This is a genomic window from Bacillus sp. H1a, from assembly GCF_000633475.1.
Lineage (GTDB): Bacteria > Bacillota > Bacilli > Bacillales > Bacillaceae_G > Bacillus_A > Bacillus_A paramycoides.
In genome coordinates, this window is sequence record NZ_AYMH01000027.1 from 57672 (window position 1) to 114674 (window position 57003).

Annotated in this window: 63 protein-coding genes, 4 pseudogenes and 2 riboswitches (1 of these 69 cut by a window edge); of the genes and pseudogenes, 40 read left to right on the forward strand and 27 right to left on the reverse strand. The window is 35.5% G+C overall.

Features of this window, described 5'->3' with window-relative positions; all coding sequences use genetic code 11:
* Window positions 1–1821, forward strand: partial view of a HAMP domain-containing sensor histidine kinase gene (locus U860_RS0113035; protein WP_025148863.1) — the 3' portion only. It extends 33 nt beyond the left edge of the window; the window shows 1821 of its 1854 coding nt (coding positions 34–1854); the start codon falls outside the window, past its left edge; the stop codon is at window positions 1819–1821.
* 219 nt (window positions 1822–2040) lie between these two features.
* Here U860_RS0113035 and thiT read toward each other — a convergent pair whose 3' ends face one another.
* The gene (thiT, locus tag U860_RS0113040; protein ID WP_115610315.1) at window positions 2041–2664 is read right to left on the reverse strand and encodes an energy-coupled thiamine transporter ThiT; all 624 of its coding nucleotides are present in this window, start codon (window positions 2662–2664) and stop codon (window positions 2041–2043) included.
* Between the two features lie 64 nt (window positions 2665–2728).
* A riboswitch (TPP riboswitch) is annotated at window positions 2729–2830 on the reverse strand.
* A 194-nt stretch (window positions 2831–3024) separates the two neighbouring features.
* Here thiT and U860_RS0113045 point away from each other — a divergent pair.
* The 3 genes from U860_RS0113045 to U860_RS0113055 are packed head-to-tail and all read left to right on the forward strand — an operon-like array spanning window position 3025 to window position 5421.
* Window positions 3025–3252: a FeoA family protein gene (locus U860_RS0113045; RefSeq protein WP_025148865.1), complete on the forward strand. Its 228-nt coding sequence runs from the start codon at window positions 3025–3027 to the stop codon at window positions 3250–3252.
* Window positions 3249–5237: a ferrous iron transport protein B gene (gene feoB, locus U860_RS0113050; RefSeq protein WP_025148866.1), complete on the forward strand. Its 1989-nt coding sequence runs from the start codon at window positions 3249–3251 to the stop codon at window positions 5235–5237. The genes U860_RS0113045 and feoB overlap by 4 nt, the downstream gene beginning before the upstream one ends.
* 16 nt (window positions 5238–5253) lie before the next feature.
* On the forward strand, window positions 5254–5421 hold the full coding sequence (locus U860_RS0113055) for a FeoB-associated Cys-rich membrane protein (protein WP_000989587.1): 168 nt from the start codon (window positions 5254–5256) through the stop codon (window positions 5419–5421).
* A 34-nt stretch (window positions 5422–5455) separates the two neighbouring features.
* On the opposite strand, the gene U860_RS0113060 is transcribed toward U860_RS0113055, so the two are convergent.
* Window positions 5456–6034, reverse strand: coding sequence for a lipoprotein BA_5634 family protein (locus U860_RS0113060; protein WP_025148867.1), 579 nt, complete (start codon window positions 6032–6034; stop codon window positions 5456–5458).
* A 412-nt stretch (window positions 6035–6446) separates the two neighbouring features.
* Here U860_RS0113060 and U860_RS0113065 point away from each other — a divergent pair, with 412 nt between their 5' ends.
* The 5 genes and pseudogenes from U860_RS0113065 to U860_RS0113085 all read left to right on the forward strand — a co-directional run.
* Window positions 6447–7112 (forward strand): PspA/IM30 family protein, encoded by a 666-nt coding sequence (locus U860_RS0113065; protein WP_002173920.1) that lies wholly within the window; start codon window positions 6447–6449, stop codon window positions 7110–7112.
* 80 nt (window positions 7113–7192) lie between these two features.
* On the forward strand, window positions 7193–7597 hold the full coding sequence (locus U860_RS0113070) for a DUF350 domain-containing protein (protein WP_025148868.1): 405 nt from the start codon (window positions 7193–7195) through the stop codon (window positions 7595–7597).
* Between the two features lie 21 nt (window positions 7598–7618).
* Window positions 7619–8125: a DUF4178 domain-containing protein gene (locus U860_RS0113075; RefSeq protein ID WP_025148869.1), complete on the forward strand. Its 507-nt coding sequence runs from the start codon at window positions 7619–7621 to the stop codon at window positions 8123–8125.
* A 13-nt stretch (window positions 8126–8138) separates the two neighbouring features.
* Window positions 8139–8954 carry a DUF4247 domain-containing protein gene (locus U860_RS0113080; protein WP_025148870.1) on the forward strand — a complete coding sequence of 272 codons (816 nt, stop codon included), beginning with the start codon at window positions 8139–8141 and terminating at the stop codon, window positions 8952–8954.
* A gap of 96 nt (window positions 8955–9050) precedes the next feature.
* Window positions 9051–9245: pseudogene (locus U860_RS0113085) on the forward strand (hypothetical protein); the annotation flags it as partial.
* A gap of 146 nt (window positions 9246–9391) precedes the next feature.
* Here the strand turns inward: U860_RS0113085 and U860_RS0113090 are convergent.
* On the reverse strand, window positions 9392–10264 hold the full coding sequence (locus tag U860_RS0113090) for a YitT family protein (protein WP_025148872.1): 873 nt from the start codon (window positions 10262–10264) through the stop codon (window positions 9392–9394).
* Window positions 10265–10460: 196 nt separating this feature from the next.
* Window positions 10461–11495, reverse strand: coding sequence for a YdcF family protein (locus U860_RS0113095; protein ID WP_025148873.1), 1035 nt, complete (start codon window positions 11493–11495; stop codon window positions 10461–10463).
* A gap of 713 nt (window positions 11496–12208) precedes the next feature.
* On the opposite strand from U860_RS0113095, the gene U860_RS0113100 reads away from it, so the two are divergent.
* Window positions 12209–12442: a spore germination protein gene (locus U860_RS0113100; RefSeq protein WP_025148874.1), complete on the forward strand. Its 234-nt coding sequence runs from the start codon at window positions 12209–12211 to the stop codon at window positions 12440–12442.
* A gap of 170 nt (window positions 12443–12612) precedes the next feature.
* Here U860_RS0113100 and cydB read toward each other — a convergent pair whose 3' ends face one another.
* Together cydB and cydA are read right to left on the reverse strand one after the other, a co-directional pair.
* Window positions 12613–13641, reverse strand: coding sequence for a cytochrome d ubiquinol oxidase subunit II (gene cydB / locus U860_RS0113105; RefSeq protein WP_025148875.1), 1029 nt, complete (start codon window positions 13639–13641; stop codon window positions 12613–12615).
* Window positions 13631–14980: a cytochrome ubiquinol oxidase subunit I gene (gene cydA, locus U860_RS0113110; RefSeq protein WP_025148876.1), complete on the reverse strand. Its 1350-nt coding sequence runs from the start codon at window positions 14978–14980 to the stop codon at window positions 13631–13633. Before cydA ends, cydB begins: the two co-directional genes overlap by 11 nt.
* 223 nt (window positions 14981–15203) lie before the next feature.
* Here cydA and U860_RS0113115 point away from each other — a divergent pair, with 223 nt between their 5' ends.
* Window positions 15204–15767: a carbonic anhydrase gene (locus U860_RS0113115; RefSeq protein WP_025148877.1), complete on the forward strand. Its 564-nt coding sequence runs from the start codon at window positions 15204–15206 to the stop codon at window positions 15765–15767.
* Here the strand turns inward: U860_RS0113115 and yidD are convergent.
* Entirely contained in the window at window positions 15764–16000 is a 237-nt protein-coding gene (gene yidD / locus U860_RS0113120; protein WP_000809328.1) for a membrane protein insertion efficiency factor YidD, read from the reverse strand. The two genes, U860_RS0113115 and yidD, sit on opposite strands and share 4 nt — an antisense overlap.
* A gap of 128 nt (window positions 16001–16128) precedes the next feature.
* Here yidD and luxS point away from each other — a divergent pair, with 128 nt between their 5' ends.
* Entirely contained in the window at window positions 16129–16602 is a 474-nt protein-coding gene (gene luxS / locus U860_RS0113125) for an S-ribosylhomocysteine lyase LuxS (RefSeq protein WP_025148878.1), read from the forward strand.
* A 232-nt stretch (window positions 16603–16834) separates the two neighbouring features.
* Window positions 16835–17071 (forward strand): hypothetical protein, encoded by a 237-nt coding sequence (locus tag U860_RS0113130; protein WP_025148879.1) that lies wholly within the window; start codon window positions 16835–16837, stop codon window positions 17069–17071.
* A gap of 338 nt (window positions 17072–17409) precedes the next feature.
* On the opposite strand, the gene U860_RS0113140 is transcribed toward U860_RS0113130, so the two are convergent.
* Both U860_RS0113140 and ytzI read right to left on the reverse strand, forming a co-directional pair.
* On the reverse strand, window positions 17410–17643 hold the full coding sequence (locus U860_RS0113140) for a YczI family protein (RefSeq protein WP_025148880.1): 234 nt from the start codon (window positions 17641–17643) through the stop codon (window positions 17410–17412).
* Between the two features lies 1 nt (window position 17644).
* On the reverse strand, window positions 17645–17794 hold the full coding sequence (ytzI, locus tag U860_RS0113145; RefSeq protein ID WP_025148881.1) for a YtzI protein: 150 nt from the start codon (window positions 17792–17794) through the stop codon (window positions 17645–17647).
* Between the two features lie 83 nt (window positions 17795–17877).
* Between ytzI and U860_RS0113150 the strand changes: the two genes are divergently transcribed.
* Together U860_RS0113150 and mutTA are read left to right on the forward strand one after the other, a co-directional pair.
* On the forward strand, window positions 17878–18195 hold the full coding sequence (locus U860_RS0113150) for a hypothetical protein (protein WP_025148882.1): 318 nt from the start codon (window positions 17878–17880) through the stop codon (window positions 18193–18195).
* An 84-nt stretch (window positions 18196–18279) separates the two neighbouring features.
* Window positions 18280–18759 carry an antimutator 8-oxo-(dGTP/GTP)ase gene (gene mutTA / locus U860_RS0113155; RefSeq protein WP_002015736.1) on the forward strand — a complete coding sequence of 160 codons (480 nt, stop codon included), beginning with the start codon at window positions 18280–18282 and terminating at the stop codon, window positions 18757–18759.
* 200 nt (window positions 18760–18959) lie between these two features.
* Here mutTA and U860_RS0113160 read toward each other — a convergent pair whose 3' ends face one another.
* A complete protein-coding gene (locus U860_RS0113160; RefSeq protein ID WP_025148883.1) occupies window positions 18960–19625 on the reverse strand; it encodes an HAD family hydrolase in 666 nt (221 codons plus the stop codon).
* Between the two features lie 103 nt (window positions 19626–19728).
* On the opposite strand from U860_RS0113160, the gene U860_RS0113165 reads away from it, so the two are divergent.
* Both U860_RS0113165 and U860_RS0113170 read left to right on the forward strand, forming a co-directional pair.
* The gene (locus U860_RS0113165) at window positions 19729–20838 is read left to right on the forward strand and encodes a hypothetical protein (RefSeq protein WP_025148884.1); all 1110 of its coding nucleotides are present in this window, start codon (window positions 19729–19731) and stop codon (window positions 20836–20838) included.
* A gap of 263 nt (window positions 20839–21101) precedes the next feature.
* A complete protein-coding gene (locus U860_RS0113170) occupies window positions 21102–21329 on the forward strand; it encodes a hypothetical protein (protein WP_002173899.1) in 228 nt (75 codons plus the stop codon).
* 34 nt (window positions 21330–21363) lie between these two features.
* Here the strand turns inward: U860_RS0113170 and U860_RS0113175 are convergent, their stop codons facing one another.
* Genes U860_RS0113175 through U860_RS0113185 form a run of 3 tightly spaced genes read right to left on the reverse strand, consistent with a single transcriptional unit; the run spans window position 21364 to window position 23946 of the window.
* The gene (locus U860_RS0113175) at window positions 21364–22170 is read right to left on the reverse strand and encodes an ABC transporter permease (protein WP_025148885.1); all 807 of its coding nucleotides are present in this window, start codon (window positions 22168–22170) and stop codon (window positions 21364–21366) included.
* Entirely contained in the window at window positions 22163–22927 is a 765-nt protein-coding gene (locus U860_RS0113180; protein ID WP_025148886.1) for an ABC transporter ATP-binding protein, read from the reverse strand. Before U860_RS0113180 ends, U860_RS0113175 begins: the two co-directional genes overlap by 8 nt.
* 11 nt (window positions 22928–22938) lie before the next feature.
* A complete protein-coding gene (locus U860_RS0113185; protein ID WP_025148887.1) occupies window positions 22939–23946 on the reverse strand; it encodes an ABC transporter substrate-binding protein in 1008 nt (335 codons plus the stop codon).
* Between the two features lie 118 nt (window positions 23947–24064).
* On the opposite strand from U860_RS0113185, the gene U860_RS0113190 reads away from it, so the two are divergent.
* The 3 genes and pseudogenes from U860_RS0113190 to U860_RS0113200 form a co-directional block, all read left to right on the forward strand.
* Window positions 24065–24361 (forward strand): DUF3986 family protein, encoded by a 297-nt coding sequence (locus U860_RS0113190; protein ID WP_025148888.1) that lies wholly within the window; start codon window positions 24065–24067, stop codon window positions 24359–24361.
* Between the two features lie 10 nt (window positions 24362–24371).
* Window positions 24372–24602 carry a hypothetical protein gene (locus tag U860_RS0113195; RefSeq protein WP_025148889.1) on the forward strand — a complete coding sequence of 77 codons (231 nt, stop codon included), beginning with the start codon at window positions 24372–24374 and terminating at the stop codon, window positions 24600–24602.
* A 104-nt stretch (window positions 24603–24706) separates the two neighbouring features.
* Window positions 24707–24883: pseudogene (locus U860_RS0113200) on the forward strand (YwbE family protein); the annotation flags it as partial.
* Between the two features lie 40 nt (window positions 24884–24923).
* Here U860_RS0113200 and U860_RS0113205 read toward each other — a convergent pair.
* Window positions 24924–26177, reverse strand: a complete 1254-nt coding sequence (locus tag U860_RS0113205) for a glycosyltransferase family 39 protein (RefSeq protein ID WP_025148891.1) — start codon at window positions 26175–26177, stop codon at window positions 24924–24926.
* A gap of 291 nt (window positions 26178–26468) precedes the next feature.
* Between U860_RS0113205 and U860_RS0113210 the strand changes: the two genes are divergently transcribed.
* Window positions 26469–28538 (forward strand): alkaline phosphatase family protein, encoded by a 2070-nt coding sequence (locus U860_RS0113210; protein ID WP_025148892.1) that lies wholly within the window; start codon window positions 26469–26471, stop codon window positions 28536–28538.
* A 285-nt stretch (window positions 28539–28823) separates the two neighbouring features.
* On the opposite strand, the pseudogene U860_RS35085 reads toward U860_RS0113210, so the two are convergent.
* Window positions 28824–28913, reverse strand: a pseudogene (locus tag U860_RS35085) (alpha/beta hydrolase); the annotation flags it as partial.
* Window positions 28914–29156: 243 nt separating this feature from the next.
* Here U860_RS35085 and U860_RS0113215 point away from each other — a divergent pair.
* The 3 genes and pseudogenes from U860_RS0113215 to U860_RS37000 form a co-directional block, all read left to right on the forward strand.
* Window positions 29157–30386 carry an ATP-binding protein gene (locus U860_RS0113215; protein ID WP_025148893.1) on the forward strand — a complete coding sequence of 410 codons (1230 nt, stop codon included), beginning with the start codon at window positions 29157–29159 and terminating at the stop codon, window positions 30384–30386.
* Window positions 30387–30411: 25 nt separating this feature from the next.
* Window positions 30412–31629, forward strand: a complete 1218-nt coding sequence (locus tag U860_RS0113220) for an ATP-binding protein (RefSeq protein ID WP_025148894.1) — start codon at window positions 30412–30414, stop codon at window positions 31627–31629.
* Between the two features lie 120 nt (window positions 31630–31749).
* A pseudogene (locus tag U860_RS37000) lies at window positions 31750–31919 on the forward strand (HAD family hydrolase); the annotation flags it as partial.
* Window positions 31920–31940: 21 nt separating this feature from the next.
* Here U860_RS37000 and U860_RS0113225 read toward each other — a convergent pair.
* Window positions 31941–32861, reverse strand: coding sequence for a Nif3-like dinuclear metal center hexameric protein (locus U860_RS0113225; RefSeq protein ID WP_025148895.1), 921 nt, complete (start codon window positions 32859–32861; stop codon window positions 31941–31943).
* 125 nt (window positions 32862–32986) lie between these two features.
* On the opposite strand from U860_RS0113225, the gene U860_RS0113230 reads away from it, so the two are divergent.
* Complete coding sequence (locus U860_RS0113230) at window positions 32987–33310, forward strand: iron-sulfur cluster biosynthesis family protein (RefSeq protein ID WP_025148896.1); 324 nt, start codon at window positions 32987–32989, stop codon at window positions 33308–33310.
* Between the two features lie 112 nt (window positions 33311–33422).
* On the forward strand, window positions 33423–34328 hold the full coding sequence (locus U860_RS0113235) for a DMT family transporter (RefSeq protein WP_025148897.1): 906 nt from the start codon (window positions 33423–33425) through the stop codon (window positions 34326–34328).
* Window positions 34329–34356: 28 nt separating this feature from the next.
* Here U860_RS0113235 and U860_RS0113240 read toward each other — a convergent pair whose 3' ends face one another.
* Complete coding sequence (locus U860_RS0113240; RefSeq protein ID WP_000639048.1) at window positions 34357–34578, reverse strand: hypothetical protein; 222 nt, start codon at window positions 34576–34578, stop codon at window positions 34357–34359.
* A 303-nt stretch (window positions 34579–34881) separates the two neighbouring features.
* Between U860_RS0113240 and U860_RS0113245 the strand changes: the two genes are divergently transcribed.
* Complete coding sequence (locus U860_RS0113245; RefSeq protein ID WP_002173884.1) at window positions 34882–35262, forward strand: ATP synthase subunit I; 381 nt, start codon at window positions 34882–34884, stop codon at window positions 35260–35262.
* Window positions 35263–35776: 514 nt separating this feature from the next.
* On the opposite strand, the gene pckA is transcribed toward U860_RS0113245, so the two are convergent.
* Window positions 35777–37363, reverse strand: coding sequence for a phosphoenolpyruvate carboxykinase (ATP) (gene pckA, locus U860_RS0113250; protein WP_025148898.1), 1587 nt, complete (start codon window positions 37361–37363; stop codon window positions 35777–35779).
* A gap of 229 nt (window positions 37364–37592) precedes the next feature.
* Window positions 37593–37715, forward strand: a riboswitch (SAM riboswitch).
* A 169-nt stretch (window positions 37716–37884) separates the two neighbouring features.
* Between pckA and metK the strand changes: the two genes are divergently transcribed.
* On the forward strand, window positions 37885–39084 hold the full coding sequence (metK, locus tag U860_RS0113255; protein WP_025148899.1) for a methionine adenosyltransferase: 1200 nt from the start codon (window positions 37885–37887) through the stop codon (window positions 39082–39084).
* Between the two features lie 43 nt (window positions 39085–39127).
* Here the strand turns inward: metK and U860_RS0113260 are convergent, their stop codons facing one another.
* Entirely contained in the window at window positions 39128–39307 is a 180-nt protein-coding gene (locus U860_RS0113260) for a hypothetical protein (protein ID WP_025148900.1), read from the reverse strand.
* Between the two features lie 6 nt (window positions 39308–39313).
* Window positions 39314–39493, reverse strand: coding sequence for a hypothetical protein (locus U860_RS0113265; protein WP_025148901.1), 180 nt, complete (start codon window positions 39491–39493; stop codon window positions 39314–39316).
* A 263-nt stretch (window positions 39494–39756) separates the two neighbouring features.
* Here U860_RS0113265 and U860_RS0113270 point away from each other — a divergent pair, with 263 nt between their 5' ends.
* A complete protein-coding gene (locus U860_RS0113270; protein WP_025148902.1) occupies window positions 39757–40266 on the forward strand; it encodes a MogA/MoaB family molybdenum cofactor biosynthesis protein in 510 nt (169 codons plus the stop codon).
* Window positions 40263–40865, forward strand: a complete 603-nt coding sequence (locus tag U860_RS0113275) for a molybdenum cofactor guanylyltransferase (RefSeq protein ID WP_025148903.1) — start codon at window positions 40263–40265, stop codon at window positions 40863–40865. The genes U860_RS0113270 and U860_RS0113275 overlap by 4 nt, the downstream gene beginning before the upstream one ends.
* Before the next feature lie 285 nt (window positions 40866–41150).
* Here U860_RS0113275 and U860_RS0113280 read toward each other — a convergent pair whose 3' ends face one another.
* From U860_RS0113280 to U860_RS0113290, 3 genes are all read right to left on the reverse strand, one after another.
* Window positions 41151–42293, reverse strand: a complete 1143-nt coding sequence (locus U860_RS0113280) for a glycosyltransferase family 1 protein (protein ID WP_025148904.1) — start codon at window positions 42291–42293, stop codon at window positions 41151–41153.
* A gap of 12 nt (window positions 42294–42305) precedes the next feature.
* A complete protein-coding gene (locus tag U860_RS0113285; RefSeq protein WP_002173876.1) occupies window positions 42306–42839 on the reverse strand; it encodes a phosphatase PAP2 family protein in 534 nt (177 codons plus the stop codon).
* 145 nt (window positions 42840–42984) lie between these two features.
* Window positions 42985–43497: a gamma carbonic anhydrase family protein gene (locus U860_RS0113290; protein WP_002173875.1), complete on the reverse strand. Its 513-nt coding sequence runs from the start codon at window positions 43495–43497 to the stop codon at window positions 42985–42987.
* 74 nt (window positions 43498–43571) lie between these two features.
* Between U860_RS0113290 and U860_RS0113295 the strand changes: the two genes are divergently transcribed.
* Both U860_RS0113295 and U860_RS0113300 read left to right on the forward strand, forming a co-directional pair.
* Entirely contained in the window at window positions 43572–44375 is an 804-nt protein-coding gene (locus tag U860_RS0113295) for an alpha/beta hydrolase (RefSeq protein ID WP_025148905.1), read from the forward strand.
* A gap of 40 nt (window positions 44376–44415) precedes the next feature.
* A complete protein-coding gene (locus tag U860_RS0113300; protein WP_025148906.1) occupies window positions 44416–45480 on the forward strand; it encodes a tetraprenyl-beta-curcumene synthase family protein in 1065 nt (354 codons plus the stop codon).
* A 34-nt stretch (window positions 45481–45514) separates the two neighbouring features.
* Here U860_RS0113300 and U860_RS0113305 read toward each other — a convergent pair whose 3' ends face one another.
* From U860_RS0113305 to U860_RS0113320, 4 genes are all read right to left on the reverse strand, one after another.
* Window positions 45515–46816: a PepSY domain-containing protein gene (locus U860_RS0113305; RefSeq protein WP_025148907.1), complete on the reverse strand. Its 1302-nt coding sequence runs from the start codon at window positions 46814–46816 to the stop codon at window positions 45515–45517.
* Window positions 46817–46989: 173 nt separating this feature from the next.
* Entirely contained in the window at window positions 46990–47676 is a 687-nt protein-coding gene (locus tag U860_RS0113310) for an amino acid racemase (RefSeq protein ID WP_025148908.1), read from the reverse strand.
* A gap of 129 nt (window positions 47677–47805) precedes the next feature.
* Entirely contained in the window at window positions 47806–48378 is a 573-nt protein-coding gene (locus U860_RS0113315; protein WP_025148909.1) for a class I SAM-dependent methyltransferase, read from the reverse strand.
* Window positions 48375–49334, reverse strand: a complete 960-nt coding sequence (locus U860_RS0113320; RefSeq protein ID WP_025148910.1) for a TIGR01212 family radical SAM protein — start codon at window positions 49332–49334, stop codon at window positions 48375–48377. Before U860_RS0113320 ends, U860_RS0113315 begins: the two co-directional genes overlap by 4 nt.
* 111 nt (window positions 49335–49445) lie before the next feature.
* Between U860_RS0113320 and U860_RS0113325 the strand changes: the two genes are divergently transcribed.
* From U860_RS0113325 to U860_RS0113360, 8 genes are all read left to right on the forward strand, one after another.
* Entirely contained in the window at window positions 49446–49709 is a 264-nt protein-coding gene (locus U860_RS0113325) for a YtzC family protein (RefSeq protein WP_000840865.1), read from the forward strand.
* Between the two features lie 15 nt (window positions 49710–49724).
* Window positions 49725–49874, forward strand: a complete 150-nt coding sequence (locus U860_RS0113330; RefSeq protein ID WP_001129340.1) for a hypothetical protein — start codon at window positions 49725–49727, stop codon at window positions 49872–49874.
* Between the two features lie 391 nt (window positions 49875–50265).
* The gene (locus U860_RS0113335; RefSeq protein ID WP_002173867.1) at window positions 50266–51027 is read left to right on the forward strand and encodes an ABC transporter ATP-binding protein; all 762 of its coding nucleotides are present in this window, start codon (window positions 50266–50268) and stop codon (window positions 51025–51027) included.
* 16 nt (window positions 51028–51043) lie between these two features.
* Entirely contained in the window at window positions 51044–52903 is a 1860-nt protein-coding gene (locus U860_RS0113340) for an ABC transporter permease (protein WP_025148911.1), read from the forward strand.
* Between the two features lie 348 nt (window positions 52904–53251).
* Window positions 53252–53818 (forward strand): tyrosine-type recombinase/integrase, encoded by a 567-nt coding sequence (locus tag U860_RS0113345; RefSeq protein WP_025148912.1) that lies wholly within the window; start codon window positions 53252–53254, stop codon window positions 53816–53818.
* Window positions 53819–53859: 41 nt separating this feature from the next.
* On the forward strand, window positions 53860–54357 hold the full coding sequence (locus tag U860_RS0113350) for a cation:proton antiporter regulatory subunit (protein ID WP_001026047.1): 498 nt from the start codon (window positions 53860–53862) through the stop codon (window positions 54355–54357).
* A 3-nt stretch (window positions 54358–54360) separates the two neighbouring features.
* Window positions 54361–55584: a cation:proton antiporter gene (locus tag U860_RS0113355; protein ID WP_025148913.1), complete on the forward strand. Its 1224-nt coding sequence runs from the start codon at window positions 54361–54363 to the stop codon at window positions 55582–55584.
* 188 nt (window positions 55585–55772) lie between these two features.
* Entirely contained in the window at window positions 55773–56966 is a 1194-nt protein-coding gene (locus U860_RS0113360) for an MFS transporter (RefSeq protein ID WP_025148914.1), read from the forward strand.
* The last annotated feature ends 37 nt before the right edge of the window (window positions 56967–57003 follow it).

The following is a 57003-nucleotide window of genomic DNA, read 5'->3' on the forward strand; positions in this document are numbered from 1 at the left end:
CTTACAACAGCGTTATGTATGTTAATTTTAGCGACGATTTTTATTGGGCAAACGATATTTTTTAAACAATATTATGCGAATCGAAAAGTGGAAAATATTAAAGTGAACTTAGATTCCTTTAAAAATAACTATTTAAATGATGCAGGAAGTGCAGAAGGAATTCAGAAGCTGGAGCAAGACTTTTTAAGAGAAAATAATACGTGGATTACGACTTTAGACCAGTATGGGAATTTAAAACATTCAAATGATTATTATTTTGAGGTAACGATAGACCGTAAGCAACAGAAGAGTTTTGGACAACAAATATTCATGCTTCCCTTATACAATCTCATTAATATAGAAGAGATTGATAATAAAGCATTAGATCAGTTCTTAGGACAAGAAATTTATTTTTCTGGAGTAAAAAAAGAAGATAGTTTTATTCCATTCTCTTTCGCGTTAGGTAAGCAGAATTTAAGCGGATCTAATAAACCGCTAGAAAAGGCATTTAAGGAGAAAATAAGTAAATTAAATGAGGAGAAAAAGAAAGCAGCTCAAGAACAATTTGTTAAGGAAAAGAAGCCGGCCGTTCAGGAACAAGCTGCCCAAGAATCAGATGTTTACATAGGAGGACGTGTTACGAAAGTACAGTTACCCGATGTAAAAGGACCTGTAAATCCAATTTATAAAAATAGTTTATTCTTAGATAGCATAAAAGAGTTTCAAACAGAGTTATTACTAAAAGAAAGCGATCAAATACAGTATGAAACACAAACAATGGACTATGAAAAAAATGATATAAAATATAAATTATTAATTAAACCAATAACAGATAAAGACGGATCAGTGACATATATATATGCAATGGCATCTTTGCAACCAGTCGATGAGGCTGTACAAATGGTGCAAGATTATTACATTTACATTATTGCGTTTGTAGTCGTTCTTATATTTCTAGCTTCGTTCTATTACTCAAAACAAATTGCAAAACCGTTACTAAAAATAAATGATACAACGAAAAAAATAGCGCATTTAGATTTTACAGAAAAAATTCCGATTACTTCAAAAGATGAAATTGGTGATTTATCGAAGAATATTAATGTACTATCTAATAAACTCCATTCTCATATTGGACAGCTTGAACAAGATATTGAGAAGGAAAGAAAATTAGAAAATACGAGAAAAGAATTTATTTCAGGTGTTTCACATGAATTAAAAACACCGTTAAGTATTATGAAAAGCTGTATTTCTATTTTAAAAGATGGGGTAGCTGAACATAAGAAAGAGTATTATTTTCAGGCGATGGAGAGAGAAGTAGACAAAATGGATACTTTAATTTTGGATATGCTTGAGTTAGCTAAATTTGAGTCAGGCACGTATAGAATGAAAAAGGATTCATTTTATATTGATACGATAATTGAAGACATATGCGAACAGCTTTCTGTAGAGATAGAGAAAAAAGAGCTTCGTGTTCATAAAAATGTATGTCCAATTGAAGTAATTGCAAATCAAAGTCGGATTGAACAAGTCATCGTGAACTTCATTACGAATGCAATACGTTATACACCAAATAAAGAGGATATCATTATTTCTACAATAGACGGGAAAGATCGTATAAAAGTGTGTATTGAAAATAAAGGTGCCCGCATTGAAGAAGAACAATTAGATAAAATTTGGGATCGTTTTTATAGAGTGGATGCAGCTCGCCAGCGTTCACAAGGTGGAACGGGGCTTGGGCTGGCCATTTCTAAAAATATTTTAGAATTGCACGATGCTGAATATGGGGCAAAGAATACAGAAGATGGTGTGTTATTTTACTTCTATTTACCGAAAAAAGCGTAGATGATACAATCTACGCTTTTTTAATTTAATTTCATATTATCTTTACTTAATCTTTATTTTTAAGCGATATAATCGGGTTAGAAAAAGAGGTTATGTAAGGAGTAGATTAGCCGTGAATAGCAATTTACTAGGTGTGATGGTATTTATTTTCTTTTGTGCATTTATTGTATTTATTATTGATATTACTCATTGAGAGCTTTGATAAAAAAAGAGCGCTAATTAAGCGCCCTTTTTTTGTGAATTCATTTGATAAGCACCAATGCTTTTGAATAAGCGTGGTGAAGTGATAAATAAAAATATAAGTAAAACTGTACATAAAATAAATGACCCAATCATTGTGCTACCGTTAAATATTAAAGAATATAAGAAAGCTGATTGTCCTTTTGGTGCATATTGTCCCCAGAAAATGATACCGGCAATAAAGTGGCAGAAGTAGCGAGCTAAACTACCGATAAAAGTAGCAAGGATAATATAGGAAATGGTTTTCTTTCTTTCACCGTTGATTAAAGTTTGTTGAATTTGTTTATAAAAGATTCCAGCAAATCCAACGAATGCGAAAGCAACAAAGTATTCAATGATTACTTGAATTGGTGTGACGATAATTGCATCCCCTACGACAATTTGTAATAATCCCCAAATTAAGCCTCCTAAGAAAGCCATTTTGAAGCCCCAGCGGTATGCGATAATAAAAATAGGAATCATAGCAAATGAAATGGAACCGCCTGTTGGAAGTTTAATTGATAATGGTAAAATATCGATAACCAAGGCGAAGGCTGCAAGAATTGCAGATTCGATCATCGCTTGTAAATTGGTGTTACGCATGTTGTCTCCCCCTAAATCCAAGTTACACAAAAAAGAACATTATCATAGGAGGATACGAAATACGTAAATAAAAAAGAGGTATGTATTTCGGACGTTTGCACAATCCCTGCGTTAGCATTAACTAACAGGTTCGAAGGGTCGGAACGAAGTGTTCCCTCTCAGCGGCAAGGCTCCCCCTGTGATAACGAGATTCTTTATTTGCTATTGTTTATTGTAAGCGAAATGGATGAGAATGGCAAATGAACCTTGTATGACAATAATTGAAATATAATTGTATTGAAATGTTAATAAATATGAAGCAAAAAGATATAGTCCAAATGAAATAGAGTATGATATAATTTTCTTGAAAATAATTATCATTCTCTTCTGAGGGGGAAGGTTATGAGCTTAGTAGATATAAAAATTGGTGAGAAAGTGTTAGTACAAAGTATTCAGTCGCTAGATAATTTACTAAAGAGAAGACTGGCTGCTTTCGGTCTCGCGGAAGGAAGCGAACTTCGCCTGAAACAGAAGGCGATGTTTAAAGGTCCTTGTACATTGGAGTGTCGTGGACAGCTAATTAGTATTCGTCATTGTGACGCGAAAATGATAAAGGTGGAATTAGCGTGAATAAGGTTGCTTTGCTAGGGAATCCGAATACAGGGAAAACATCATTATTTAATGCGCTCACTGGTTCTTATGAATATGTAGGGAACTGGAGCGGTGTAACAGTAGAAAAGAAGGTTGGTAAATTAAAAGGTAAGCAAGGAACATTAATTGATTTACCAGGCGTTTATGATTTAAATCCAGTTTCACGTGATGAAGGTGTCGTTACGAACTTTCTACTAACAGACGAATTTCATCATATGTTAAATATAGTGGATTCTTCGCAATTTGAGCGAAATATGCATTTAACATTACAATTACTTGAATTTGGTAAGCCAGTTTCAATTGGTTTAAATATGATTGATGTGGCAAAGCAAAGAGGAATTGTTATTGATGTAAAACGATTATCAGAAATATTAGGTGTAACAGTCGTTCCTGTCGTTGCAAGAAGCGGAAAAGGCTGTGAAGAATTACTTGCTACTCTTCATGAAGAGAAACAAAAAGAGAAAAAGCCATTCGTTATTTCATATGGTGTACAAATGGATGAAGGAATCGGAGAGGTAATCGCTCTTTTAGAGACAGCGAATTATGAGCATCCAAGATGGTTAGCCCTTCAATTTTTAAGCAATAACGAAGTAGTAGAAAAAGAAATGAAAGCATTACCAATTTATAAGGAACTTATAGCCATTCGATCTCGTTTAGAAGGAAAACTTGATTGTACGTTGGAGGAGCATATTTACAAAACTCGTGAAGCGTATATTGAAAAGTTAAAAACAAATGTCATTCAGCATGAGAAAGAAGGAAAAATTCCTTTTTCGGAAACAATCGATAAGTTAATTACACATAAAATTTTAGGACTTCCAATCTTTTTAGCAGTTATGTTTTTTATTTTTCAAGTTACGTTTACGTGGATTGGTACACCTTTATCTGATATGCTTGATGGATTTTTTGGCGGGCAACTTACTGATTGGGTTACAGCTGGTCTCGCAAGTGTTGGGGCTTCTGATTTTATTCAAGCGCTCGTTACAGAAGGTATTATTGCCGGTGTTGGTGCGGTATTAGTATTCGTTCCACAAATCTTTGCACTATTCTTCTTCATTTCATTATTAGAAGACTCAGGATATATGGCGCGAATTGCAGTTGTTATGGATAGAATTATGGAGTTTTTCGGCTTAAACGGAAAAGCATTTATCCCGATGATTATCGGCTTCGGATGTAACGTTCCAGGTATTATGGCAGCGAGAACGATTGAACAGGAGAAAGAACGTTTACTTACAATTTTAGTAACACCATTTATGTCTTGTTCAGCACGTTTACCTGTATATGCATTATTTGCGGGAGTGTTCTTCCCTCATAGTCAGGCGACTGTTGTGTTTTCTTTATATGTTGCAGGTATTGTTCTTGCGTTACTCGTTACAAAAATTATGTCCCTTACTATTTTAAAAGCGGAAAAATCTATTTTTGTAATTGAACTACCTCCTTACCGTGTGCCACAAGCGAAAACACTATGGCTGAGCACGTGGGAGAAAGGTAAAGGATTTGTTCGTAAAGCAGGTACATTTATCTTCGGTGGTTCTGTTGTCATTTGGTTATTAAACTATGCAGGCCCATCAGGATTCGGTGTTGATATGGGAGACAGTTTCTTAGCGATGATTGGTGGTTTTATCGCTCCACTATTTGCACCGCTCGGCTTTGGAACGTGGCAAGCTGGGGCATCCCTTTTAACAGGATTTTTAGCGAAAGAAGTTGTCGTTTCAACAATGGCGATTATTTATGCGGTTAAAGAAGATGTGCTAGGAAATGTAATGGGGGCACATTATACAGCGTTATCAGCGTACGCATTTATGTTCTTTGTTTTATTATATGTTCCGTGCTTAGCGACAGTAGCTGTTATTAGACGTGAAACAGGATCGGTGAAATGGACAATTTTCTCTGTCGTTTATCCACTTGTTGTTGCTTATGTATTAACGCTCATTATATACCAAGTTGGATCCTTACTCGGATTCTAGAAGGAGATGTATTACAATGATGGTCAATATTATAATTGGAGCTATCATTTTTGGTTATGCAGCATATACGTTAGTTAATTTTGCAAAGAGAAGTAAAAAAGGAAAATGCGCAGCATGTTCTTTAAATAAGTCATGTCAGTCGCAAACTTGTAGTCCAGATATGGAGCAAATTGCTCATAAATAGAAAAAGCTTTGCGAATTTCGCAAAGCTTTTTTATTTACTTTTTAATTGTAACAAGTTGAGCTCCTTCTACACCATTTTTTCCAGGGAATTCTTTACTAGGATCTTTATCGAATTTTAGTACGCCTACAGATTTCTCTTCACCTTTTACATTCCCGTAAGTTGCATCGTCAACAATTGCGAACATGTCTGCATATGCGCGGCCACTTCCGATAATTGTGTTACCTTCATATTTTAATTTTGCCCCATCAAGTGTAGCATTTTCTACCTTCTCTTTTGCAAATAGTACGCCTTGCTCTGCTGTTACAGCTGGTAATTTATCAATTGCTTTTGTGTCGTCATTTTTATCGACTTTTTTAAGGAGTTCTTTCTTAATAAGTTCTTCCCCTGTTTTCTTATCCATTACAAGAACCTTTTTATCTTCAAGTGTTGTAAGTTTCATTTTATACATATCTTTTTCTTTTACTTCTTTTTTATTTTTATCCGCAATTTGCTGAACTTGTTCTTCTGTTCCGTACAATACAAAGCCGTTCGCTTTTTCTCCTAATAAAGAACAACCTGATAATGCTCCGAATGAAATTGCTGCCGCTAACCCGATTCCTACTAATTTTTTCATGATGATTTCTCCTTTTATATGTTTTATAGTAAATGCAGTTTCTGTATTAGTCCTGAAATTATGAGAAGCTTTTTTGTTATTCCGTTGCTTATGGTATTAGTCTATAAGAAATATGGAGATGCAACTATCGAGTTAGCTTACAGTAACATTACAATGATGTAATTTAATGAAAGTACGTAAAAATAAGTTAATTTCGAGAAAAGAAATAATAAGAATATAGTAGGAATACAATATTCTATCTAGAATGTCATATTATATTGGATGTATTTTGGAAATAACATGTAAGGACATCTTAGTTTTGTTATAATAAACACATAGGTTGTAAAAATGAATATTCTTACTGTAAAGGGAGATTTTTAATTTTTCTAAGTAGTGAATTTGAAATATGAGGTATATCATAGGAGGAATTTGGATGTCTGTATTTAAACGATTACGAGATTTAACAATGTCAAATGTGTATTCATTAATTGAAAAAGCTGAAGATCCAGTTAAGATGACGGATCAATATTTACGTGATATGCAAGCGGATGTACAAGAAGCTGAGAAAAGTGTAGCTGCTCAAATCGCACTTGAGAAAAAGTTCAAGTTATTATTTGAAGAGCAAGAAGCACTTGTGAAAAAACGTGAAGAGCAAGCACATATGGCTGTTCAAGCTAGCAACTTAGATCTTGCGCGTCGTGCTCTTGAAGAAAAACAAAATGCAGAGCAAAAGATGAATGAATATAAAGCAAGCTATGAACAAAATAAAGCTGCTGCTGATAACCTTCGTGCGAAGCTAGAAGAAATGCGTAAGCAATTAACAGAGCTGAAAAATAAACGTGAAACACTTGTGGCACGTGTAAACGCAGCGAAAGCACAAAAGAATATTAATCAGGCGATGTCTGGATTTGATGCAAATACAGCAAAAGCTGGTTTAAGCCGTATGGAAGAGAAAGCTCTTCAATTAGAGGCTGAGGCAGAAGCGAGCGGTGAAATTTACAAAAAAGAAAAATCATTAGACGATGAATTCGCAAGCTTAAATAAAAATTCTGCTGTTGACGATGAATTAGCTCGTATTATGAAGCAGTATGAGAAATAATATAGAATAGAGACAAATGGACCGACATGTCTAAATATATTCATGTCGGTTTTCTATTATATTTTAGAGGAGGTTTTGCAATGACATGGATGAATGTGTTAGCTATGCTCGTATGGACAGGGGCGAGTGCGGTACTTTTATTTGCAATTATGTGGGTTGATTCGATTTTTACAAAATACAATGATTTAAAAGAAATAAAAAACGGGAACACAGCTGTGACAACACGTTTCGTTATGAAGCTATTTGCTCAAGGATACATCTTGTCACAATCAATTACGAAAGCGAATGATTTATGGCAAGCGCTTCTTGCCTCAGCAGTTTCATTCGTTATTTTATTAGTTGTAGAAATGTTTATTGAATTTGTTTTAAGAAAAATGGTAGGTCTTGATTTAGAAGAAGGAACGAAAGAAGGCAGCGTAGCACATGCGATGTTAGCTGGTTCATTACATATCGTTGGTGCACTTATTTTAGGTGCTTGTTTATAAAGAGAGAAGGAGGGGTAGATTGTGAGCTTATTTAAACGTATTAAAAATATAATGAAAAGCCCGGAGCAGCCGAAACCAGAAAAGAGTCTTTTAACGTTAGCTCCTGGCGATATGATTGAAGTTTCGTTAGTAATGTATGAATTAACTGGGAAAACGAGTATGCATTCTCGGAAGGAGATTGTTTTAACCCTGCGGGACGGGAAAGACATTCGCTATTTAAAAATTGAAGACCGTGAAAATACGTATTACAAATTATATACACCAATTGACGGTCGTTTAGATTCAATTGATGAAATTCCGACGACAATCGAAATGGATGATACAGAGTACCATATGGAAGAGCAATATAATGGACGTGTTGTTGTAATGGGGAAAACACCGTTCTCTGCTTCGGAGGAACAGTACGTATGGGAATTCCAGTCTGATAACCGTAAATTATTACGTATTGAATGGCAAAATGGTCGCACAATGATGTATGAGGGAGAAGCAATTATTCCTGCTGATGTACAAATCATAAGAGCAACATAAGGGGGGCGTAATCATGTCAAACCGATTGTTTACCATGATTAAATCGTTCGTAATCCCTATACTTGCTATCGTTACATTACTTGTTATTGCGGGTTATGCTTTATCAGGCTGTCAAAGTGGTCAAGCGAAGTCAATTCAAGACCGCTATCCGCTTGAGTCTGTCGCAAAGGAAGGTAAACAAGAATCTTACGTGTATAGGGCCGCCAATCGGTCAGTTCCTGAAGTCGCAAAGGAACTTATAGCCGAAAGGAAACCGAAGCAAGCATCTAAAGAAGACGAAAATCAAATGTTCCTCGTTTATTCTGATAAAATGTATAATCTTCAAAAGGATAAAGAGAAACCATCTGATACGTTAATTGAAATAAGTAATGAAGAATTTGTCCGTCAAAATTACCAACCATCCTTCTTACAAGGATATATTATGGGGAGTATAATAAACGATATATTCGGTTCACGAAAATCATCATACGGTGATTATCGCGGATATAACGACAGACAAAATCATAAACCGGTTATTCCGGAAAGACCACCTACGAAAGAAGAAAAGAAAACCCCGCCTCCAATTACGAAGGAAGGGAAAGGATCGATTATTAAGCGAGGCGATAATGTTGATTCGAAACCATCAGTAGGTGATACAGGTAGTATTACGGAAAAAGGAAGTAATACCCCGCCACCGTCTACTGGAAGCAAAGGGACAATCACGAAAACGCCAGGTGGCTCGAGTGGATCTGATGTGAAGCCGAAATCATCCATTAAAACTCCGCCAAAGAATACGTCTCCCCCGAAAACGAGGGTTGGCGGCTCAGGAAAAATTACGAAAAGAAGATAATGTAGGGACCGAGAAGCAGAATTTGCTTTTCGGTCTTTTTATTATGGAAATTAATTCTTTATAACTGGTGCAATTAATATATAAGGAGGGATTAGTATGACTATGTATAAAAGGTTTAGTGCAATTATGTTCCTCGTATTAATTGTAAGTCTGTTTATTAGTACAACGATGGGATTTCACTTTGTAGTAGGTATTCTATGGATAGTATGTACATGTACTCTATTTCTGTATATTCCGCTTCGTTTTCAACATGAAGTGACCGCCTTTCAAAAATACGTAGAATGGATTAAGAGTGAAGGAAGATGGGGGAGTGCAAATATATCAGCGATTTTTAAAATATATCGATTTACCGACAAATACCGACAACGGTAGCAACCTAATAATAAAACGAGGCTGTTCCAAATTTTCTTTTGGAACAGCCTCGTTTGTTATAACTATTAATGAATATCATGTTTCTTGAAATTACCGCCTTTTACTTCTGCTACGTCATAAACTGTAATAAAGGCATTTGGATCAATTTCCTGAATAAGTTCTTTCATTTTACTTTCTTCTAAACGGTTAATTACACAAGAAATTTCTTTAAATTTCTCTCTTGAATAACCACCATAAACTTCATTGTATGTTGCGCTTCGGCCTAAACGATCGCGAATCGTTTCTACCATTAGCTCAGGTTCTTTTGTAATGATTTTAAATGTTTTTGATCCACTTAAACCAACCTCAACAATATGAATTACTTTAGAAGCGATAAAGTAAGCAATTGCCGAAAGGATAGCTCCTTGAAGACCAAATACTGTTGAAACAAAAATAAAGACAAACATATTTAAGAATAAAATAAGGTCACTTGTTCCAAATGGTAATTTACGAGAAAGTAATACTGCTAGCATATCGATTCCATCTAATGCACCACCGTTACGTAATGCAAGTCCCATACCAAAACCGATAACAATACCACCAACAACAGTAACTAAAAGTGTGTCGCCTTCAATAATGGTTGGTACGCCGTGCATGAGAACGGTACCTACTGCTAGCGAAGCGATTCCGATAATAGAATAAATTGCAAAGCTTTTACCAATTTGCTTATATCCTAACCAAACGAAAGGAATGTTAATAATTGCGATTAGAAGTCCTAATGGTAATCCAAATAATCTTGAACTAACGATACTTAAACCAGTCACACCACCGTCTGATACGTTATTTGGAATTAAGACAGCTTCTAATCCGTACGCTGTGATAAATGCCCCAATAATAATCATTAAAGCTTTTGAAGCAATCTTCAGCTTATTGGGCTTACTCTTGATCATTTTTTTCATATAATTTCCTCGTTTCAAACTAGTTTCTTTTTCTTGCATGTTTGCTAATCAGTTCGACTCATGCCTAACAATTATTTTAACATTATATTTGAAAAAATTCTCCTTTAATGGGTGTATGCAGGGAATATTATCAACATATTACTATGTAAATAATTCTGAAGTTCATGCAAGAGTATTTTTCAAAATGATGGGGCTGTTAAGAAAATATAATACTAATTACAGCTAGGAATAAAGAGAATCCTAAAATAGTTCCACACACTTTCATATGTCGTTTACGCCCCATAACGACGATCGCAACATATTCACGAATCATTGCGTTAGGCCAGTAATAAAATGCTGTTTTTGAGCCGATTCCTTGGCTATTAAGACCGGCTTGTCTCGCATATATACCAGCGCGGAAAAGATGGAAATTGTTCGTTGTAAAGATGCTTTTATACTTACCTTCAGGTTTTAATGAATCCATAATTTCTTTAGAAAACAACATATTTTGATATGTGTTTACAGAGCGATTTTCTTGAGCGGTATGTTCAAGAGGAACCCCTTTTTCAACAGCGTACTTTTGCATCGCTTCTGCTTCTGGAAGATTTTCATCTGGACCTTGTCCACCAGAGAAAATGATTTTTGGTGGTGTAGTAATAGCTGCTTGTTTCCAATAAAAGTCGATTGCTTTATTAATACGACTTGCTAGAAGTGGAGGTACTTTGTCATTAATTAAGCCACTGCCAAGAACGATGATGAAATCTTGATTACGTCGTGGTCTATTAAATTGGTATAAAAAATATGCTGTTAGGAAATTGGATAAATGTATAAAGAAATATACGGTTATAAGAGAAATACCAGCAAAAATAGGTTGGAAATGCGGTGAAAATAAGCTCGCCGGATTTATGATAGGGAGTAGTATAAATAATAAAATCCCTAGAGCTGCAATTAAAGTTAAAGAGTTTGTGAAGCGTCTTCCTTCTCGCTTCATTAAAATCCTTGCATTAAGAAATAACCCAAACATTAAAGCGACAATACCAAAAGGTATCATTAGGATAAGTGCTATCATAGGAAGAATTACAATGAAATGCAAATTGTTATTGCCGTATTCAAAAGATGCAATAACACAAAATATAAGAAATGAGCAGAAAAAGGCATTAAATAAAAAGCCATTTATTATTTTTCGTGGATCTTTTAAATAAGAGAAAAGAAAAATAATAAACAATATAAGAGGAATAATTCCGAAATACATAAATGTTGTACACCTCAATTTTTATAATATTTTTATAGCACCTTTAATACTACATGATTTTGAAGTTATTAATGATAAAATAACGATTCGCAATTTTCTCAATAAATAATATAGATAAATATGATAAAATATATTCAAAGCGATATATTAAAAGTAAAATGGTTGAGAAGGCACTCTGTAGAGTGTCTTTTTTCTTTTGGGCATGTAATTATACATATTGTGTTTATTTTCAGGGAAAGAGGATTAAAATATAAGTTGTGGATACATGCTATAAAGCAGAATTTTATATAAACATTTACCTCTACTCTTTTTGTATCTAACAATCTTGTAACAATTAATGATTCTGTTTTCTAGTGTGTGCTTACGAAAAGTGGGATGGGCTGTATATAAACAGGGGAAAGAGCGTCTTCTTGAAAGACGCCTTTTTGTTATTTAGTGCAGATGGTTATCACCATTAATATAGTGGAAAATATCTATACTAAACATTAGCAATCTTCCGTATAAAGATTATCAATTTACTATATATTCCATCGGTAGTAAGCTACATATGAAAGGCTTTCTTTTTCAAAATATTACCCCTAATAAATTTTTGAAAAAGTCAACTGTCTCCATACTAGCTATTCATGATTAGAGAAAAAGCACTCTTCTGGGTGCTTTTTCGCATATAAATAAGCTATTTTTATAGGCATTGTTCATACACTGAAAGTAACGAAATGAAAGTAGGTGACAAAATGCCAGCTGTTGTTGAAGGAGTTATTATTGAAAACTGTAACGGAACAGTTAATTTAGGTGATAAATATAATGTGCAGCCAATTGAAAAAACGAAAGCGTATAATGGATCGGGGTCATCAAATACTGGATTTAATGTGAGAACATTTAATGGTATTAGTACAGCGGATGTAAGTGATAGCGATGTGTATGACCAAGTAATTCAATCTACGTTATAATTTTTATATGTAAAATTGCATAAAGTGATGTGTTTGCCCTGTGATACAATTTAGCTGTGAGCTGTTAGTGATTCTTCTTTATCATAGTTGTTAGATTAGAAATGTAACATCTTATCGAAAATCATACGTATAAGAAAAAAGACACTTCGCTTGAAGTGTCTTTTTTCATTTTAGTGATACCCTTTAGCAGAGTCTTTATGAATTTTATTTTTAAATATGCTGTAGCTCCAAAGTTGATATCCAATAACGATTGGTACCATGACCATTGCAACGAAGAACATAATTTTTAAGTTTAATTGACTACCTGCTGCGTTGTATAACGTTGTGCTATAAGCGTCGTTAATACGTGATGGTAACATTCTTGGGAACATACCTGCAAAGCCAGTTGTCATAAACATTGCGATCGTTAAGCAAACGAATGTGAATGCAAGGCCGATTTTATGTTTGTACACCATAATAAGTGCTAGTACACTCATTAACATTGCAAGTACTGGAAGAATGAATAGTACAGGATATTCCGTAAAGTTTTGGAATAAATTTGTACGATTTGCAGTTGCTACATAGAAAATAGCTAAAATGATAGCAGCTGCCATTGAAAATGGTCTTGCGATTTTATAAGCACGATCGGATACTTCACCAGTTGTTTTAATCATAACCCAAAGGGCACCAGATACGACGAATATAGCGGTGAAGAAAAGACCACCTAAAATGCCGTAATGGTTTAGTAAGCTAAGTAAATTTCCTTCATAACCATCTTTTCCGATTTGTAGTCCGTAATATAGGTTAGCGAATGTAACACCGAATAAGAAGGCGATTAGGAAACTACCAATTGCAAATGCCCATTTACAAGTTTTTTGCCATATTGGTGAATCGTCTTTATGCATAAACTCAAGTCCAGCAGCACGAGCAAATAGTGCAAGTAATACTAAAAATAGTGGTGTATACAGGTAACTAAACATATTTGCATATGTGATTGGGAAGGCAGCGAATGTTGCACCACCAGCTGTAATTAGCCATACTTCATTACCGCCCCAGAATGGTCCAATTGCTTCTTGTAATTGATTTCGTTCTTGTCTATCTTTCGCAACGAACGGGAAAATCATCCCGTTACCGAGTGCGTAGCCGTCAAGAATAAAGTAAACTGTCCAAATCACACCCCATAAACCGAACCAGATGATTGCAAGCATATCATGAGACATGAGCCACACCTCCCTCAGTATTATGTTCTTCTAATGCAGCTGGTCCTTTTTTCGCGAACTTCAGCATTAAGTATACGTCTGCAATTAAGAGTAAAGTGTAGAACAATATTAAACTAATTAATGAGAACCAAATTTGTGGAACTGATATAGGTGATACAGATTCTGCTGTACGCATCAATTTATATACTGTCCATGGTTGACGACCTACTTCAGCAACAATCCAACCAGCGTTAATTGCGATATATGGAAGTAAGACAGACCACATTGTAATTTTTAAATAACGTTTTGAGTTTTCTAGTTTTCCTTTTCGGTTTAAATAGAAACCGAACCAAGTTAATGCCATAAAGAACATGCCAAGTGCAACCATTAAGCGGAAGCTATAGTACACGAGGTTAACGTTTGGACGATCTTCTTTCGGAATATCTTTTAAACCAACAATTTCTCCATCAAATGAGTTTGTATAGAAGAAACTTCCGAGTTTTGGAATTGTAAGCAGTTCAAAGTTTTTTTCATTTTTCACATCAGGAATTTGAATGATTGAGAAGCCTTGTCCTTTTCCAGTTTCCCAAACAGCTTCCATCGCAGCTCCTTTTGCTGGTTGATACTTAGCTGCTGATACACCGGATTGATGTCCCATAAAAGGTGTAATAGTTGCAGCGAATAACCCTAGCATTAAACCAAACTTAAATGATTTTTTGAAGAATTCCACTTCATTTTTACGTAGTAAGTGATATGCGCTAATTGCCATAACGAAGAAAGCACCGACAATATAACAACCAATTACAGTATGGAAGAACATATTCCATGCATATGGATTTGTAACAAGAGCCCAGAAGTCATTTAATTCAGCGCGGCCGTTACGTACTACGTAACCAACAGGATTTTGCATAAATCCGTTTGCCGTAATAATCCAAAGGGCAGAAATATTTGTTCCAAGTGCAACCATCCACATACAGAAAGCACGGAACTTTGGTGAGATTTTGTCTTTACCGAATAACCATATTCCCATGAAAGTAGATTCTAAGAAGAAGGCAACGAGTGCTTCGATTGCGAGAGGTGATCCGAAAATATCTCCCATATATTTGGAGTACTCAGACCAGTTTGTTCCAAATTGGAATTCCATCGTAATCCCAGTTATAATCCCCATTACGAAGTTAATTGTAAATAGCTTCCCCCAGAAATTTGCCATTTTACGGTATGTTGGATTCAATGTGCGGGCGTATTGAGTCTCCATACATGCTACTAAAATAACAAGTCCGATTGTCAAAGGTACAAATAAAAAGTGATAAAAAATAGTAATTGCAAATTGAAAACGACTCAGTAACAGAACGTCGGACATAATAAATATTCACTCCTTTTTACATTATCTACAGTTAGTTTATAGTGAAAATAGGGGGGGAGTATGTGTGACTTGTTACAAAGCTGTGTGTATATTTTGAAAGAATTATGTCGGTTATCTGAAAATATATTGTTTTTATAATAAAACAATATCCTTTTTGAGTTTTTCATATTTTGGTACACTATTTATGTAGTGTAAATGAGAGAAAAGAGGGTTTTTTACTATGAAGTCATTAGAAGAGATTTTGCAGTACAATGAAAAATTCGTTGAAGAGAAGAAATATGAAGAGTTTGTAGCTGGGAAATTTCCAAATAAAAGAATGGTAATTATCTCTTGTATGGATACACGTCTTGTTGAACTATTACCGAAAGCAATGAATATGCGTAACGGTGATGTAAAAATTATTAAAGTAGCAGGCGCTGTTATTTCTCATCCATTCGGAAGTATTATGCGTAGTATTTTAGTTGCTGTATATGAGCTTGGTGCTGACGAAGTATGTGTTGTTGGTCATCACGATTGTGGTATGGCAAAAATTCAAGCAAGCAGCACAATCGAAAAAATGAAAGAACGCGGTGTAACAGAAGAAAAGTTAGATACGCTTCGTTATTCTGGAATCGATTTAGAAAAATTCTTGCGAGGGTTCTCTAGTGTAGAAGAAAGTGTAGAACATAGTGTATCAGTACTTCGCAACCATCCGTTACTACCTGAAGAAGTACCTGTTCACGGTCTTGTTATTCACCCTGATACAGGAAAATTAGATTTAGTTGTGAATGGCTACGAAGCTTAAGAATTTACTTTGTCATCCTTTTTATCTGGGACAGGATCAAATCCTCCTGGATGGAAAGGGTGACATTTTAATATACGCTTACACGTAAGCCAAAATCCTTTGAGTGCACCATGTTTTTGAAACGCTTCTAATCCATAATGAGAACAAGTCGGATGAAAGCGACATGTTGGTGGCGTCATTGGAGAAATGAACTTTTGATAAAAGCGTATAATACCGATAAAAATCTGTTTCATAATGGTCTCCTTTTCAGCATAGTCTTAAAGTATTATAGCATGACCGTACATAATTCTTTACTAATGTTGATTTCCGTTATATCATATTGGATATAACGGAATTAAATTAAAAGCGGGAGAGATGTTGTATGCCATCAGTAGAAAGCTTTGAATTAGACCATACGATTGTAAAGGCGCCTTATGTAAGACATTGCGGAGTTCACAATGTAGGTAGTGACGGTATTGTAAATAAATTTGATATTCGTTTTTGCCAACCGAATAAACAAGCGATGAAACCAGATGTTATTCATACGTTAGAGCATTTATTAGCATTTAATTTACGTAAACATATTGATCGTTATCCGCATTTTGATATTATCGACATTTCACCAATGGGTTGCCAAACAGGATACTATCTTGTTGTAAGCGGGACACCAACAGTTCGTGAAATCATTGATTTATTAGAACTAACATTAAAAGATGCGGTTCAAATTACAGAAATTCCAGCTGCAAATGAAACGCAGTGTGGCCAAGCGAAGCTTCACGACTTAGAAGGAGCGAAACGCTTAATGAATTTCTGGTTAAGCCAAGATAAAGATGAACTTGAGAAAGTATTTGGATAAAAGGAAAACTGCCTGTGAAAGGGCAGTTTTTTATTTTTCCTCTGTCGATAATTCCTATTTCCGTTAAACGAACGCACCTGTAGCCAAAATGAAAAATATAATTGGGCAAGAATATTGATGTGAGCTTATTGGAAAGCGAAATGAAAATAGCATTTGACATAACACCTTTAGGTGTTATAATAAAAACGAAACCAAATGGTGTTATTTTTAGTTTCTTTAGGAGGTAAAAGGAATGGACAAGCAAGGACAAGAAATGTTTTTGAATTTTATTTTACAAAGAGTTCAAGAAGGTAAGCAGGATGAAGCAAAAGCAATACTTACAGAAAACTTCAAGAAACAAGATGAAGGTGCGTTCTCAAAAGAGGATATTGAACAATTTATACCTAAAATGATTAGTCTACTAAAACCAGAAAAATTAGAGGAAGTAAAAGCTGTAGTAAAACAGTTTTCTGGAAACTACGGTAATTAATAAGAAGAAACAATCTAAACATAATGTTTTCTAATAAGCTGTACACTCCATATTCTTTTAAACCTTGAAGTCAAAAGGGAGGATATGAAGCACGTTATATGCTTAAACAAGAACCATTAGTTACTATACAAAGTTGGCTGTACTATTGGAAGGATAAGCTATCTGCTCTAAAAACGTCTGTAGAGGAAGATAACAATTAGTTATAAGAGAACCGAATTTGTGTTGTTTAACACTTATTGGTTCTCTTATTTGCTTTGGTCGTATTCTTTCAACTGTCTTTTATTAACTGTTTGTAAAAGCAAAATTGGTGAAAGGTAATAGTCAGTAGGTGATTAAAATTACATTTTTATGTAGGTAATGGTGAGAACAATCCAAGAGAAAGCCCCAGCGACAATACAAATAAATCCAGTTCCTGAATCCTTTTTCTTTATTTGTTCAATTGCAATGAGGAACATTAAAGCTCCTAATAGAAATTGTGAAAGTGGTAGAAAGTTATGTTGATCTGTCAGTAAACCAATGCTGGATATGATGATGACACTGAGTGCGATTAAAATGCGTAGTATACGAAGCATGTTATGACTTCTCCTTGCTGTTTTTTGTATAGGGGTTATCTTCTGGTTTATCAACGGAATGTTTATATGAATAGCCTTTATTAATTGTCATGACGGAGAGTACTAATACGATCAGTACGATTATAATGCCGATAATTAATATTTTGAGCATGAAATCCCTCCTTTTCTTTATTTTACATAATTTTGTAATTGATGAAAACAATAGAAATTAAAAGGATGAAAGAAGGGTGTTACATGGAGAATAAAAAAACATATTATATATCAGTTGGAAATGGCCAAATTTCGCAAGTGAAGACGGCGGATACGTATAATTTTGAGATTTATGCAAATGACGAAGAGATTACAGAGTTAAGAGAGTATTTTGATCAAGCATATGAAGAGGACTTAGGTTCGTTTGTACGCTCCCACGTTCCATTCGTTGAGTATCATAACGATTCGAATAATGACCGATATGATGAACAACTACAAAAAGCATATAAAATGATTTATGATCTAGGGAATCATGAAACGAAAGAATTAGTCGCGCAAATGGGAATAATCAACGGATTGTAATTGGATAATATTATGCAGAAAAGCGAGAATATGCTACAATTTGTGGTAGGAAAAACTTGTAACCATCAATAGGGGAGTAATGGCATGTACAAATTTAAAGATTATTACCACAACACTGTACAATTATCGTTTGAACGTTACCCATTTTCTCCTGAGCCAAAGCATGTTTGGGTTGTATGCCGGTACGGGGATCAATGGTTATTAACGCATCATTTACGCCGCGGTCTTGAATTTCCAGGTGGTAAAGTCGAACTCGGGGAAACACCAGAAGAAGCGGCAGTTCGAGAAGTTCATGAAGAAACCGGCGGCATAGTTTCTGATTTAACTTACTTAGGACAATATAAAGTATCCGGAAAAGACAAAATAATCATTAAAAACATTTATTTTGCAACAATTAGTGCGGTAGAGCAGCATACGCATTACGAAGAAACGAAAGGGTCTGTTTTATTAAAAGACATTCCTGATAACATTAAGACTGATAGGAAATTTAGCTTTATTATGCGCGATGATGTATTAGCGCGTACGATGAAACATATAGAAGAAATCGGCTGTTTTACAAAGTAAAATGGCCGGTTTCTTTTTTTACCCCCAAAAATGGTGTGAATATACCTTTACATTCAGGAATCAAAGCCTCCTCTTATTATTGTCAGTTTCTGTCGGTAAATCGATATATTTTAAAAATCGCTGATATATTTGGAGTTGTGGTCGATATATTCGGAAAATCGCTAATATAATTTCATTTACTATCATATCGTTTAAAAAGTTTACTGAATCTCCACCTCTAAAAACGAAATCACCTCTAACAAATCATCCACCACACGTGAATGTTCAAAATCACCCCAAAACAAATCCTTCTTCCAAACGCCCCGAATTCCTACGTTTTCAGCTCCAAGCACATCGTTTTCTGGATGATCCCCAACATAAAGGCATTCTTCAGCTTTTACGTTTAGCTTTTGCAAAGCTCGTTCGAAAATTTCTCGGTGTGGTTTCTTAATTTTTTCTGCTTCTGAAATGAGAATTGCATTTGTATACGTATGTATGTTTAAGGCACGAAGATTATTTGTTTGAAAGTCAGTAAAGCCGTTTGTAATAATACCAATTTTTATATTGTGCTGAGTTAGTTGCTGAAGTAATTCATGCATGTTTGGGAAAGGAATGCAGTGATGTTGAAAGTTTGTAGTGTAGTCATGCAGCAGTTGCTCTTGTGTTAAAGTGGTAATGTTGTATTCGGAAAGGAGAGTAGCATATACTTTATCTTTCCAAGTGTAGCCATTAGTATCGAGTTCAAGAAAACGAGAACAATACTCGGCTTGTTCTATGTTTATAAAATGAAGAGAAAAGCGATTGTATTGGTCGTGAATAAATTGCTTTAAAGATTGACGACGATCTAATAGTGTCCCATCTAAGTCGAAAAGTACTGCACGAATCATAAGTAACCTCCTTAAAAAATAGGGATATTTTCATAAGTAATTATCGCATATTTGTTAGAAAATGATTATTATATTTTTGTAGAATGAAGCGACGGAGGTTTATATGAAGAAACTGTATGGAAGGTTAGTTTGTTTTATTATTTCAATTGGCTTAGTGGCTGGATGTGATATGACGAAGCAAACTTCGAAAAGAGAGAAGAAAGATGTGTGTGAAACGACAGAAGAATGCACGCAAATAGGAGATAAAACACTTCAAAAAGTATATAAAAAGATAGATGGACTTTCAGAACTTGAGGTACCAGAAGATTATGATGTAGAAGAACATGTAAGTAATGATAGGAAAGAAGAAGAGAAGAAAAAAGAGGATGATGAAAATTATTTCTTTTTAGCTTCTTATTATATTGATGGTGATGAAATTATAGATCCTTATTTCGACAAACTAGATCGTAAACGATTGAATAAGGCTTTTGCGGAGGATAAGGAAGCGAAAGAAGAAGTATTAAAGCAACGTAAAGATAGGGATTATCATGAATCGTTATGGGAGATGTATAGCACTCTTATTCCAGCTAAGTATCGCACTGACATAAAAGAGTTTGACATGGTAACAGATGGTTACGACGGAATTGTCGCCCACGTTATGCCAAGTGTGGAGTATCCGAAAGAGTGGACCATTAGTTTAGATACGCTTGATTCTGCAGTAAATATCGATCAAGTGATAAAAACATTAATACATGAGACGGCGCATGTGTTGACGCTAGGACATAAACAAATACCAGTAAATGAAAAGTACTTAAAGGCTTTTGAAGAAGATAAAGATATTTCATCATACCAAAATAAATGTAAATCGCTTTTCTTACAAGAAGGATGTGCGAAGGAGAGCTCTTATATAAATCAATTCCATAATTTGTTCTGGAAACAAATTGAGCAGGAGTGGACAGAGAAGAAAGTAGAAGAAAGTGAAGAAGCTCAAATGGAATTCTTTAAGGAAAAGCATGATGATTTTGTTTCACTGTATGGGACGACAAATGTAGCAGAGGATATTGCGGATACATTTACAGCGTTTATTTTACAAGATTCCCAAAAGGTGAAAGAAGGATCAGAATTAAAACATAAAAAAATTGCCTTTTTCTATCAATTCCCCGATCTTGTAAAAATGAGAGCGGAAGTGTTGTCGGGATTATATGATATTTCGAGGGATATAGAGCAGTCATAGTGTAGTTTGTACTATTTGTCGGTAAGTCGATATAATTGGATTTATGTTCGATATATTTTTAGTCGATCAAATGAAAACGCGAGGACGTTCCGTCCTTTGCGTTTTTTTATGTTGATAAAATTGAAAATTCAGTCTTTTTATAAAGAGAAGCAGGAACTGAAGCTTTAAAATAGAATTAGTATAAAAATGTCACAAATTAGACACAATTATAATGCGCATATTATAGGGACTATAAGTTTACTCTCGAGGAGGTAATGAAACGTATGAAAACGATTCTTGCTGTTGCTGGTCTCATTTGGGTAATGTCTCATGGTTTTCCGATTTTTGAAGGAGAGCAAATTCGTAGTGCATTAAATAAACAGTTTAATGATTATCATATTATTGATCGAAAAGATAATGTCGTTACAGTGCGTGTGAAAGATTGTTTCCACACAGTTACAGTTGCTAATGGCAATGTTACAAATGATTCAAAAATGTGCGATAAAAGATAAAAGAAAGAAGCTGACTCTGGCGTATGGCTTTGAGTTAGCTTCTTTTTCGTTTTCCAACAAGGATTTTTTCAAATGCTTCGACAAATACATACATAAGAGTTGCAAGGACGCAAGTGAGCAATACACTGAGTAAAACGAGTGTGAAGTTAAAGACTTGGAATCCGTAGCTAATTAAATAGCCAAGTCCTTGTTTAGAAACGAGGAGCTCTCCGAAAATAACACCGACCCATGATAAGCCAACGTTCACTTTTAACGTTGAAATAATGGCAGGGAAGGATGAAGGGAGAATAACGTGCTTATAGCATTGCCATTTATTTGCGCCAAATGTGTGCATTACTTTTATATAGTTGGAATCGACTTCTTGAAATGCGCTGTAAATAACGAGAATGGTAATGATGATGGAGATGATTACCCCCATTGCGATAGAAGATGAAATGTTTGGACCGAAAATGACAATAATAATTGGGCCGAGTGCTACTTTTGGCATTGCATTTAGGACAACGAGATATGGATCAAGTACGCGAGCTAAAAGGGGCATCCACCAAAGGAAAGTGGCGATAATAGCTCCGAGTACTGTTCCGAGAATGAAGCCTACTCCTGTTTCGAGTAATGTCGTCCATATGTGAATCCAAAGTGAACCGTCAATCCATTTCGTTAAGAAGAGATCCCAAATACTCGAAGGAGAGCTAAAGAGTAAAGGATCAATCCACTCTTTCTTGCTAGCCATTTCCCATAGTGCAAAGAAAAGAACAAGAAGTAAAAGTTGTAAAGAGCGAGCTAGCCATGCACGTTGTCTTTCTTTTTTTCGAAACTGTTCATGTAGTTGTTTTATATTATCCAAGTCGTTCCAACTCCTTCCATATTTCTTGGAAGAGGGCTGGGAAGTCATGGTGGTGGCGTGCTTCTAACGGCGATAAGGAACGGATACTATCTGGGACGATGAATGTTTTTGCAATCTTTCCAGGGTTCGCTTGCAGCAAATAAATACGATCGCTCATCGCAATTGCTTCTTCAATATCATGTGTCACAAGTAGTGATGTTTTCTTATATTTACGTAGCAATGTGAAGACGAGTTCTTCTAGTTTTAATTTTGTTTGATAATCGAGAGCGGAAAATGGTTCATCTAGCAATAAAATTTTTGGATCGGTCGCCAATGTTCGAACGAGTGCAGCACGTTGGCGCATGCCGCCGGATAGTTCACGAGGATATTGCTGTTCTATATCATGTAAGCCGACTTGTTTTAAAAGCTTTAATGTATGTTCTTTCGTATTTTCATCATAAATTTTCCGAATATGAAGTCCGAGCATAATATTTTCTTCAATTGTTTTCCACGGAAACAAGTAATCTTGCTGGAGCATATAGCCCATAGATGGGGTCATAGTTGTAATCAGCTCACCATCTAAAAATACGGTCCCTTCAATTGGGTCAAGTAGCCCTGCAATAATAGAGAGGAGCGTTGTTTTTCCGCAACCACTCGGACCAAGGATAGAAATAAATTCCCCCTCTTCTACTTGCAAACTCATATCTTCAAGAATAAGTTTGGCATTTTCTTTTGCAAAAAAGCAGTGAGAAACGTTACGTATTTGTAAAAAACTCATATATTTCGCCTCTATTTCTTAATGACGCTTTCAGCAATTTTTGTATTGACGAGCGTTTCATGTGGAACTTCTTTTTGTAATTCGCCAGCTTCCTTCATAATCGCTTGGAGCTGTTTCCATTCTTCAGCATCTAATAATGGATTTGTCGCATAAGAATGTTGTTTTTTGTAGCGCTCAATTACTTTTATTGAAATGTCTTTTGAAGTGTCTTTAAATAGTGGAGAAACAGCATCAGCAATCTCTTCTGGACTATGTGTATCAACCCATTGCTGCGCTTTATATAGCGCACGCGTGAATTTTTCTGCAGCAGCTTTATCTTTCTTTAAGAAACTTTCTTTTGCCATAAACGTTGTATAAGGAACAGTGCCAGATTCAGCTCCGAAAGAAGCGACAATATAACCTTTTCCTTCTTTTTCAAATATACTTGCAGTCGGTTCAAAGAGCTGTACAAATTCTCCTGTACCAGATGCAAAGGCATTTGCAATATTAGCAAACTCGATATTTTGAATTAAGTTCGTATCTTTGTGAGGATCAATGCCATTTTTCTTTAAAACATATTCTCCAACCATTTGTGGCATGCCGCCTTTACGCTGTCCTAAAAACGTAACGCCCTTTACGTCATTCCAATTAAAAGTGTCTAATTTTTTACGTGAAACTAAAAATGTGCCATCTGTTTGTGTTAACTGTGCAAAATTAATGATAGGATCTTTTGCTCCTTGTTGATGAACATAAATGGACGTTTCTGAACCAACGAGGGCAATATCAATTCCGCCGGATAATAGGGTAGTCATCGTTTTATCCCCGCCAGCGGTTGTTTGTAAGTCAATATTTAAGCCTTCATCTTTAAAAAAACCTTTTTCAATTCCAACATATAATGGTGCGTAGAAAAGAGAATGGGTAACTTCGCCAACTCGAATTTTTTGAGCTTGTTCTTTCGTACTTTCTTTTGTGCTACTACAAGCAGCAAATGTGAAAACAGCTAGTAACATGATGCAAAAAACGGTTATTAATTTTTTCACTATATGGCACCTCCTAGAAGTTAATCTACAAGCATGATATGTAGGTTAGTGCCCATATGTGAGTATATAGCAGGAATTTTTTGGGTAGTACAGAAGTACAAATATAAGGGGTGATAAAATGGAGTACGAATACGATGATAGCATACATTTACATCTTGATTATTTCGGAACTGAATGTGATATGGAATCGATTGCTTATAAGAGGAAGCATGAAGACGTATGGGATGTGTATTTTAATTTTGGAGTATACGGTATTCAGAAAGATGATGTAGAGACAGGAATGTTTATGGACGAATATGCCGGTTATTACGTTTTTTCTGTACATGCTCGTGATTTGAGCTGGGAATTTGGAAGTGCTCAGTTTGAGGAATGGGTTTTGAGGAACCATATAGTAGAAAAAACACTTCAAAAATAGGAGGAATTTCGTGGTTGAATTTCTCATCTTATTATTCATTTGCGTAGTTGGAATTTTCATCATGCAAGTACTCATTTACCGATTTGCAAAGAAAAATATTCATAAATACAAAGAAGTGAAGTGGATTCATATGTGGCTAGATATGACTATGAAAAAGGGTCCGAGATTAGATTTTTTTGATTTTGTACTTATAGTAATCGTGAGTATCATATGGAAAATATGGATGCTTCCTCTTATATAGTAAACATGCTAATCATTTCAACATTTTCCCTTGCATAATAAATAACGAAAAGAACCTGTCATGTGACAGGTTCTTTCTATAGAAATAGTTTTCCGAAACTCGTGCCGACAAGATCACAAATTTCGGTCGGTTCACATGTGGTTATCCAATTAGATAAAGATTATAGTAAAACTGTGAGCGGTGTTATGAAAGATATTTTAGCAAACACGGAAACACATACGTACGGAATTAAAGTTCGATTACAAGATGGGCAAATTGGTCGTGTTCAAAGTGTTGGATAATAAAAAAGAGGTCGTCCATCTTTGGACGACCTCTTTTTTATTATGCTTGGTTAGTGCGGAAAAATGGAAGCTTCTGCACAGCGTAAACTAACCCATATGCAAGAATTAAGCACATAAGAGGGTTAATGAAAAATCCGTAGCGATTAATTGCTAAGAATAAGTTTGAGAAGATGATATAAATAACAGAACTTGCTACTAGCATCATAACGCGTTTATGTTTAAATGAATTTAGCATGAGGCAGAAACTGCTCAAGAATGTACCAATGATGAAGACTCTATGACACATTTGCATAAATTTATGAATATGGTATTGGTCTACAGCAGGAGCTGTTTTGAATAACTCAATTGTTTTCCCAACAGTGAACCAAGAGAACCAATATGTGAAGTCCGTCTTAAATCCATTTTTGATTAAATCTTTTGCGTAGGCGCCTTTATCCTCTAAGCCTTGGGCTCTCATTTGGTTAACCACATTTTCATAGCCGATTTTGTTAAATGGATCTGCGCCGGCAATTAATGGGTCCGCACCTTGTGTTGAGAATAAAATAAATTGATGAAACGCTAAATAGTTACGAACAACCCAAGCACCGATAATAAAGAATGGGCCAATGAGCCATAATAATCCAATCCGAATTGATTCTTTAAATCCATATGTGAACAAGACGGCAAGAACAGGAATGAGCATCATTGGAGCTGGGTTTGGACGGAACATAAGTAAAATAGCAACAACAATTCCAAACCATATATGGAATTTTGCTTTATTGTATTTCCATGCGAGAACAAATACATACACGCTTAACGATAATAAGAATATTGAAGGAACTTCTGTTAGTAATGTACGGAAGTATGTATAGTTACTTGGATAAATAGCATATAAAATACTTGCGACAATTCCATAAATATTCTTTTCAAATAACTCTTTTCCTATTAAGAATACTAGTAACACTGTGCCGAGATTCAATAGCATATTAATGACAGTTGCCACGTAATAGTAAGGAAGTGATGTAACATCAGAAATAATCATAGCGCCAGCTAATAATAGTGGCTGACCTGGTGTGATGTATGCATTTTTTCCAGGAACTTCACTAGGCTCCATATAAACATATCCAAAGACACCGTGTTTTAGTAACTGTTCAGCTGTTAACGAATAGTTGAACGCATCATATGCACCATAGGTTACTTTGACTGCTTCTCCATTTAACCCTGGCTGTTTTACTAGACAAAAAACATGCAACAGGAAAGAAAACGCCAAAATTACATATACCGCTTTAGGCAAATTTTTAAACTTATTTAACAAAAATGAGCAGCTCCTTTTTTATTAATTCTTTCTTGTTTTCATGATAAAACCTTAATAGTATTAAGGTTTTCCAAAACATAGTTATTATATCATAAAGTGGAGGGGAGTAATTTGATTTTTCAATACTCCATAGTTTAAATTCCAAAATTCAACTGATTATTAAGGGATAATTAAGAAAATATATTTATAGTAAAAGCAAGTTGGAAGACGAAATACACGTTATATGTTATTTTTATAGAAAGCGTTTTTACGATGCGAGGTGAAATTAATAGATAGAAAAGAGGGAATGAAGTGAAGTATGGTTCCACACTTTATCATCTTCCGAGAAGAAATATATTAATTTCTACCATGTTAAGTGGCATGGTAACCTTACTAGTAACAACTGTGCTGTTTATGATTTTAAAGTTTTTTAATTTAGATATGATTAAAGATATTTTTAATCATAAGTTGATTTTAAGGAGTATGATGATTTTAATATGGGGTGCACTCTTATATTTTGTGTATTCAAATAAAAAAGAGACGTTCATACTTAAATCGTCCCTTCGCGTGTATCTTATATTATTTTTTATAGCGCATGTAGTAACTTTATTTTATATTGTGTTACAAGTTAATATGAACTTCGTAGAAGCGATAAATTGGATTTACTATTATAATATGCAGTTTATATTTAGCTTACTAGTAATTTATGCAATATATGTTTTTGTATATAGTGTGCTAGGGAAATTTTTTCTGAGTGTTATTTTAACGAGTTGCACGTTAGTCATTTTAGGTATTGTAAACCATTTAAAGCTTATTTTTAGAGGGGACCCACTATATCCTTCTGATTTTACACAGATTGGACATATGCAATCTGTTATACCGATGGTGATGGATTATTTTAGTTGGGGTTATATTCTTCTCGTTATTGTAAGTGTTGTTGCCTGTATTTTGGTGGGTATGTATGTGAGGAAATATATTCAAAATGTAAAAGTTCATGCAGGCGTACGAGTTCTATTTATAATAGGATCCGTTTTTGTTTTATATGCGTATGGTAATTTTACGAATACGTTTATGAATAAATGGTTTCAAAAGTCGGGTATAGAGTTCGTTTTGTGGAATCAAAATGAAAATTATGCTTCAAATGGTTTTGTGTTAGGCTTTATAAGTAATTTAGATACGACAGTCATTGAAAAGCCGAAAGACTATTCAAAAGAAAATATGCTTCAAATAGCAAAAGACATAAAGAAACAATATGGTAGCAATATAGGGGCGCAGAAGCAAAAAGAGAAACCAAATATTATTTTTGTAATGAGTGAGTCGTTTTGGGATCCAACGAAATTAACGAATCTTTCCTTTAGTGAAGATCCTTTACCGAATTTGCATCATTATATAGAAAGTTTTCCTGGTGGACAAACTATTTCGCCGACATTTGGAGGAAATACTGCGAACGTTGAATTTGAGGCGTTAACGAGTTATTCAATGAGTTTGTTAAAGCCAGGATCTATACCATATCAGCAAGTCGTTACAAATAAAGTAGAAATTCCATCCATTACTCGAACGTTGAAAAAAGAAGGGTATTACACAAGCGCTATTCATTCGTTCGGTCGTTCATTTTTTAAACGTGATGATGTATATAAAGTGTTAGGATTTGATAAGTTTAATGCACAAGATACGATGGAAAATGTAGAAATTGATGGAGATTATATTAGTGATTTATCTATGAGTAAAGAGATAATAGCTGAATTAGAGAAGCAAAAGAAACCTACGTTTGTTCATGCAGTTACGATGCAAAATCATTTTCCATTTACAGAAGGAAGATTTGGCGAAAATCAAATAGAGATTAGTGGATTAGAAAATGAAGAATCGAAAGCTGAATTAGAGACTTATACAGAAGGGTTAAGACGTTCAGATGAAGCTCTGCAATATTTAATAGAGCAACTAGATAATTTAGATAGACCTACATTATTAGTATTCTTTGGCGATCATCTCCCATCACTAGGAACAAATAAATCTCTTTATAAAGAGACTGGTTATATAACAAATGAAAAAACACCAAGTGAACGATTAGCGATGGCACAAACGCCGTTATTAATGTATGCAAATTTTGATATACCAAATGACAATTTAGGCCTAGTAAGTCCAATTTATTTTTCAAATCTTGTCCTTGATTATGCTGGATTAAATAAGGTACCGTTCTATGAATTTTTATCGAAGTTATATGAAGAAATTCCCGTACTTCGTGACGAATTGAAGATAGGAAAAGACGGAGAAGCAATAAAAAGTTTAACAGCGAAACAAAAAGAAATGTTGAAGCAATATGAGCTTATTCAATATGACTTACTTATCGGAAAGCAATATAGTAAGGATATATTATTTAAATAAGCGACAAAAAGAACTTGTATACGATACAAGTTCTTTTTTCATAGCTTTTAACGGGGTAACCAGACAAGCTGGGTTTAGGGAGTATTACTTGTACATTTAGTATAAATTAAAATAGAATCGTTTAAGTGATTGATTTGTGAGAAATGTGTGAATTTTTATCCGTTTTACATATGATGATTAAAGGGATAAAGAAAGGGCGGGACCGAAGTCTCTACTCTATGTATAAAAAGAAAAAGAATTTGCCGTTTTGGCAAATTCTTTTTTATGTTGAGAAACAAAAGGCTATTATGAATTTAAAAATTTAATAAGTTCCTTATTTAATTCATCTGCCTGATCGATTGGAGAGCCGTGGCCGCTATTTGTAAGAGGGTATAGCTCAGCACTTTTGTAAGGGATTGTAGCTGTTCTATATTCTTATTTTCACGACCGTCCATATAAAGCACTTCCCATATTATACGTGTTATTGTTCATGGTTTTCATGCTTACATATGGCTTGGAGAAGCATAGTAGCTATGGATTGATTTTCCTCATTTGTTCAATTTATCTTTGTTTGTCTATGAAAATCATTTATTATAATAAATGGTATTCTTCGAGATATTATTTTGAAGGGGTGTTGAAGTGGAAGAGAGCTTTCTATCTGCTAAAGAAGAAAAGAAAAACGCTAAGATTTTCTTATGGGTACTGCATGTCATTGTGATTGTATATGAGGCTGCATATGCGATTATATTAGAAGATAAAATGCCTTTAGAAAATTGGCATAAAGGGATATTGAAGCTTGCATACATCATGATTATATTAGGTATCGGTGTTTACTTATTTGAGAGAGGAAAAGCACATTTAGTTAAATATACATATTTATTTGCATACATGATTGCAGAGATTTTCAATATTGGATGGTATGCTTTTCATAATACAATAGCATTTGATGAAGGGAATGTAATTGAATTTATTTTCATTTTCTTCGTGCCAATATTTTTAAGTAAACGATATTTATTTATCTTAGCGCCATTTCTTATAGGAAAATATATGATATACCTATTTGTATTTGGAGAACTGAATCGGTTTATACCTCTTGTTATGAATATGTTGTTGCTTTTCGTGTCATATATTATTTTAAATCGATTTGTACAATATTTTTCAGCAGTCAAGAAAAGTATTGCCGAGGCTAGTCAGGCACAAAAATTGGCGGTTATCGGAAAAATGGCAGCGACAGTCGGACATGAAATTAAAAATCCACTTGCTTCATTAAAAGGGTTTACGCAATTACAAAAAGAGAAGCACGAAAAAGATGCGACTTATGGACAAATGATTCTTGAAATAGAAAATATGAATAATATGATTAGCGAATTAATGGAGGTTGCTACATGTAAACCTTCTGTTTATGAAAAACATATTGTAAGTGATGTTCTAGTACAAGCACTAGAAAAAATGCATGAAAAAATGGACGAGTTAAATATAAATTTCACCTTTAATGAAGAGCATAATAGAAGTGAGATTGAATGTGATAAACGAAAATTAAAAGGTGTATTTTTGTATGTTATTAAAAATGCTCTAGAGGCAATGGAACATGGTGGAACATTGCAAATACAAGTTGAAGATAAAAAAAGAGATTATGTAGTAATAAGTATAGTAGATAGTGGTTTCGGGATAAAAAAAGAGAATTTAGGAAGAGTTACAGAGGCTTTTTATACAACGAAGCAAGATAAAATTGGATTAGGCCTTACGTTAGCAGAGCGAATTATTACAGAGAACCTTGGAGAATTACATATTTCTAGTGAAGTAAAGAAAGGAACGAGAGTAGAAATACTGCTTCCGAAAAAACTTGAGCGCAATGTAACACAAGAGTAAGAGGTGTTGTAAAAGGAGCTATCATATGGACAAAGGCTATATATTTGAAAAAGAAGAAATAAAGGCGTTAAAAATATTTTTATGCTTATTCTTCGTTATATTTTTTATGTATGATTTTGCTGAAAAGGCTATGGTCCTTTTATCAGAAGGAGATCAAAGGTTAGCAGATGTTTTTGGAGAAGGATTAGGTTTATGGTTATATAGTTTGATGGTTTTATTGTTTCTTATCGGAATATATTGTATGAAGCGGAAAAATCCATATATTGTGAAGTATATTATTTTAATTGGCTATAATATATTGGATTTTATTAACAACTTCATTATCTATTACGGAAGTGATGCTGAATTTGATGGTGGGAATATAGTAGAAGGATTCTTTATTTTATTTGCACCGATCTTTGTGAATAAAAGGTATTTTTGGTTAGTTGCTGGAGTTCTTGTCGGAAAATATGCACTGATGGGATTCGTTGTTCAATCCTTTATTGTGCTTATCCCAATGGCATTATGCAGCGTGTTTGCTATTATATGTTGGATTATACTTTTAAGACTCCAGTCTTACGTTCGCACACTTGAAATGATGGATAAAGAAATGCAAAAGGTAGAAAAATTAGCGACGGTTGGAAAAATGGCAACAGTAATTGGCGATAAGATTAAAAGACCGCTAGCAAAATTGAAAAAACTTGTGAATAGGCAAGCGAAAAAACATCCAGAAGATAAGATTTATAGTGAGATTATGAAGCAGGAAGTAGATCGTATTAATACAATCGCTACAGAACTAAGTGGGTTTGAGAAATCTAAATCGATAGAATCAGAAACTCATAATATAAAAGAAATCATCTCTTATGTTATTCGAGTTATGGAAAAACCGGCTTTAGAACAAGGGGTAAACATACAGGCTATTTATAGTAAGGATATACCCTCAATCACATGCGATGAAAAACGATTGAAGCAAGTATTTTTTAATTTAGTAAAAAATGCGATTGAAGCAATGTCAGTTGGCGGAACTATTACTGTAAAAGTTACAGTAGAAGATGTAATTGTTATTCAAATTATAGATGAGGGATGCGGTATTCCAAAAGATAAAATTCCGAAGCTAAATGAAGCTTTTTACACAACGAAAGAAACTGGAACGGGCTTAGGTTTAGTAGTTACGGAAAAAATTATTAAAGATCACCACGGTAAGTTGAACTTTGAAAGTGAAGTTGGAGTTGGAACGACGGTAGAGATTATGTTGCCGATTTAATGATAGTGCAAGAGATAAATAGAAAACATCACTTTGTCAAAAGTGATGTTTTTTTATTGATTTATCCTGCGTTAAGTTCCAATTGGTTCAACTAATAATCAGTGATGAGAGTTTCAAAATGAAACAATATACATAGGCGACTTAATATATGACTTTTAATGTGCAAAACAGGCTGGGAAAAATTTTGTTTAGCGTTATGGAGAGCAAAGAGAAGGAAAGGATTTGAAGGGGCTGATCATGTTTTTAAAGTAACGTATGAAATTTTAAGTGTAGTAAAAAGAGGTAGCTAAAGTAAGATACCTCTTTAAAAATTATAACCACCATTTTTCCTGCGGTAACAAAGTAATATTCACATCAAAAATTTCTTTAAACCAACCGTGCATTAATGTCTTTTTCACTAAATATTCAGAGGCAGAGTGCGATACACCGATGAGTGACATATTCGTTTCTTTAACGTAATCCATAATAAGTGAGTACTTATACTTACCGTATTCGTTATCAATATGACAATGGATTTCTCCTGTAATGTAAGCTTCAGCACCTTTTTCTTCGGCTTCTTTCATTAAAGATACGACATCACCGCAACCAGCAATAATTGCAATTTTCGTAATGGAGTCATGTTGTTTACCTTCAAAGTCTGTATACGGAATGTTGAAGAGTTTTTTTAGATGTTTTTGGAGTTTTTCTGTTGATGTTTCATCTATTTCACAAATGAGACCGACTGCCTCTTGTTCAGGACCACCTTGAGCAAATCCGTCAATTACATTAGCTTGAAGTGCCTTTGCAATTGAAATACTAGTTCCATATGTTTGATGAAAATCCATTGGACCGTGACATGTATATATAGAAAGTTGTTTTTCTTTTATTGCGTACAAATATTTCGATGGAATTGGAACAAATCCTCGCCCGGATTTCCCGAGCGGATCACCGCATTCCATCACAAGTGGATGGTGCATGAAGAGTAAATCACCTGTCATAGATTGTGAAATGAATTTTTCAAGAACATCATCTGTAGGGAAGACAGCCAAAAATACTGTGTTTACATTTTCAGCCCCTCGTATCATAAGACCATTAAATTGTTCAACAAAATTTGCTTCAAAAAATTGTTTCCACGGAAACTGGATTTGATCATATGTAGCTGGAATGAAACGACTAAAGGAACTGTCTTTTCCGTATTTTTCAATTTGGAATAAATGATTAAGCGATCGCTCTATTTCTTTTAAGGCTGGCATTGTGATTCCTCCTTTATCATTGCCATTCTAACATTTTTCTTAATTTTCTGTATACAAGAATTAAGAAAAATAGTGGTACAATATATGAATGATATGAGAAGAGAAGAGAGGATGTAGATTCACGTATGTACGTTACTGTAACAGATGCAGCATATAAAAAGATTATGGATACGATTCCAAGTGAAGCGAAATATATAAAGTTATTTTATGATAATGAAGGTTGCGGTTGTGTCATGAGCGGGATTATTGATTTAGTAGCCGTTTCAGAGAAAGATGAGCGCGATGTAAATATTGAATCAAGTGCACTAAACTTTATTGCAGATCGCACAAAGCTTGTATTTATGGATGATAAGTTAACGGTTGATTTACATGAATCTGGAGGGCATTTTCTACTGAAGAGTCCGAGCCAGTTTTATAATCCGAATATGAAGCTACATATTCGAGTATAACAAAGACAGAGAGGCGTATATGATACGCCTCTCTGTCTTTGTTTTTTTCACATAATGAAATGTACATGTGATTGAATTTTCTGTATAATTTTCTTTGCGGAGGGGATTACGCATGAGAAAATGGGGAATTGAATTATTAATTTTAAGTGTTGTTATTATATGGGGTGTCAATTATACGATTGCGAAATACGGACTTTTAGAGTTTACAGCGATTGAGTTTACGGCACTTCGAATGATGGCAGCGGCACCGTTATTGTTATTACTTACGTTCTTTATTGAAAAGTCACTTTACATGGAACGAAAGGATATACCAAGATTAATCATCGTTAGCGTTGTAGGTATTGTACTGTATCAAACGTTATTTATGGAAACTGTCAAATATACATCTGCTACAAATGCCTCTTTACTCATTTCTATTTCACCTATTTTTACAACTTTATTTGCTATTTCGCTTAAACAAGAAAAGTTTTCTTCCCGAAAGTTAATCGGTTCTATTATTGCTTGCGGTGGTACTGTGCTTGTTCTGTTGGCCGGACATTCACTTGTTAGTTCCTCTTACGGAAACGGAATTGGACTTATTACATCAATATGCTGGGGGCTTTACCCTGTTTTAGCAGGTCCTCTTATAAAAAAATATTCTGCTCTTCGTGTTACGGCATGGTCAGCAGTTGTTGGAGCAATTCCGCTTGCTGTGTTAAGTGGACCACATGTTTTTTCAATGCCATTTCATATTGCAAATGGGATGACATGGTTTGCCTTGCTTTATTCTATTTTCTTTGTAACGGTATTCGGTTTAGTTATGTGGTATGTTGGTGTACAAAAAATTGGTGCGTCGCACACGATGGTATATATGTATATTACACCGCTTATAGCGGTTTTATTTGCAGCTGTATGGGCAAAAGAATATATTTCATTACAGCAAATTATCGGTGGAATCATCATTTTCTTCGGTCTATGGTTTGTGAAGTCAGAGAAAGTAGAAGCGCAGTCTACCGTGCAAGAATCTATATCAAAATAGGAAAACAGATCACCTATGATCTGCTTTCCTATTTTTTTATTTTAGGTAAAAATACGAGAAATAAAATGGCAGTAATAAGTGGAATTAAATTAAGAAAAGGAATGCGGAAGAGTGTAATAAGAATAATTCCTGGAAGAAGAACACCGAGGACAGCATAGAAGATACTATGATTTTTCGTGTACCAATATAATGAAAGGCCAATAAGCGCAGGGACAATGAGGTGAATGAGAGCCATTAAAAAATAAATCATTAGACGCCCCCTTTATTTATGTGCTTATTACATCATATCCGTATGTTCATAGATTGATATCATTTTTTTCATAAATGGACGAAAAATGTTTTGAAAAACGTCACATTTATCGGTGATTCTATACTAGGAATCTTGTATAATATTATTTCCTAAAAACATTTTAGCAACGTAAACATTGTGTTTATGTTGTTTTTAATTTGGATGAAATAGGTATGTAAATGAATTTTTAAGTAGTATGGACTCGAACTAAGTGAGTTATATAGCTTTGTTGGATAAATAAAAACTATTGAAGAGGAGTACAGCATGATTAGTATGTCATTAAGGTCGTTTAAAATTCAAGCGTATTATCTACTAGGTATTATGTTACTAGGTTGGGCGATAACACCATTTTCAGCTCATTTTTTAGGTGCTGGAATTGGACTTATTGTAAGCATGTATTGTGTTTGGATTTTAGGAAGACGTATTGAGAAGCTTGGAGATAGCATTGTAAAGAAAACAAAGGCGCCGACACTTGGTATGTTTAATCGTTTTGCAGCTGCAATTCTTGGTGCCATTATTATGTATGAAATTGAGCACCATATGGTTATGTGGGCATTTGCAGTTGGTATTATGGGCGGTTATTTTTTAATTGTTATTAATTTAGGCTACTATAGTATGAAAGATGAAAAAGAATTAACGAAATAGATAAAAAAGCTAAAAAAGCTAAAAAAGCTTCTTTTTAGATGGAATAGAGGATCTAGCGATGGATAGAAGCGGTCAGAGCCTTTTTTTGCCTCATGCCGCGTGAGAACAGAAAGAGTAAGTGAGCGAGAAATCTGTTTATATTTTCGAAGCCTTGATTTGTATGTGAGAAAATCCAAGTATGTAAATTGAAAACTGGGTTTGGAACCTTTTCAGGTGGAATAGAGGATCTAGCGATGGATAGAAGCGGTCAGAGCCTTTTTTTGCCCCATGCGGTGTGAAAACAGAAGGCGTAAGTGAGTGGGAACTCAGTTTATGTTTTCGAAGTCGTGATTTGTATGTGGATAAATTGAAGAATATATAGAAAGAAGCCTACGTGAAAAACGTAAGCTTCTTTTTTATGTAAGTATGTGTAACCGTTAAGCCGCATTGGGTTTTGTCGGTGAGTACGCGAAACTTTGTGATTACACAATACTTATTCATATGAGTAAAGGGTTATTCAACAGAAAAGTTAAATTTAAGCGATTGGACCGCCTAAGTTAATAATATCTTCAGAAACGCTATCGAATTTTTTGAAGTTTGCTTTAAACTCGTTCGCAAGCTCAATTGCTTTCGCTTTGTAAGCAGCTTTATCAGCCCAAGTTTGCTCAGGCATTAATACTTCGTCAGGTACACCTGGAACGTGACGAGGTACTTCTAGACCGAAGATGTCGTGTTTTGCAGTTTCTGCTTTCGCAAGTTCACCGCTTAGTGCTGCTTGAATCATTGCACGAGTGTAACCTAAGTTCATGCGTTTACCAACGCCGTATTCGCCACCAGTCCAGCCAGTGTTTACTAAGAATACTTTTGCATCATGTTTCTCGATTTTTTCACCAAGCATTTCAGCATAGCGAGATGCATCAAGCGGTAAGAACGGTGAACCGAAGCAAGTTGAGAATGTAGCTTGCGGAGATGTAACGCCGCGCTCTGTTCCTGCTAGTTTACTAGTATAACCGCTTAAGAAATGATACATAGCTTGTTCTTTTGATAACTTACTGATTGGAGGCAATACGCCAGATGCGTCAGCAGTTAAGAAAATAATTGTATTTGGATGTCCTGCAACACTTGGCAGTACGATATTGTCAATCGCATGCATAGGGTATGCAGCACGTGTATTTTCTGTTAAAGTAGTATCGTTATAGTCTGCGATACGTGTTTGGTCATTAATGACAACGTTTTCTAAAACTGAACCGAATTTGATTGCATCGAAGATTTGTGGTTCTTTCTCATGAGAAAGGTTTACACATTTTGCGTAGCAACCGCCTTCAATATTGAATACACCGTTATCAGACCAACCGTGCTCATCATCACCGATTAATTTACGGTTTGGATCAGCAGATAATGTTGTTTTACCTGTTCCAGATAAACCGAAGAATAGTGCCACGTCGCCTTCTTCGCCTACGTTTGCAGAGCAATGCATAGACAGAATGTCTTGTTCTGGAAGTAAGAAGTTCATAATAGAGAAGATTGATTTTTTCATTTCTCCAGCGTATTCTGTACCACCGATTAGTACGATACGTTTTTCGAATGAAACCATGATGAATGCTTCAGAATTTGTACCGTCAACTGCTGGATCAGCTTTAAAGTTTGGTGCAGAAACAATTGTGAACTCCGATTCGTGAGTTGTTAATTCTTCTTCAGTTGGACGGATAAATAATTGATGCACGAATAAATTATGCCATGCGTATTCGTTAACAACTTGAATTGGTAGACGATAGTTGCGATCAGCGCCTGCAAATCCTTTGAATACGAATAACTCTTCTTTTTCTTTTAAGTATTCTAAAACTTTAGTATATAATTTATTAAAATGTTCTTCAGAAATCGGTTGATTCACAGCTCCCCAAGCAATTTTGTCAGCAACCGATGCTTCTTTCACAATAAATTTATCTTTAGGAGAACGTCCTGTATATTTTCCTGTTGAAGCAGAAACGGCACCAGTAGAAGTTAATTTCCCTTCATTTCGCATTAATACTTTTTCCACTAATTGCGGAACACTTAGTTGAATCTGTGCATTGCTTCCGTTCAATAATTCATGTAAACCAATTTGGACATTCACAGTACTCATAATTTATATACCATCCTTTTCATTTAATGAAATATTTCTCGTAATCCCCATCAAGAGTATAACACAATCATATAAATAATGTATACTATTTATTTGTTTTTGTTTGTGTGAATGCATTATTTCCTTATTAATATTTCTTTCTATGCTTATTGAGAAAAACTTTCAGGAAAATGTGAATAATAATTGACAAATGAATATCATTTCTTTAGTATAGGTTGGGACGGATACTCTCTTATCCCGAGCTGGCGGAGGGACAGGCCCGATGAAGCCCAGCAACCTCACTTGTGATGGTAAATAACAAGTGAATAGGTGCTAAAACCTGTGCGAGGCTAATGGTCTCGAACGATAAGAGCAAAGGGCAAAAAGCAGTATGCAAGTAGCAAATTAAACCTTTCCTCTATGTTAAGTAGGAAAGGTTTTTCTGTATGCTTGTGTGGGAGAATAAATGTATGTCGCAGTTTGTGGCAAATTAAGGATGAGTTCCGTACAATATATACAATTACTGTAGGGAGGTTTACCACATGACAAAAAAACGTCATCTGTTCACATCTGAGTCTGTAACTGAAGGACATCCAGATAAAATTTGTGACCAAATTTCTGATTCAATTTTAGATGCGATCTTATCAAAAGACGCAAATGCACGTGTGGCTTGTGAAACAACTGTAACAACTGGTTTAGTATTGGTAGCGGGGGAAATTACGACTTCTACTTACGTAGATATTCCGAAAATCGTTCGTGAAACAATTCAAGGCATTGGTTACACACGTGCAAAATACGGATTCGATGCAGAAACTTGTGCTGTTTTAACATCTATCGATGAGCAATCTGCTGACATCGCTATGGGTGTTGACCAAGCGCTAGAAGCACGCGAAGGTCAAATGACTGACGCTGAGATTGAGGCAATTGGTGCAGGAGACCAAGGTTTAATGTTTGGTTTCGCATGTAATGAAACACAAGAATTAATGCCACTTCCAATCTCGCTTGCTCACAAATTAGCTCGTCGTTTAACTGAAGTACGTAAAGATGACACATTATCATACTTACGTCCAGATGGAAAAACGCAAGTTACAGTTGAGTATGATGAAAATGGTAAACCTGTACGTGTAGATACAATTGTAATTTCTACACAGCATCATCCAGATGTTACATGGGAAGAAATCGATCGCGATTTAAAAGAGCACGTAATTAAAGCTGTAGTTCCAGCAGAATTAATGGATGGAGAAACGAAATTCTTCATTAACCCAACTGGTCGCTTCGTAATCGGTGGACCACAAGGTGATGCTGGTTTAACAGGACGTAAAATCATCGTTGATACTTACGGTGGATACGCTCGCCACGGTGGCGGTGCATTCTCTGGTAAAGATGCAACGAAAGTTGACCGTTCAGCAGCATATGCAGCTCGTTATGTTGCGAAAAATATCGTAGCAGCTGGTCTTGCTGATAAAGCGGAAGTACAACTTGCATACGCAATTGGCGTAGCGCAACCAGTATCAATTTCAGTTGATACATTCGGCACTGGTAAAGTATCTGAAGATGTATTAGTAGAACTAGTTCGTAACAACTTCGATCTTCGCCCAGCTGGTATTATTAAAATGCTAGACTTACGTCGCCCGATTTACAAACAAACAGCAGCTTACGGACACTTCGGACGTACTGATGTAGATTTATCATGGGAACGTACAGACAAAGCAGCTGCTTTAAAAGAGCAAGCTAGTCTATAATATATGAAAAAAAGCTTTGCGCGGTGTGAGCGCAAAGCTTTTTTTATTTGGTTTCATTTACCACTTGAATGCATGAACTACAATACACTTCACCGTCTAGTTCAATATACTTTTTCATATTTGTCATTCCATTTGCCGGAAATGGTATATGAACCCATGCTTTTTCATACGTTTGTATTTCTTTTTTGCATGATTGACAAACGGTTGGCTTTTTATGAAACATGCGAGATCACCCTTTCATTTGACGTGCTTTGCCCGCGCAAAATGCACTACATAGTAAAAAGAGTGTTGCGAAAATAGTGCTCATTAATGTAGCGTATGGGATTGCACCTTTCAAGGAAAATCCGACAGTGATGGAAGCGATAAATAAGAGAATAAATGTTGTTGTTAATTTTTTATAAAGTTCCATAATGTGTGAACCTCCAAATTATTTTTTAATGTAAGTTTTAAAATGAAATTTACTATGTAAAAAAGATAAGGAGCATTAAATAGTAGTTAATGATGCGAGAGCTAGGAGTATAAGACATGGGATAGACAGTATAATCTCTCATTTCCTTTTTATGGTTGTATATACTTATATTGTATCATGACGTATCAGTGGCTTCATACATAATTGTGTAAAGGTATGTATGATAAAATGAAGAAAAGTCTTTAAGGAAGGAAGGATACAAAATGAGCGCAATTGAACATAAAAAACAAGCACCAAAAGAGGTACGCTGCAAAATTGTTACGATTTCTGATACGCGTACGGAAGAGACTGATAAGAGCGGACAATTATTACATGCATTATTAATAGAAGCGGGACATAAAGTGACTGCTTATGAAATTGTGAAAGATGATAAAGAAAGTATTCAGCAGGCTGTGTTAGCTGGTTATCATCAAGAAGATGTTGATGTTGTGCTAACGAATGGCGGTACTGGTATTACGAAGCGTGATGTAACGATTGAGGCAGTGTCAGCGTTATTGGATAAAGAGATTGTTGGATTTGGTGAGCTGTTCCGCATGATTAGTTACTTAGAAGATATCGGAAGTAGTGCGATGTTAAGTAGAGCAATTGGCGGTACAATCGGGCGTAAAGTAGTCTTTTCGATGCCAGGGTCTAGCGGAGCTGTCCGTCTTGCGATGAATAAATTGATTTTGCCTGAATTAGGTCATATTACATTTGAGCTGCGCCGCCAATGAAAAGGTGTACTGGAATTGTATTAGCAGGAGGCATGTCGAGTAGATTCGGAGAACCGAAAGCGTTAGCGATTTGGAAAGGGACTACTTTTGTTGAGCATATTGTGAAAGTAATGGAAAGTACTTTGCAAGAAATTGTAGTCATTAGTCATGTTGATATAAAAGAGCGATTGGAGCAATTAATACAAGTTCCTGTTATAGAAGACATTCCGCACTATAAAGGGAACGGGCCGCTTGCTGGAATTGTATCAGGAATGGAATACATAGATTCAGACTGGTATATCATAATGCCTTGTGACGCGCCGAATGTTTCAAAAGAATGGTTTGCAATTTTAATAGAGCAAACGAGCGATGAGTATGATGCGATCGTTCCTATAATTGAAGGTAGAAAACAGCCGCTATTGGCAGCGTATCATAAACGAGTTAAAGGGAAAATTGATAAACTGCTTCAGGAAGAAAAAAGAAGTATGGGACAGCTTTTATCACAATGTAATGTGAAATATGTTACCGGAGAAGATGTGCAAGCGAATTCGTATTGGTTTATAAATGTGAATACGAAAGAAGAATATGTACAGGCTCAAAAAGACCTTTCAAATGAATGAAAGGTTTTTTGATATACAGAAATTGGGGAACAATTGCTGTATAAAGGTATGTGAGTAAGTTGATTTTAAGGGGGATTTCTTAAAATCATTATACAGTAAAAATACTATATAACCATATATTAATTTTTATGGGTTTTTATTACAAGTCTGTTTAGTTATGTATGATTCTGTTATAATGGCTATAGATACAAGATTATGTTTCACCTTATGTATCATTTATTAAACTAAAATTTACGATTGTGTAGTAAACTCCCTACGGTTCATTGTAGGGAGTTTATTTTATAATTAAGCTAGTAGCTCTGCCTTGTTTCGGTGAAGGACTTCCTCATATTGGTTAAGTAAATTAAGAAAGATTTCATCCCAACTTTGTGATTTCGCATAAGACGAGGCGGCTAAACCCATTTGTTTCAATTTTTCTTCATTGTTTAATAAATAATAAATAGATGATAAAAAGGAGTCCTCATTTTTTGGATCACATAGAAATCCAGTTTTTTCATCTTTAATAATATTTTTAACTCCACCACTATTCGCACCAATGACAGGTGTACCACATGCGAGTGATTCAAGTACGACGTTCCCAAATGTTTCAGTAGCAGATGGAAATACCATCAGATCGGAAGAAGCATAGGCTTCAGCCAAATCCTCACCTTGTAAATATCCAGTAAAGGTTACATTTGTTTTTGGAACATTTTCATGCAAGATCTTTGCAAGAGGGCCATCTCCAGCGATGAGCCAATGAACATCGTTACGTTCTTTATTGGTCATATGAATAAGTGTTTGAAGAGTGTCGATATCTTTTTCAGGAGCAAGGCGTCCGACGTAGGAAAGAATATAGTCCGCTGTAATATTATATTTTTTTCGGAATAGGTCTTTATTGTAAGTTGGATGAAAGAGAGAGCAATCTACACCGCGTCCCCAAATATAGAGATTTTGAAATCCTTTATTCTTTAATTGATGTAATGTTTCAGGGGAAGGAACAAAGTTCTTTTGCATATGGCTATGAAACCATTTTAAATAGTTCCATAGCATAGTGGAGAGAAATTCAATTTTATAATAACGTAAATAGGCGTCAAAATCAGTATGATAAGAACCGACAACTGGGATGTTTAATCTTTTTGCATAATATAACCCACAAAGTCCCATGTTGAAAGGTGTGGCAATGTGAATGATATCAGGTTTAAAAGCAAGAAGTTCCCGTTTAATGCGCGGAGTAGGAAAAGAAAAGCGGCATTCTGGATATAATATTGTTAACGGGAGACTTCTCATTTTGTTCACATTCGCTACGAAATTATCTTCAGCCGTATGCTGAGGGGCGAAAACAGAATAGGCGATATTTTCTTTCTGAAAATAACGTGTTAACCGTGCCAATGTTTTCGCGACACCGTTGACTTGTGGTGTAAATGTATCGGTAAATACGGCGACTCTCATCATATCGCTCCTTTACGTGAAAAGTGGAATGAATTGATAAAAAGAGATGATGCCAGAGCAGGTGCCAAGGCACATACCTACAAATACATCTGATGGATAATGAAGCCCTAAATAAATACGGGAGATACCGACGCATAGTGCTAGTGGCAGTAGAAAAATAAGTAAGCTTGGGTTATAGCAAATAAATGGAACGAAAACAGAGAAAGCAGCTGTCGTATGACCAGATGGAAAAGAATGATCTTTTAAAGGATGTACTGGATATTTCGCATCTTGAATTGTTAAATAAGGGCGTTTTCTTGGGTACCATTTTTTTAATATTTGTACGGGAATATGGCTAATTGCTAAAGAAATGGCAGTTGCAATTGCAGCTTGATATAGAGCGCCTTTTGCAAACAATAAAAAGGAAAGTGTAAGCGCGATGGAGAAGCTTGCACCACCGATATGAGTAATGTTACGGAAAAAGATATTTAATGTTTTTTGATCAAAGTAGCGGTTAATTCCTTTGAAAATGTAACATTCTATTTTATATAATTCACTGACCTTCATGAGATTTTTCCTCCCTCATTTACATATATATGGAGATATTAGCTCCTATTCTAATAAGGTTTTGTTGAGGGAATAATAATGTTTTGTAAAGAAAAAGTTAGATTTTTTTATGAAAAAAGCTGCCAGTCTTATGGCAGCGATAAAATTATTTTTGTAACGATTTATAATATTGTCCTTTTTCAACGTATTGTGTGCGGATACGTTCCATATCTTTACGGTCTTCTTCTGTTAATTCGCGAATGACCTTCGCAGGACGACCGAAAGCTAACGTATTAGGAGGGATTTTCTTTCCTTGTGAAACGAGACTTCCAGCACCGATGAAAGCTCCTTCACCAATTTCAGCACCATCTAATATGATAGATCCCATTCCAATTAAAGCATCTTTTTCAATTTTGCAGCTATGTAAAATAACTTGATGCCCAACTGTAACATCATCTTCTAAAATAAGAGGATACTGAGGGCTTTGGTGAAGCGTACATTGATCTTGCACATTTACTCTATTTCCAATCATCGTTGGTGATACATCACCACGAATGACTGTATTAAACCAAATACTAGATTCCTCACCAATTGTCACATCGCCTGTAATAGTAACATAGTCAGCGATAAAAGCACTACTCGCAATTTTTGGATTTTTTTCTTTGTAAGGATATATCATGTAAAGCCTTCCTTTCCTAGAGACTAATTTTAGTGTATCAAATTATGAAAAAGAGTGAAATGGAGGAGTTTCGTATGTGGAACTATGAAGCGGAAGAAGCGAAAGCCGTCATTATTATAGTGCATGGTGCTATGGAATATCACGGGCGTTATGAAGCAGTTGCAGAAATGTGGAATCATATCGGTTATCACGTCGTTATGGGAGACCTTCCAGCACACGGAACAACTTCAAGAAATAGAGGACATATCGATTCATTTGATGAATACATAGAGGAAATAAAGTTATGGGTGAAAGAAGCAAGAAAGTATAGATTACCCATTTTTTTATTTGGTCATAGTATGGGAGGACTTGTCGTTATTCGTATGATGCAAGAAACGAAAAGAGAGGACATAGATGGAATCGTACTAAGCTCGCCTTGTTTAGGCGTATTAGCTGCACCTTCCGCTTCGCTTCGTGCAGCTTCGAAAATATTAAATGTTGTTGCCCCGAAGTTACAATTTGCAACAAATCTCACTGTAGAAATGTCAACTCGCAATCATGAAGTGAGAGATGCGATGGAAAATGATTCATTGTTCTTGCGCAAAGTATCAGTACGTTGGTATAGTGAGTTGATTAAGTCTATCGAGATTGCTCATGAGAAAATAGATAAGTTTCCAGATGTTCCGCTCTTGCTAATGCAGGCATGTGAGGATAAACTTGTAGATAAAACACGTGTCCGTACATGGTTTGATAATGTTAAAATTAGTGATAAGGCGTATAAAGAATGGCCTAATTGCTATCATGAGTTATTAAATGAGTATGAACGTGATGAAATTTTGAATTATATTCAGTCATTTACTGAAATGCATGTCAATAATATAGTAAAACCAAACAAATAAATCATTATTTGTACATTTAATAGAGGAGATGAAGGAAGAAGTGAACGTACCGAGTAATCCCATAACGCTCATGGCGAAAGTATACCGTGATGTGTTTCCGGTTGTACACCATGAGCTAGCGATGTGGAAAGAGCGTGCCTACCATATTCCGAATGACGAGCTTCATAGTCAGGCAATCGCAAGTATTGAGCATAAAACGTTTCATTGTGAGGGCGGTGGCATTTTAGCGTTATTAGCAAATGAACACCGAGAGGAATGTATTCGTTTTATCGTAGCGTATCAAACGATTAGTGACTACTTAGATAATTTATGTGATCGTAGTACATCACTTGATCCGAAAGACTTTGCGGCTCTTCATGAGTCGATGTTAACGGCGTTAAGTCCTGAAGTTGAAGGGGGCGGTAATTATTATCGTTACCGTGATGATCAAGATGATGGTGGTTATTTAGACGAACTTGTTGAAACATGCCAAGATGTTTTAAAGAAAACGAAGCACTATGAAAAAATTGCTCCTATTCTTCATGAGCTTGCTTGTTATTATTGTGATTTGCAAATTCATAAACATGTGAAATTAGAAGAAAGGGAACCACGTCTAAAAACATGGTTTGAAGCTCATAAAGAAAATTTACCACCGATGAGCTGGTTTGAATTTTCGGCGTGTGCAGGATCAACGTTAGGAATCTTTTGTCTTGTGGCATATGCATTTCATGATGAATTACATGACGAAGATATTGCGAAAATTAGACAAGGGTATTTCCCGTATGTACAAGGACTTCACATTTTACTTGATTATTTCATCGATCAAGAAGAAGACCGTATCGGTGGAGATTTGAATTTCTGTAGTTATTATGAAAACGAACAAGTAATATTAGAACGCATGAAGCACTTTGTAGAAAAAGCAGAAAAGAGCATTGGTGATTTGCCTCATGCGAAGTTTCATCGTCTTATTAGCCGAGGTTTACTTGGTATTTATTTATCAGATCAAAAAGTATCCGCTGAAAAGAATATGCAAAAAATGGCACGGCGCATTGTAAAGTACGGGGGACTGACTTCACGATTCTTCTATTGGAACGGGAAGATGTACCGAAAGAAAATGGCGCAGTGATGAAAAAAACCACTCAGGGAGAGTGGTTTTTTTATTATGATCGTATTTTTGAAAATACGTATATGAGAAGTTCAATTGTGAAGATAACTAAAACAGATAGTCCGAATAAAGGCATGACGGAGCCTAGTATAACCATCATGATAAAGAAAACGAATACGCTTTTCTTATCTCTTTGCTTTGGAGGTGCTGCTAATTTTCTTTTCGGTTTTCTTGCTAACCACATTTTTATTCCGTAATAAATGAGAAGTAATAAAGATAATGTCGTTAATAAGCATAATATTTTATTAGGCCATCCGAATAAATGTCCTTCATGAAGAGGGATACCGTAAGAGAACCATTTTGCAAATAATCCGTAGTCATGATAGTCTGTTTTTGAAATAAGCTCTCCACTATACTGATCAAAGTAGGCAGTAATTTCTTCATTCGGTGCTACGTGCATGCCTGTAATACCAGAACCACTCGATTTCGAAACAGTGAATACAGCTTTCGGATCAGCTGGTAGTGAAATAACATATGGCTTCTTTATTTGAATCCCTTTTTGTAACTCATCAACTGATATTCCTTTCTGTTCATTCGAGTTAGACTCAGGAGGAGTTTCCTGTCTTGTTGCCCATGGTAATTCTTTAAACTTTGATTCAGGTGGTGACATATATAACTTCGGATATCCGAGTGATTCATTTGACGTTGCGATTTTATAAATTTGATTGCCCATAAATCCTGACCAAGGTAATCCAGTTGCGACTAGCAGAACGAGAGGAATTGTAAATATAATACCGATAATAGAATGACGTCGTTTTGCTCGTTCGCGTTTATTGGATGATGGCGTGTTTTTAAATTGGCGTATACTCATATACAACCCAGTTACAATTAAAAAGATTGTCCAGCATGCAGCGAGTTCTACTAAATAATTGACAACTGTACCGCCGACTAAGAGGGAACTATGCAATTCACGCATAATATTGGCAAACGTTTCACTTGCGTTTTGATCCCCGACAATTTGATTGTTGCTATCTAAATACACATATTTTTGTGTTCCTGTATATTCATTTGCGATTGTGAGCCTCGTATTGTAATCTCCATTAAACTCACTAATTTTCGTCACGTTATAATGTGGATACTTTTTCTCTGTTAATGAAATAGAATCAGCCATCGAAATAGATTCTGTCTGTGCGCTCTTCCCAAAATATAAATCTTTATAGATGAAATCTTCAACTTCCTCTCGAAATAAATACCCAATCCCGCTCAGTGACAAAGTAATAAGAAGCGGCGTAATAAAAAGCCCAGCATAAAAATGCCATCGCCAAAAAATGTAATGAAGCGAACGATTCAGTTTCATACTTCAGTTCCCCTAACCTTCCCTATATGAATAAATTACTTATTTAATATAGCGAGATTAAGTGTGATTACTTTGAAAGAATTGTGAAAAAAGTTAAAAGTTTTAGGGGAAGGATGGGTCGATTGGTCGAATTTCGTCGGTAAATCGATATGTCAGGAAAATCGTTGATATATTTATCGGCGCGATGTAAAAGTGCGATTGTTGCGGGATAAATACATCCTAACAACGGCATTAGCAAGACATTGAGAGGAATCTACAAAATCTTCATTTGCAACTACATTCAAATCAGTGCATGCGATAATAGCGGTATCTACTTTATTTTTTAAATGTAAAACGAGCGCACTCCATAATGTGCGAGCTTCTTCAACTTTCCCACATTTAATACAAGTAATAATTTGATTAATCATTTCCTGCCATTTTTCATTGTGAATGTACTCTATATCACGCTTTGTAATCCCATCTTGATAAATCCCCGCTTGAACAGTAGCTTGCGTTGCAAGAAGAGCGACTCTTTTCGTGTTATCAGGAATTGCTTTTAACGTCTCATCGACTATATTCAAAATAGGAATGGAAAGAGAATGCTGTAATTCCTTGAAATAAAGATGCGCCGTATTGCAAGGCATAGCGATAAAGTCTACTCCAGTACTTTCAAGTTTTTGTGCCCCTTCAATAATCGCTTTTTTCATCGCCGCATGATCAATGGGGCGATCCATATAAAACGGTGTTGGGCACGAATAAATCATCATATGAGGAAAGTCCATATCATGCTTTGCTCCGTATATTGTTTGGCATTGTGCTACAACTGTATCGACGAATGGTCCAGTTGATTTTGGACCCATTCCTGCTAGTATTCCAATCATCGTTTAGTCCCCTTTAATATTGTATATATCCATTATATAGGAGAATAAGAAAAAGACGTGCAGTGAATGCACGTCTTTTTTTGTTATGTTTTGTTGAAGAATCGATATATCGAAAAAATCGTTGATATCTTATCGCTTCTCAATCGCCACAATAAATGGCGGGTTATTTTGCTGGTTAATGAACCCGTATCTGAGTACGTGAGCTTGTTTTTGGTCTAGTTCTTCTGCAAATTTGAGAACAGCGTCGCGTTCTACTTGTCCTTCTGGGTGTCCGTGATAAATGACAAGGACAATGATACCTTCAGGTGCCATTACTTCTAATAGTTGTTCGATGGCCGAGATTGTTGAGTTTGGCTTTGTAACGATGTGCTTGTCACCGCCTGGGAGGTAACCTAAGTTGAAAATTGCTCCTGTTACTTTTCCTTTTGCATCTTTCGGTAGTACGGATAAGAGTGTATCGTGACTATCGTGAACTAAAACAGTACGTTCGAAAAGCTCTTTTTCTTTTAGGCGGATAGTAGAGCTTTCAATCGCTTCTTTTTGAATATCAAAGCCAAATACTTTTCCGTTATCTCCAACGATTTCAGCTAGGAAACAAGTGTCATGTCCATTTCCAAGTGTTGCATCTACTGCATAATCGCCTTCTTTAACAGCCGTTTGCAGCAGTGTGCGTGCAAACGGTAATACGCGTTCTAATTTCATTGTTGTTTCTCCTCATTTGCATATTTTCCTTGCCAGCTTCCGCGGCGTACAAATTCTGCATCGATGGAATTTAATACTTCCCATTTATTTAAGCTCCACATTGGGCCGATCATTAAATCGGGCGGACCGTCACCTGTGATGCGGTGCACAATTACGTCTTCGGGAATGATTTCAAGTTGATCGACAACGAGACTTACGTAATCTTCAAGTGAAAGGAATTCTAATTGTCCTTTTTCATATTGCTTCACCATTGGTGTTCCTTTTAATAAATGAAGCAAATGGATTTTAATTCCTTGTATGTCAAGCTTTGCTACTTCACGAGCTGTTTCCATCATCATGTCGTAATTTTCAAGTGGAAGACCGTTAATAATATGAGAGCAAACTCTAATACCGTGCTTGCGTAATTTATTAACACCTTCTACATATGATGGATAATCGTGAGCACGATTAATAAGATTTGCAGTGCGCTCATGAACAGTTTGTAGTCCGAGTTCAACCCAAAGGTATGTGCGTTTATTTAAGTCAGCTAAATATTCAACAACATCGTCAGGTAAGCAATCTGGACGAGTCGCAATAGAAAGACCGACAACGTCTTTTTCTGCTAGAAGCGGTTCGAATTTTTCTTTTAACACTTCAAGTGGGGCGTGAGTATTTGTGTACGCCTGGAAATAAGCGATACATTTTCCGTCTTTCCACTTTGAGCGCATTTTTTCTTTCATTTCATGATATTGCGTTATAACATCATCGCGGCGATCCCCAGCGAAGTCACCAGACCCAGCAGCACTGCAAAATGTACAGCCACCGTAAGCGACTGTACCGTCACGGTTCGGGCAATCGAAGCCAGCATCTAATGAAACTTTAAAGATTTTCTCACCAAATTCATTTCGTAAGTGATAATTCCATGTATGATAACGTTTATTGTCGTTTGTATATGGAAAAGGGTTTTGAACCTTCATTACTTTCCCTCCTAAGACGAGTCAAAATGAAACAAAATCCATTATAACATACTCATAAGGTTCATATGGAAGGGACACACTAAAGGAGAACTGAAGCAAGGAGGGACAAGTATGGCAGAGCGTCAATCACTTGAATCGTATATTACACAAGCTGAACAAGCGGTGGAATATGCAAAAGAACAATTAGATCTTGGTATGAGACAAGAGCATTACAATACGATGGAGTATTCGGATGCTCAGTTGCAATTAGAACAAGCATATAATGACTTACAAACGATGCAGCAACATGCGAATGATGAGCAACGTGAGCAGTTAAATAGAGCACGTATGGCAATTCGCCAATTGCAACATCAAATGATTATTACGCCGCACTAATAAGGAGTGAATGTAATGGCGAAACGTTCAGATCAAAATAACCCAGAGCAAAAAACGCAAAATGGACATAACGCTGAGTTTTCAAATGAACTTGATCCGATTGTTCAGGTGAAACAACGTAACAGTAAAAAAGGACAGCCTCAAAAATCAAAACAATCAGAGTAAACCAGGTCGCAGTATGACCTGGTTTTATTTTGCCCCGCTATTTGCGGGCAGTAAGACTCCTACATCAAAATTCGGCGAATGTGAGGTAGTTAGTGGGAGTCGGGCTACCTGTAAAAGCCTGATTGGTGTGGGCTAATAATCAGTGGGGGATGAACAAAAACCCCACTGATAAAAGTTTCACTTTATTAGGTTAGTTTTTGTCGGTAAATCGATATATTTTAAAAATCGTTAATGAAGGAAATGAATTTGTTTTAAAAGGATAAAAAACTGAGCTTACACGCTCAGTTTTTTTTCTTACAAAAGTGTAAGGTAAATGTAATGTTAACAAATAGCAGTTCACCTCTAAAAGGCGCAAAATAGGTAATGGAAAAACAAGCGTAGGAGGATATATATGACGAAACCAGTTGTAGACGTGAAAAACGTTCAAAAAGTGTACGGTAAAAAAGGTGAGAACCAATCACATGCGTTAAAAGGTGTATCATTCTCAATTCAAGAGGGTGAGTTTGTTGGTATTATGGGACCATCTGGTTCTGGTAAAACGACATTATTAAATGTAATTTCAACGTTAGATAAAGCAACAGGCGGCGTTGTTGAAATTGCGGGTACGGACATTACGAAAATGAAGCAAGGTGAGCTTTCTGATTTCCGTTCGCAAAAATTAGGATTCATCTTCCAAGACTTTAACTTATTAGAGAACTTATCTATTTATGAAAACATTGCACTTCCACTTTCCCTTCAAGGTGTTCCATCACGTAATATTGGCCCGAAAGTAGAAAAGGTAGCGGATATGTTAGGGATTTCGGAAATTCTTCAAAAGTATCCATCTGAAGTATCTGGTGGACAAAAACAGCGTTCAGCAGCAGCGCGTGCACTTGTGCATGAGCCGGCAATTATTTTAGGGGACGAGCCAACAGGAGCTCTTGATTCTAAAAATGCAGCAAGTTTACTTGATGCGATGACAAACTTAAATGAAGAACAAGGTGTATCAATTATGATGGTTACGCATGATCCATATAGTGCAAGTTACTGTCAACGTATTTTATTCATTCAAGATGGTGAGCTATATAAAGAAATTCATCGTGGTGGTACGCGTGAAGAGTTCTACAAAGAAATTTTAGATGTGCTTGCAGACATAGGCACACAAAAAGCGTAAGAAAGGAGGTTCAGGCATGTTATTTAAACTTTCCATGTCAGGGCTAAAAAGTAAGCTGAAGGATTATATCGTCTTACTTGTTGGTCTTGTCATGTCCATTTCAATTTTTTATATGTTCCAAACATTAGCGTTAAACGAAGCTTTCCTTAAGGAAAATTCTACTATTGGCCAAATTGGATTTGTATTCCAAGCAGGTTCATTTTTACTAGCTATTATAACGTTCTTCTATATTTTGTATGCGAACTCTTTCTTACTGTCTCTCCGTCAAAAAGAGTTTGGTATGTATATGATGTTAGGAGCAAAAAAGCATAAAGTTACATTACTTATGTTTATTGAAACAATCGTATTAGGTGCTGCGTCTCTTGCGATTGGTATTATAGTTGGTGTAGGACTTGCAGAAGGTATCGGACAGTTATTAATGAAACAATTAGAATTTGCTGGTAAAGGCTATAAAGCATTTTATTTACCATCAATGACTGTTACTTGCATCTTCTTCTTTGCACTATTTGTATTATCGGCAATTATGAACAGTATTAAATTATCACGTATTTCTGTACTGCAACTTGTACATGCAGACGCACAAACAGAACGTGTCGCGGTAAAAGGAAAAATGACAGGTGTAGTTGCATTCCTTGCGGTTATTTTATTAGGAATTGGCTATGCATCTATGATTTATATGGAAAAACTAAGAGAGATGGGCATTCTTATTGCATTAATTACAACAACAGCTGGTACTTACATGCTATTTGGATCACTTCTCCCAGTTATTATTAAAAAATTAAAGAGTAATAAAAAACGTAGTGAAAAAGGACTTAACGCTTTTACATTTGCACAATTAAATTTCCGTATTAATAGCTTAACAAAGGTACTTGCAACAGTAGCGATGTTAGTTGCTCTTGGAGCCGGTGCAATTTCAGGTGGTATGGCGTTTAAAAATAACGTTATAAAAATGGTTGATGGTTTAGTAATATACGATTCAGTTGTTCATAACCCTACAGCTGAAGAAAAGAAAATTCTAGACGGTATTCCATTTAAAGAGAAAAGTGAATATCGTTACAAAGTTGATGATAAATACGTTTATTATGTAAAAGAAGATTTAGAGAAAAATCGACCTTTAGTAAAAGATATGGAAAATATGAAGTCGATGAAGGATTTAGTGAATACGAAAAAAGTTTCAGAGGAACTACCAGTAGGTGCAGTTTCTAGAGAAATGAATGAAAAAGATGCGAATGCTAAAGAACTTCCAAAAGAATGGGTTGATGCTTTTAGTACAATCCATCCATATTATATATATGAAGATCATGCAATTAAAATTGTAGATCAAAAAATGTACGATGGGATAAATGGTAAAGAAAGTATAGCATTTATCGGAAAAACAGATGATTTTGTAGCATATACAAAAGAATGGAAAAAACTTGACGAGTTGCAGCTAGTTAAATATAAAAATGTAAAAGCTGAGCAAATGAGCAGTAAATATCAGGCGTACGATATGTTCTATGGCGTTGCGAGTGGAACAGTGTTTATGGGCTTCTTCCTTGGAATTGCTTTCTTAGCGATGATGGCAAGTTGCTTAATGTTTAAAATTCTTTCTGGTGCGTCAAAAGATATTACACGTTATCAAATGCTTCGTAAAATCGGGGTGCGCCGTGAATTATTAACGAAATCCATTTATAAAGAGTTATTCTTAGTATTCTTATTCCCGGCGATTATAGGTATCGCCCACGTATTAGTTGGTATGAATATTTTCGGATTTATTTTAATCGATCCGTATTTCCGTATTTGGTTACCGATCGTAATTTTCGTAGTCATTTACACGATTTATTACTTCATTACAGTTCAATTGTATAAAGGAATTGTTCTTCCGAAAGAAAAATAATAAAAAACCGAGCGAAGCTGCTCGGTTTTTATTATTTTCAGAAAAAATACTTTAATGTTACTAAAATATATAATATAATGTAAATAAGTAACATGATATAAGAGTATCATCAGCTGGGAAATGAAAGGAGGAATTTGATCTGTAGAAAGAAGCTGAACTTTTATCCCCCCATTTTTTTCTAACCACACCGTATTTGTACAATCGTAAATTTCCAAATGAAAAATTGTCGAGACCTCAGCAGTATATTGTAAAAATAATGGATAATACATGGAAATCTCATAGCATGATAAGGTAAAATGGACAACATAATGAGAAAATTACCGTTCATAAGATGAGGAGAATACATGTATGGAAGTTGTAGAGGCATTAAAAGATGTAAATCAAATTGAGGCTATGAAAAAGTATTTAAAAGAGCACTCACAGCGAGATTATCTTTTATTTGTTATTGGGATTAACACAGGATTAAAAATTACAGAACTACTTAGCATGAAATTTGAAGATGTATTAAATGAAGATGGGACTGTTAAAGATTTTTATTCTCTTCCTGTGAAAGATGAAAAATTTAAACAAGATATTTATTTAAATACAAAAGTAAAAGAAGCACTTTTAGAGTACGTACAATCTTTTGATGCTCATAGGGAGAACTACGTATTTCAATCTAATAAAACGACAAATTCAATTACGCGCCAACAAGCGTATCGTGTGATTCATCGTGCTGCGGAAGCGGTTGGGATTGTTGGAAAGATTGGAACGAACTCAATGAGAAAAACATTTGGGTTTCACGCGTACAAAAGAGGAATAGCGATTGCGTTGTTGCAAAAACATTTCCATCACGCGACTCCATCAGAGACGCTCAAGTATTTAGGCATCTCAAAGGATGAAAAGTTTAAAACGGAGATTGATGTAGATTTGTAAAAGGGAAGAGCCGTAACTAAAAAACTTTAGGAGGCGGGAATATGAATATTAGAGAGAGTGAACTACCGGGCATCGGATGTAAATTTGAAGTAATCACAAAAGGCAATGAAAAAATGGTTATTGTTATTCACGATGATGGAAGAAGGGAAATGTATCATTTTGATGCTGATCATGATGAGAGTATTTCAAGCATTTCTCTTCGCGATTCTGAAGCGAGACAAATTGCGGCTATATTAGGTGGAATGGTATATAGACCACAAGCTTTAGACACGATTGAGATGGCTTTTGAAGGATTATCAATTGAGTGGTTTAAGGTGGAAAATAACGCACCAGTAGTACAAAAAACAATTGGTAGTTTACATGTCCGAAAAACATATAACGTAACGATCATTGCTATTTTGAAAAAGAATATGAAGAAGTTCTTTAATCCAGGCCCAGATTCTATCATTGAAGCTGGCGATATGCTCGTATTATCGGGCGAAAGACATGAAGTGAAAAGAATTATTAATGAGTTGCTTTCAGCAGGAGGTGATTCATAATCGATGGATACTTTAATCTTTGAAGTTGGAACTGCGCTAGTATTAGTCGCTTTTGCAGCTATCCTCGCTGCAAAGTTAAAGTTTTCGATTATTCCGTTTCTCATTATACTCGGTATGCTAGTGGGGCCACACGCCCCGGATTTGGGGCTTATCGATTTAAGGTTTATTGAGAGCGGAGAAGTTATTTCCTTCCTCGGCCGTGTTGGCGTCATATTCCTTCTATTCTACTTAGGCTTAGAATTCTCAATTAAAAAATTAATTAAATCAGGAAAGTCGATTGCTTTTGGGGGAACCGTTCATATATCGCTTAATTTCATATTAGGTTTGATTTATGGATATATAATGGGCTTCCCCTTATTAGAAACATTAATTATTGCTGGAATTATTACCATTTCATCAAGTGCAATTGTGGCAAAAGTGATCGTTGATTTAAGAAGGGCTGGTAATAGAGAGACAGAACTAATTTTAGGAATCATTATGTTTGATGATATCTTTTTAGCAGTATATTTATCAGTCGTTTCTGGATTAGTACTCGGAGGTGCAACGTCATTTGTAGGTACCCTTACATCTGTTTTGATCGCAATAGGATATATGTTACTATTCTTTGTAATCGCTAGAAAAGCTACGCCGTTCCTAAATAAAATATTAGATATTTCGTCTAACGAAATTTTTATTATCGTAATATTCGCTATTTTATTCTTTGTAGCAGGATTTTCAGAAACAATTCATGTTGCGGAAGCGATTGGAGCTTTATTATTAGGACTCGTTTTTTCTGAAACAGAGCATAGTGATCGAATTGAGCAGCTCGTCGTCCCGTTTCGTGATTTCTTTGGGGCTATATTCTTTTTCAGCTTCGGTTTAAGTATAGATCCATTTTCGCTTGGAGGAGCAGTGTGGTTGGCATTAGGAGCAGTTTTCATTACTCTTATCGGTAATTTTACCGCAGGAATGATTGCAGGACGTAAAGCCGGGTTATCACATAAGGCTTCTACGAATATTGGTTTAACACTTGTATCACGCGGGGAATTCTCCATTATTGTCGCGAATATCGGAATCGCTGGTGGCTTAATGGCAACGATTAAACCGTTCTCGGCCTTGTATGTTTTAATATTGGCATCGTTAGGTCCGTTATTAACGAAGGAATCTGGGAGAATATACTCTCTACTAGACAAAATATTTAAATGGAGTGCTAAGGAAAGTGCAAAACGTAAAAAAGAAGTTGGGTAACTCTATAAGGGAACGATTTCATTATTTATAGATTAAAATGTTGTGAAGACGGTTAGAATTTAATCTAATCGTCTTTGTGCTATTATCTGAATTGCATCAACTATTAATCAGTTGCCTTCCTATTTAAAAACGACTACAATTTTACTGTTATATATATGAACGAAAAAAATAGAATAGGAGGGGAAACTATGCCAAGGAAAGTATGGCTATTAGTAGCTGGGATGATTATTAATGTCACGGGTGCTTCTTTTTTATGGCCTTTTAATACAATTTATTTGCATGATCATCTAGGGAAATCTTTATCTGTGGCCGGAATGGTATTAATGATCAACTCGCTTACTGGTGTAATCGGAAACTTGCTCGGCGGTGTTTTATTTGATAAATGGGGCGGTTATAAATCAACTTTAGTAGGGATTGTTATTACACTCGTATCGATTTTAGGTCTTGTGTTCTTCCACGGTTGGCCTTTATATGTTGTGTGGCTAGCGTTAATCGGCTTTGGCTCTGGAATGGTCTTCCCATCGATGTATGCGATGGTTGGTACGGTTTGGCCAGAAGGCGGAAGACGAGCGTTTAATGCGATGTATGTTGGACAAAATGTTGGTATTGCAATTGGAACAGCGTGTGGTGGATTAGTTGCATCGTATCGTTTTGATTATATTTTCTTAGCGAACTTTATTTTATACTTTGTTTTCTTCTTAATTGCTTTTATTGGATTCCGTGGTATGGAAGATAAAAAAGAGCCAGGGGTGCAAAAAGAAATCGAAACGAAAAAAGGCTGGTCACTTACACCAGGCTTCAAAGCACTTCTTATTGTATGTGTAGCATATGCTTTATGCTGGGTTACATACGTACAGTGGCAAGGGGCGATTGCAACACATATGCAGGAATTAAATATTAGCCTTCGTCACTATAGTTTATTATGGACGATAAACGGAGCGATGATTGTTTGTGCGCAGCCACTCGTTAGTATGCTAATTCGCTGGATGAAGCGTTCTTTAAAACAACAAATTATGATTGGAATCGTCATTTTTGCGGCGTCATTCATTGTGTTAAGTCAAGCGCAGCAATTTACGATGTTCCTCGTTGCGATGGTGACATTAACGATTGGTGAATTATTCGTATGGCCGGCAGTTCCGACCATTGCAAATATACTTGCACCGAAAGATAAATTAGGGTTTTATCAAGGTGTTGTAAATAGCGCAGCGACTGTAGGGAAAATGTTCGGACCGGTCGTTGGTGGGGCAATTGTTGATTTATACAATATGGAAGTATTGTTTATAGCGATCATGGTAATGCTTGTAGTAGCGCTTATTGCAACGAGCATTTATGATAAACGAGTAAAAGTGGAAGAAACAGTTGAAGAAAAAATTGCAGTTTAGTTTGACGGAACATGTAACATGTTTTAGAATATATTTA

Bases quoted from the DNA above. Each gene is read 5' to 3' on its own strand.
- U860_RS0113115 (WP_025148877.1), top strand. From the start codon at position 15,204: ATGAAGTCATTAGAAGAGATTTTGCAGTACAATGAAAAATTCGTTGAA.
- U860_RS0113265 (WP_025148901.1), bottom strand. From the start codon at position 39,493: ATGGAACTTTATAAAAAATTAACAACAACATTTATTCTCTTATTTATC.
- U860_RS0113330 (WP_001129340.1), top strand. From the start codon at position 49,725: ATGGCGAAACGTTCAGATCAAAATAACCCAGAGCAAAAAACGCAAAAT.
- U860_RS0113065 (WP_002173920.1), top strand. From the start codon at position 6,447: ATGTCTGTATTTAAACGATTACGAGATTTAACAATGTCAAATGTGTAT.
- U860_RS0113220 (WP_025148894.1), top strand. From the start codon at position 30,412: ATGGACAAAGGCTATATATTTGAAAAAGAAGAAATAAAGGCGTTAAAA.
- U860_RS0113230 (WP_025148896.1), top strand. From the start codon at position 32,987: ATGTACGTTACTGTAACAGATGCAGCATATAAAAAGATTATGGATACG.
- U860_RS0113345 (WP_025148912.1), top strand. From the start codon at position 53,252: ATGGAAGTTGTAGAGGCATTAAAAGATGTAAATCAAATTGAGGCTATG.
- U860_RS0113315 (WP_025148909.1), bottom strand. From the start codon at position 48,378: ATGAAATTAGAACGCGTATTACCGTTTGCACGCACACTGCTGCAAACG.
- U860_RS0113335 (WP_002173867.1), top strand. From the start codon at position 50,266: ATGACGAAACCAGTTGTAGACGTGAAAAACGTTCAAAAAGTGTACGGT.
- U860_RS0113295 (WP_025148905.1), top strand. From the start codon at position 43,572: ATGTGGAACTATGAAGCGGAAGAAGCGAAAGCCGTCATTATTATAGTG.
- U860_RS0113080 (WP_025148870.1), top strand. From the start codon at position 8,139: ATGTCAAACCGATTGTTTACCATGATTAAATCGTTCGTAATCCCTATA.
- U860_RS0113320 (WP_025148910.1), bottom strand. From the start codon at position 49,334: ATGAAGGTTCAAAACCCTTTTCCATATACAAACGACAATAAACGTTAT.
- U860_RS0113240 (WP_000639048.1), bottom strand. From the start codon at position 34,578: ATGATTTATTTTTTAATGGCTCTCATTCACCTCATTGTCCCTGCGCTT.
- U860_RS0113060 (WP_025148867.1), bottom strand. From the start codon at position 6,034: ATGAAAAAATTAGTAGGAATCGGGTTAGCGGCAGCAATTTCATTCGGA.
- U860_RS0113170 (WP_002173899.1), top strand. From the start codon at position 21,102: ATGAAAACGATTCTTGCTGTTGCTGGTCTCATTTGGGTAATGTCTCAT.
- U860_RS0113100 (WP_025148874.1), top strand. From the start codon at position 12,209: ATGAAAGTAGGTGACAAAATGCCAGCTGTTGTTGAAGGAGTTATTATT.
- U860_RS0113045 (WP_025148865.1), top strand. From the start codon at position 3,025: ATGAGCTTAGTAGATATAAAAATTGGTGAGAAAGTGTTAGTACAAAGT.
- U860_RS0113310 (WP_025148908.1), bottom strand. From the start codon at position 47,676: ATGATTGGAATACTAGCAGGAATGGGTCCAAAATCAACTGGACCATTC.
- U860_RS0113070 (WP_025148868.1), top strand. From the start codon at position 7,193: ATGACATGGATGAATGTGTTAGCTATGCTCGTATGGACAGGGGCGAGT.
- ytzI (WP_025148881.1), bottom strand. From the start codon at position 17,794: ATGCTCAAAATATTAATTATCGGCATTATAATCGTACTGATCGTATTA.
- U860_RS0113325 (WP_000840865.1), top strand. From the start codon at position 49,446: ATGGCAGAGCGTCAATCACTTGAATCGTATATTACACAAGCTGAACAA.
- U860_RS0113140 (WP_025148880.1), bottom strand. From the start codon at position 17,643: ATGCTTCGTATACTACGCATTTTAATCGCACTCAGTGTCATCATCATA.
- metK (WP_025148899.1), top strand. From the start codon at position 37,885: ATGACAAAAAAACGTCATCTGTTCACATCTGAGTCTGTAACTGAAGGA.
- U860_RS0113245 (WP_002173884.1), top strand. From the start codon at position 34,882: ATGATTAGTATGTCATTAAGGTCGTTTAAAATTCAAGCGTATTATCTA.
- U860_RS0113095 (WP_025148873.1), bottom strand. From the start codon at position 11,495: ATGTATTTCGGAATTATTCCTCTTATATTGTTTATTATTTTTCTTTTC.
- mutTA (WP_002015736.1), top strand. From the start codon at position 18,280: ATGTACAAATTTAAAGATTATTACCACAACACTGTACAATTATCGTTT.
- U860_RS0113235 (WP_025148897.1), top strand. From the start codon at position 33,423: ATGAGAAAATGGGGAATTGAATTATTAATTTTAAGTGTTGTTATTATA.
- U860_RS0113360 (WP_025148914.1), top strand. From the start codon at position 55,773: ATGCCAAGGAAAGTATGGCTATTAGTAGCTGGGATGATTATTAATGTC.
- U860_RS0113290 (WP_002173875.1), bottom strand. From the start codon at position 43,497: ATGATATATCCTTACAAAGAAAAAAATCCAAAAATTGCGAGTAGTGCT.
- U860_RS0113305 (WP_025148907.1), bottom strand. From the start codon at position 46,816: ATGAAACTGAATCGTTCGCTTCATTACATTTTTTGGCGATGGCATTTT.
- U860_RS0113225 (WP_025148895.1), bottom strand. From the start codon at position 32,861: ATGCCAGCCTTAAAAGAAATAGAGCGATCGCTTAATCATTTATTCCAA.
- U860_RS0113180 (WP_025148886.1), bottom strand. From the start codon at position 22,927: ATGAGTTTTTTACAAATACGTAACGTTTCTCACTGCTTTTTTGCAAAA.
- U860_RS0113190 (WP_025148888.1), top strand. From the start codon at position 24,065: ATGGAGTACGAATACGATGATAGCATACATTTACATCTTGATTATTTC.
- U860_RS0113150 (WP_025148882.1), top strand. From the start codon at position 17,878: ATGGAGAATAAAAAAACATATTATATATCAGTTGGAAATGGCCAAATT.
- U860_RS0113270 (WP_025148902.1), top strand. From the start codon at position 39,757: ATGAGCGCAATTGAACATAAAAAACAAGCACCAAAAGAGGTACGCTGC.
- U860_RS0113275 (WP_025148903.1), top strand. From the start codon at position 40,263: ATGAAAAGGTGTACTGGAATTGTATTAGCAGGAGGCATGTCGAGTAGA.
- U860_RS0113165 (WP_025148884.1), top strand. From the start codon at position 19,729: ATGAAGAAACTGTATGGAAGGTTAGTTTGTTTTATTATTTCAATTGGC.
- U860_RS0113160 (WP_025148883.1), bottom strand. From the start codon at position 19,625: ATGATTCGTGCAGTACTTTTCGACTTAGATGGGACACTATTAGATCGT.
- U860_RS0113090 (WP_025148872.1), bottom strand. From the start codon at position 10,264: ATGAAAAAAATGATCAAGAGTAAGCCCAATAAGCTGAAGATTGCTTCA.
- U860_RS0113055 (WP_000989587.1), top strand. From the start codon at position 5,254: ATGATGGTCAATATTATAATTGGAGCTATCATTTTTGGTTATGCAGCA.
- cydB (WP_025148875.1), bottom strand. From the start codon at position 13,641: ATGTCTCATGATATGCTTGCAATCATCTGGTTCGGTTTATGGGGTGTG.
- U860_RS0113355 (WP_025148913.1), top strand. From the start codon at position 54,361: ATGGATACTTTAATCTTTGAAGTTGGAACTGCGCTAGTATTAGTCGCT.
- U860_RS0113130 (WP_025148879.1), top strand. From the start codon at position 16,835: ATGGACAAGCAAGGACAAGAAATGTTTTTGAATTTTATTTTACAAAGA.
- U860_RS0113340 (WP_025148911.1), top strand. From the start codon at position 51,044: ATGTTATTTAAACTTTCCATGTCAGGGCTAAAAAGTAAGCTGAAGGAT.
- U860_RS0113260 (WP_025148900.1), bottom strand. From the start codon at position 39,307: ATGTTTCATAAAAAGCCAACCGTTTGTCAATCATGCAAAAAAGAAATA.
- pckA (WP_025148898.1), bottom strand. From the start codon at position 37,363: ATGAGTACTGTGAATGTCCAAATTGGTTTACATGAATTATTGAACGGA.
- U860_RS0113350 (WP_001026047.1), top strand. From the start codon at position 53,860: ATGAATATTAGAGAGAGTGAACTACCGGGCATCGGATGTAAATTTGAA.
- yidD (WP_000809328.1), bottom strand. From the start codon at position 16,000: ATGAAACAGATTTTTATCGGTATTATACGCTTTTATCAAAAGTTCATT.
- luxS (WP_025148878.1), top strand. From the start codon at position 16,129: ATGCCATCAGTAGAAAGCTTTGAATTAGACCATACGATTGTAAAGGCG.
- U860_RS0113285 (WP_002173876.1), bottom strand. From the start codon at position 42,839: ATGAAGGTCAGTGAATTATATAAAATAGAATGTTACATTTTCAAAGGA.
- cydA (WP_025148876.1), bottom strand. From the start codon at position 14,980: ATGTCCGACGTTCTGTTACTGAGTCGTTTTCAATTTGCAATTACTATT.
- U860_RS0113280 (WP_025148904.1), bottom strand. From the start codon at position 42,293: ATGAGAGTCGCCGTATTTACCGATACATTTACACCACAAGTCAACGGT.